This window comes from Azonexus sp. GW821-FHT04F04 (assembly GCF_059420025.1).
Map to the genome: position 1 here is coordinate 167,824 of NZ_JBWKSX010000008.1, position 56,867 is coordinate 224,690.

Annotated in this window: 55 protein-coding genes, 3 tRNA genes and 1 riboswitch (2 of these 59 only partly in view); of the genes, 34 read left to right on the forward strand and 24 right to left on the reverse strand. The window is 58.0% G+C overall.

Annotation, left to right across the window (positions count from 1 at the left end; all coding sequences use genetic code 11):
- The 3 genes in view from AC07TV_RS16085 to AC07TV_RS16095 are tightly spaced (at most 11 nt apart) and all read right to left on the reverse strand, a layout consistent with a single transcriptional unit that may run on beyond the window.
- A protein-coding gene (locus tag AC07TV_RS16085; protein ID WP_494649381.1) for a long-chain-fatty-acid--CoA ligase crosses the window boundary here: on the reverse strand, window positions 1-1,525 show its 5' portion. The gene continues 140 nt to the left of window position 1, outside the view; only the first 1,525 of its 1,665 coding nucleotides appear in the window; its start codon is at window positions 1,523-1,525; the stop codon falls past the left edge of the window.
- Window positions 1,526-1,536: 11 nt separating this feature from the next.
- Window positions 1,537-2,586 (reverse strand): CaiB/BaiF CoA transferase family protein, encoded by a 1,050-nt coding sequence (locus AC07TV_RS16090; RefSeq protein ID WP_494649382.1) that lies wholly within the window; start codon window positions 2,584-2,586, stop codon window positions 1,537-1,539.
- 2 nt (window positions 2,587-2,588) lie between these two features.
- Window positions 2,589-3,704, reverse strand: coding sequence for an acyl-CoA dehydrogenase family protein (locus AC07TV_RS16095; RefSeq protein ID WP_494649383.1), 1,116 nt, complete (start codon window positions 3,702-3,704; stop codon window positions 2,589-2,591).
- 320 nt (window positions 3,705-4,024) lie between these two features.
- On the opposite strand from AC07TV_RS16095, the gene AC07TV_RS16100 reads away from it, so the two are divergent.
- On the forward strand, window positions 4,025-5,050 hold the full coding sequence (locus tag AC07TV_RS16100) for an AraC family transcriptional regulator (protein WP_494649384.1): 1,026 nt from the start codon (window positions 4,025-4,027) through the stop codon (window positions 5,048-5,050).
- Window positions 5,051-5,795: 745 nt separating this feature from the next.
- Here AC07TV_RS16100 and AC07TV_RS16105 read toward each other — a convergent pair.
- The 5 genes from AC07TV_RS16105 to AC07TV_RS16125 form a co-directional block, all read right to left on the reverse strand.
- Window positions 5,796-7,124, reverse strand: a complete 1,329-nt coding sequence (locus AC07TV_RS16105) for an MFS transporter (protein ID WP_494649385.1) — start codon at window positions 7,122-7,124, stop codon at window positions 5,796-5,798.
- 316 nt (window positions 7,125-7,440) lie between these two features.
- The gene (locus tag AC07TV_RS16110) at window positions 7,441-7,701 is read right to left on the reverse strand and encodes a transposase (RefSeq protein ID WP_494649386.1); all 261 of its coding nucleotides are present in this window, start codon (window positions 7,699-7,701) and stop codon (window positions 7,441-7,443) included.
- 523 nt (window positions 7,702-8,224) lie between these two features.
- On the reverse strand, window positions 8,225-9,025 hold the full coding sequence (locus tag AC07TV_RS16115) for an ATPase (protein WP_494649438.1): 801 nt from the start codon (window positions 9,023-9,025) through the stop codon (window positions 8,225-8,227).
- Window positions 9,022-9,816, reverse strand: a complete 795-nt coding sequence (locus AC07TV_RS16120; protein ID WP_494649387.1) for a hypothetical protein — start codon at window positions 9,814-9,816, stop codon at window positions 9,022-9,024. Before AC07TV_RS16120 ends, AC07TV_RS16115 begins: the two co-directional genes overlap by 4 nt.
- Window position 9,817: 1 nt before the next feature.
- The gene (locus AC07TV_RS16125) at window positions 9,818-10,636 is read right to left on the reverse strand and encodes a TIGR04255 family protein (protein ID WP_494649388.1); all 819 of its coding nucleotides are present in this window, start codon (window positions 10,634-10,636) and stop codon (window positions 9,818-9,820) included.
- Between the two features lie 176 nt (window positions 10,637-10,812).
- Between AC07TV_RS16125 and AC07TV_RS16130 the strand changes: the two genes are divergently transcribed.
- From AC07TV_RS16130 to AC07TV_RS16140, 3 genes are read left to right on the forward strand one after another with little or no spacing between them, the layout of a single operon-like run.
- Window positions 10,813-11,082: a multiubiquitin domain-containing protein gene (locus AC07TV_RS16130; protein ID WP_494649389.1), complete on the forward strand. Its 270-nt coding sequence runs from the start codon at window positions 10,813-10,815 to the stop codon at window positions 11,080-11,082.
- Window positions 11,057-12,268: a ThiF family adenylyltransferase gene (locus AC07TV_RS16135; RefSeq protein ID WP_494649390.1), complete on the forward strand. Its 1,212-nt coding sequence runs from the start codon at window positions 11,057-11,059 to the stop codon at window positions 12,266-12,268. Before AC07TV_RS16130 ends, AC07TV_RS16135 begins: the two co-directional genes overlap by 26 nt.
- Window positions 12,253-12,690 carry a ubiquitination-like system serine protease family protein gene (locus tag AC07TV_RS16140; protein ID WP_494649391.1) on the forward strand — a complete coding sequence of 146 codons (438 nt, stop codon included), beginning with the start codon at window positions 12,253-12,255 and terminating at the stop codon, window positions 12,688-12,690. The genes AC07TV_RS16135 and AC07TV_RS16140 overlap by 16 nt, the downstream gene beginning before the upstream one ends.
- Window positions 12,691-12,864: 174 nt before the next feature.
- Here the strand turns inward: AC07TV_RS16140 and AC07TV_RS16145 are convergent, their stop codons facing one another.
- From AC07TV_RS16145 to AC07TV_RS16155, 3 genes are all read right to left on the reverse strand, one after another.
- On the reverse strand, window positions 12,865-13,548 hold the full coding sequence (locus AC07TV_RS16145) for a YagK/YfjJ domain-containing protein (protein WP_494649392.1): 684 nt from the start codon (window positions 13,546-13,548) through the stop codon (window positions 12,865-12,867).
- A 460-nt stretch (window positions 13,549-14,008) separates the two neighbouring features.
- Window positions 14,009-15,475 carry a DUF3987 domain-containing protein gene (locus AC07TV_RS16150; RefSeq protein ID WP_494649393.1) on the reverse strand — a complete coding sequence of 489 codons (1,467 nt, stop codon included), beginning with the start codon at window positions 15,473-15,475 and terminating at the stop codon, window positions 14,009-14,011.
- Window positions 15,476-15,765: 290 nt separating this feature from the next.
- A complete protein-coding gene (locus tag AC07TV_RS16155; protein WP_494649394.1) occupies window positions 15,766-16,050 on the reverse strand; it encodes a helix-turn-helix transcriptional regulator in 285 nt (94 codons plus the stop codon).
- A gap of 347 nt (window positions 16,051-16,397) precedes the next feature.
- Between AC07TV_RS16155 and AC07TV_RS16160 the strand changes: the two genes are divergently transcribed.
- Together AC07TV_RS16160 and AC07TV_RS16165 are read left to right on the forward strand one after the other, a co-directional pair.
- A complete protein-coding gene (locus tag AC07TV_RS16160; protein WP_494649395.1) occupies window positions 16,398-17,273 on the forward strand; it encodes a dienelactone hydrolase family protein in 876 nt (291 codons plus the stop codon).
- Window positions 17,274-17,343: 70 nt separating this feature from the next.
- Window positions 17,344-17,763, forward strand: a complete 420-nt coding sequence (locus AC07TV_RS16165) for a ProQ/FINO family protein (protein ID WP_494649396.1) — start codon at window positions 17,344-17,346, stop codon at window positions 17,761-17,763.
- A 59-nt stretch (window positions 17,764-17,822) separates the two neighbouring features.
- Here AC07TV_RS16165 and AC07TV_RS16170 read toward each other — a convergent pair.
- The 3 genes from AC07TV_RS16170 to AC07TV_RS16180 all read right to left on the reverse strand — a co-directional run bounded on the left by AC07TV_RS16170 (window position 17,823) and on the right by AC07TV_RS16180 (window position 18,159).
- Window positions 17,823-17,898: transfer RNA gene (locus AC07TV_RS16170), tRNA-Met, on the reverse strand.
- A 92-nt stretch (window positions 17,899-17,990) separates the two neighbouring features.
- Window positions 17,991-18,066 (reverse strand) — tRNA-Lys (locus tag AC07TV_RS16175).
- Between the two features lie 17 nt (window positions 18,067-18,083).
- Window positions 18,084-18,159, reverse strand: a tRNA-Lys gene (locus tag AC07TV_RS16180).
- A gap of 181 nt (window positions 18,160-18,340) precedes the next feature.
- Here AC07TV_RS16180 and AC07TV_RS16185 point away from each other — a divergent pair.
- Window positions 18,341-19,165: a mechanosensitive ion channel family protein gene (locus AC07TV_RS16185; RefSeq protein WP_494649397.1), complete on the forward strand. Its 825-nt coding sequence runs from the start codon at window positions 18,341-18,343 to the stop codon at window positions 19,163-19,165.
- 76 nt (window positions 19,166-19,241) lie between these two features.
- Here the strand turns inward: AC07TV_RS16185 and metF are convergent, their stop codons facing one another.
- The 6 genes from metF to metK form a co-directional block, all read right to left on the reverse strand.
- Complete coding sequence (metF, locus tag AC07TV_RS16190) at window positions 19,242-20,066, reverse strand: methylenetetrahydrofolate reductase [NAD(P)H] (RefSeq protein WP_494649398.1); 825 nt, start codon at window positions 20,064-20,066, stop codon at window positions 19,242-19,244.
- Window positions 20,063-20,806: a TlyA family RNA methyltransferase gene (locus AC07TV_RS16195; protein WP_494649399.1), complete on the reverse strand. Its 744-nt coding sequence runs from the start codon at window positions 20,804-20,806 to the stop codon at window positions 20,063-20,065. Before AC07TV_RS16195 ends, metF begins: the two co-directional genes overlap by 4 nt.
- A complete protein-coding gene (locus tag AC07TV_RS16200; protein WP_494649400.1) occupies window positions 20,807-21,157 on the reverse strand; it encodes a phage holin family protein in 351 nt (116 codons plus the stop codon).
- Window positions 21,158-21,163: 6 nt separating this feature from the next.
- Window positions 21,164-22,588 carry an adenosylhomocysteinase gene (gene ahcY, locus AC07TV_RS16205; RefSeq protein WP_494649401.1) on the reverse strand — a complete coding sequence of 475 codons (1,425 nt, stop codon included), beginning with the start codon at window positions 22,586-22,588 and terminating at the stop codon, window positions 21,164-21,166.
- Window positions 22,589-22,658: 70 nt separating this feature from the next.
- Window positions 22,659-22,720, reverse strand: a riboswitch (S-adenosyl-L-homocysteine riboswitch).
- A 21-nt stretch (window positions 22,721-22,741) separates the two neighbouring features.
- Window positions 22,742-23,938: a cyclic di-GMP phosphodiesterase gene (locus tag AC07TV_RS16210; protein ID WP_494649402.1), complete on the reverse strand. Its 1,197-nt coding sequence runs from the start codon at window positions 23,936-23,938 to the stop codon at window positions 22,742-22,744.
- 70 nt (window positions 23,939-24,008) lie between these two features.
- The gene (metK, locus tag AC07TV_RS16215; RefSeq protein WP_226496873.1) at window positions 24,009-25,172 is read right to left on the reverse strand and encodes a methionine adenosyltransferase; all 1,164 of its coding nucleotides are present in this window, start codon (window positions 25,170-25,172) and stop codon (window positions 24,009-24,011) included.
- Between the two features lie 158 nt (window positions 25,173-25,330).
- On the opposite strand from metK, the gene AC07TV_RS16220 reads away from it, so the two are divergent.
- The 17 genes from AC07TV_RS16220 to AC07TV_RS16300 all read left to right on the forward strand — a co-directional run bounded on the left by AC07TV_RS16220 (window position 25,331) and on the right by AC07TV_RS16300 (window position 39,771).
- A complete protein-coding gene (locus AC07TV_RS16220; protein ID WP_494649403.1) occupies window positions 25,331-26,173 on the forward strand; it encodes a lysophospholipid acyltransferase family protein in 843 nt (280 codons plus the stop codon).
- Window positions 26,174-26,178: 5 nt separating this feature from the next.
- Window positions 26,179-27,054 (forward strand): lysophospholipid acyltransferase family protein, encoded by an 876-nt coding sequence (locus AC07TV_RS16225; protein WP_494649404.1) that lies wholly within the window; start codon window positions 26,179-26,181, stop codon window positions 27,052-27,054.
- Window positions 27,051-27,554 carry a GNAT family N-acetyltransferase gene (locus AC07TV_RS16230; protein ID WP_226496876.1) on the forward strand — a complete coding sequence of 168 codons (504 nt, stop codon included), beginning with the start codon at window positions 27,051-27,053 and terminating at the stop codon, window positions 27,552-27,554. Before AC07TV_RS16225 ends, AC07TV_RS16230 begins: the two co-directional genes overlap by 4 nt.
- A 60-nt stretch (window positions 27,555-27,614) precedes the next feature.
- A complete protein-coding gene (gene dapF, locus AC07TV_RS16235; protein ID WP_494649405.1) occupies window positions 27,615-28,445 on the forward strand; it encodes a diaminopimelate epimerase in 831 nt (276 codons plus the stop codon).
- Complete coding sequence (locus AC07TV_RS16240) at window positions 28,442-29,113, forward strand: DUF484 family protein (protein WP_494649406.1); 672 nt, start codon at window positions 28,442-28,444, stop codon at window positions 29,111-29,113. Before dapF ends, AC07TV_RS16240 begins: the two co-directional genes overlap by 4 nt.
- Window positions 29,110-30,006, forward strand: coding sequence for a tyrosine recombinase XerC (gene xerC / locus AC07TV_RS16245; protein ID WP_494649407.1), 897 nt, complete (start codon window positions 29,110-29,112; stop codon window positions 30,004-30,006). Before AC07TV_RS16240 ends, xerC begins: the two co-directional genes overlap by 4 nt.
- Window positions 30,007-30,124: 118 nt before the next feature.
- Window positions 30,125-30,283 carry a hypothetical protein gene (locus tag AC07TV_RS16250; protein ID WP_226403399.1) on the forward strand — a complete coding sequence of 53 codons (159 nt, stop codon included), beginning with the start codon at window positions 30,125-30,127 and terminating at the stop codon, window positions 30,281-30,283.
- Between the two features lie 74 nt (window positions 30,284-30,357).
- Window positions 30,358-31,548, forward strand: a complete 1,191-nt coding sequence (locus AC07TV_RS16255) for a class I SAM-dependent rRNA methyltransferase (RefSeq protein WP_494649408.1) — start codon at window positions 30,358-30,360, stop codon at window positions 31,546-31,548.
- 57 nt (window positions 31,549-31,605) lie between these two features.
- Window positions 31,606-31,878 (forward strand): hypothetical protein, encoded by a 273-nt coding sequence (locus AC07TV_RS16260; protein WP_494649409.1) that lies wholly within the window; start codon window positions 31,606-31,608, stop codon window positions 31,876-31,878.
- Between the two features lie 74 nt (window positions 31,879-31,952).
- Window positions 31,953-33,323 (forward strand): TonB-dependent receptor, encoded by a 1,371-nt coding sequence (locus AC07TV_RS16265; protein WP_494649410.1) that lies wholly within the window; start codon window positions 31,953-31,955, stop codon window positions 33,321-33,323.
- A gap of 9 nt (window positions 33,324-33,332) precedes the next feature.
- Complete coding sequence (locus AC07TV_RS16270) at window positions 33,333-34,229, forward strand: metal ABC transporter substrate-binding protein (protein WP_494649411.1); 897 nt, start codon at window positions 33,333-33,335, stop codon at window positions 34,227-34,229.
- Window positions 34,226-34,804, forward strand: a complete 579-nt coding sequence (locus AC07TV_RS16275; RefSeq protein ID WP_494649412.1) for an ATP-binding cassette domain-containing protein — start codon at window positions 34,226-34,228, stop codon at window positions 34,802-34,804. The genes AC07TV_RS16270 and AC07TV_RS16275 overlap by 4 nt, the downstream gene beginning before the upstream one ends.
- Window positions 34,794-35,558, forward strand: coding sequence for a metal ABC transporter permease (locus AC07TV_RS16280; protein WP_494649413.1), 765 nt, complete (start codon window positions 34,794-34,796; stop codon window positions 35,556-35,558). The genes AC07TV_RS16275 and AC07TV_RS16280 overlap by 11 nt, the downstream gene beginning before the upstream one ends.
- A gap of 45 nt (window positions 35,559-35,603) precedes the next feature.
- Entirely contained in the window at window positions 35,604-36,914 is a 1,311-nt protein-coding gene (locus AC07TV_RS16285; RefSeq protein ID WP_494649414.1) for an STAS domain-containing protein, read from the forward strand.
- A gap of 10 nt (window positions 36,915-36,924) precedes the next feature.
- Complete coding sequence (gene hslV, locus AC07TV_RS16290; protein ID WP_494649415.1) at window positions 36,925-37,461, forward strand: ATP-dependent protease subunit HslV; 537 nt, start codon at window positions 36,925-36,927, stop codon at window positions 37,459-37,461.
- Window positions 37,458-38,798: an ATP-dependent protease ATPase subunit HslU gene (gene hslU, locus AC07TV_RS16295; protein ID WP_494649416.1), complete on the forward strand. Its 1,341-nt coding sequence runs from the start codon at window positions 37,458-37,460 to the stop codon at window positions 38,796-38,798. Before hslV ends, hslU begins: the two co-directional genes overlap by 4 nt.
- A gap of 85 nt (window positions 38,799-38,883) precedes the next feature.
- Complete coding sequence (locus tag AC07TV_RS16300) at window positions 38,884-39,771, forward strand: AEC family transporter (protein WP_494649417.1); 888 nt, start codon at window positions 38,884-38,886, stop codon at window positions 39,769-39,771.
- A gap of 39 nt (window positions 39,772-39,810) precedes the next feature.
- On the opposite strand, the gene AC07TV_RS16305 is transcribed toward AC07TV_RS16300, so the two are convergent.
- From AC07TV_RS16305 to lptM, 3 genes are read right to left on the reverse strand one after another with little or no spacing between them, the layout of a single operon-like run.
- Complete coding sequence (locus AC07TV_RS16305) at window positions 39,811-40,176, reverse strand: RNA-binding S4 domain-containing protein (protein WP_494649439.1); 366 nt, start codon at window positions 40,174-40,176, stop codon at window positions 39,811-39,813.
- Window positions 40,177-40,181: 5 nt separating this feature from the next.
- A complete protein-coding gene (gene lysA / locus AC07TV_RS16310) occupies window positions 40,182-41,444 on the reverse strand; it encodes a diaminopimelate decarboxylase (protein ID WP_494649418.1) in 1,263 nt (420 codons plus the stop codon).
- Window positions 41,441-41,602 carry an LPS translocon maturation chaperone LptM gene (gene lptM, locus AC07TV_RS16315; RefSeq protein ID WP_494649419.1) on the reverse strand — a complete coding sequence of 54 codons (162 nt, stop codon included), beginning with the start codon at window positions 41,600-41,602 and terminating at the stop codon, window positions 41,441-41,443. Before lptM ends, lysA begins: the two co-directional genes overlap by 4 nt.
- Window positions 41,603-41,643: 41 nt before the next feature.
- Here lptM and cyaY point away from each other — a divergent pair, with 41 nt between their 5' ends.
- Window positions 41,644-41,961, forward strand: coding sequence for an iron donor protein CyaY (cyaY, locus tag AC07TV_RS16320; protein WP_494649420.1), 318 nt, complete (start codon window positions 41,644-41,646; stop codon window positions 41,959-41,961).
- Here cyaY and AC07TV_RS16325 read toward each other — a convergent pair whose 3' ends face one another.
- Window positions 41,962-44,196 carry a penicillin-binding protein 1A gene (locus AC07TV_RS16325; protein ID WP_494649421.1) on the reverse strand — a complete coding sequence of 745 codons (2,235 nt, stop codon included), beginning with the start codon at window positions 44,194-44,196 and terminating at the stop codon, window positions 41,962-41,964. It abuts the gene before it with no gap.
- 241 nt (window positions 44,197-44,437) lie between these two features.
- On the opposite strand from AC07TV_RS16325, the gene AC07TV_RS16330 reads away from it, so the two are divergent.
- The 9 genes from AC07TV_RS16330 to AC07TV_RS16370 form a co-directional block, all read left to right on the forward strand.
- Window positions 44,438-45,523, forward strand: coding sequence for a pilus assembly protein PilM (locus tag AC07TV_RS16330; RefSeq protein ID WP_494649422.1), 1,086 nt, complete (start codon window positions 44,438-44,440; stop codon window positions 45,521-45,523).
- Window positions 45,520-46,092 (forward strand): PilN domain-containing protein, encoded by a 573-nt coding sequence (locus AC07TV_RS16335; RefSeq protein ID WP_494649423.1) that lies wholly within the window; start codon window positions 45,520-45,522, stop codon window positions 46,090-46,092. The genes AC07TV_RS16330 and AC07TV_RS16335 overlap by 4 nt, the downstream gene beginning before the upstream one ends.
- A complete protein-coding gene (locus AC07TV_RS16340; RefSeq protein ID WP_494649424.1) occupies window positions 46,089-46,772 on the forward strand; it encodes a type IV pilus inner membrane component PilO in 684 nt (227 codons plus the stop codon). The genes AC07TV_RS16335 and AC07TV_RS16340 overlap by 4 nt, the downstream gene beginning before the upstream one ends.
- Window positions 46,769-47,314 (forward strand): pilus assembly protein PilP, encoded by a 546-nt coding sequence (locus AC07TV_RS16345; RefSeq protein ID WP_494649425.1) that lies wholly within the window; start codon window positions 46,769-46,771, stop codon window positions 47,312-47,314. The genes AC07TV_RS16340 and AC07TV_RS16345 overlap by 4 nt, the downstream gene beginning before the upstream one ends.
- Complete coding sequence (locus AC07TV_RS16350; protein ID WP_494649426.1) at window positions 47,311-49,494, forward strand: type IV pilus secretin PilQ; 2,184 nt, start codon at window positions 47,311-47,313, stop codon at window positions 49,492-49,494. The genes AC07TV_RS16345 and AC07TV_RS16350 overlap by 4 nt, the downstream gene beginning before the upstream one ends.
- A gap of 83 nt (window positions 49,495-49,577) precedes the next feature.
- Window positions 49,578-50,105: a shikimate kinase gene (locus AC07TV_RS16355; RefSeq protein ID WP_494649427.1), complete on the forward strand. Its 528-nt coding sequence runs from the start codon at window positions 49,578-49,580 to the stop codon at window positions 50,103-50,105.
- Complete coding sequence (aroB, locus tag AC07TV_RS16360; protein ID WP_494649440.1) at window positions 50,105-51,187, forward strand: 3-dehydroquinate synthase; 1,083 nt, start codon at window positions 50,105-50,107, stop codon at window positions 51,185-51,187. Before AC07TV_RS16355 ends, aroB begins: the two co-directional genes overlap by 1 nt.
- A 187-nt stretch (window positions 51,188-51,374) precedes the next feature.
- On the forward strand, window positions 51,375-56,012 hold the full coding sequence (gene gltB, locus AC07TV_RS16365; RefSeq protein ID WP_494649428.1) for a glutamate synthase large subunit: 4,638 nt from the start codon (window positions 51,375-51,377) through the stop codon (window positions 56,010-56,012).
- Window positions 56,012-56,867, forward strand: partial view of a glutamate synthase subunit beta gene (locus AC07TV_RS16370; protein ID WP_494649429.1) — the 5' portion only. 611 nt of this gene lie beyond the right edge of the window; 856 of the gene's 1,467 nt are visible here — the first part of the coding sequence; the start codon lies at window positions 56,012-56,014; its stop codon lies beyond the right edge, outside the window. Before gltB ends, AC07TV_RS16370 begins: the two co-directional genes overlap by 1 nt.

The following is a 56,867-nucleotide window of genomic DNA, read 5'->3' on the forward strand; positions in this document are numbered from 1 at the left end:
AGAGTTGTTCCTGAGTGACCTCTTGGCCGGGTTTCAATACAACCAAGGCCAGCGGCCGTTCCTGCCACTTTGCGTGCGGAATCCCAACTACCGCAGCTTCGCGCACAGCTGGATGACCCATGAGTAGGTTCTCCATGTCGATGGACGAGATCCATTCACCACCGCTCTTAATCACGTCCTTCAAACGGTCGGTGACCTTGAGGTAACCGTTCTCGTCCAGTGTGCCGATGTCGCCGGACCGCCACCAACCATCCAGGAACCGGTCCGCCGAATCAGGCATGTCGTGGTAGGCGGCGGTAATCCAGGGACCGCGCAGCAAAATTTCTCCCGCTGAGCTGCCGTCGTGCGGCAACTCCTTTCCATCCAAGTCAACGATGCGGATATCCACTCCGGTCACGATCAAACCCTGCTTGCGCTTCAGATCCCACTGTTGATCTTTGGAAAGACTCTTCTTCAGCGTAGGCTTAAGGCGGTTGACCGCTACCAGCGGCGTAGTCTCGGTAGCACCGTAGGCGTGCACCACCTCGGCACCAGTGAGCTCATGGAAACCGATCATCATCGAAAGCGGCGGTTCGGTAGCGCCGGAGAGCATACGCAAGCGGCTGAAGTCCGGCTTGTCGGGTAGTGTTTCGATGTACTGCAGCATAGGCAGGAAGATGGCCGGCGCGCCATTGGTGATAGTTACGCCCTCGGCGATCATTACGTCGGTCAGCGGCCGGGTGTCCTCGGCGACATAGCGGCCTGGAAGAACGATTTTGTTGGCCAACATGGTGGCAGCCTGCGGCAGACCCCAGCTCTGGCCGTGGAACATTGGCGTGATGAGCATAGTGCAATCGTCCAACGTCATGCCCAGGTTGGTTGCCATGACCGTAGAGTGCAGGTAGATGGCACGATGTGAGTAGTACACACCCTTGGGTCTGCCGGTGGTGCCGGTGGTATAGCAGGCGCTGTAGGCCGAGTGTTCTTCAATCTCCGGCCAGTCTATCTTCGCGTCGGCTGCTGCCAGCAGGTCTTCGTAGTGCAGCAGAGGGGTGAGCGTCGTCTTGATTTGATTCAGCGGCTTGTCGGTCATAACGATCCAGCCCTTAATCTGCGGCGCATTCGCGGCAATAGACTCGGCAACGGAAAGCAATGATTCGTCCACGCAAACGTAGGAGACATTGCTATGACCGACCACGTAGCCGAGATCCTCATGGCCCAGTCGCAGGTTCATCTGCAGCATCACCGCACCCAGGCCCGGGATGGCCCAGTACAGCTCGAAGTGACGCCGACTGTTCCAATCCAGGATACCGACGCGGTCGCCCGGCGCCACACCCAGCGCACGCAGCGCATTGGCGCTTCGACAGACGCGTGTGTAGCAGTCGGCATACGTGTAACGGCCCCAGCCGCCATCTTGTGTGCGGTAGACGATTTCCTGGTCCGAGTGGGTGCGCGCGGCGTGCCGGATCAGCGTCGTAGTATTGAGTTGGCGCGCGTCACCCATGGTAGAGGGGCAACCGCGTACAGGTTGGGCGATATCTGTCATTTGTTTGTCTCCTAGATTGTTGTATTGAGTGCTTGGAACCGCGGGGCTGGGGCTACGTCGATAGCTCCCGTGGAGGTGGACTGGTAGATTCGTCGCGCAGCGTTGTGCGGGTGTTGCAGAGCTTCGGCTAAGCTAAGCACTGGCGCGAAGCAGGCGTCGGTGCCCTCGATCAGATCGCACCAGTGCGCTCGAGATTGGCTGCCGATCAGGGTCGCGATGCGCTCCTTCAGCGCAGGCCATTGAGCTTGGTTATATTGCTCGGTTGAGTTCACGTCCTCTAAACCCAATTTCGACAGCAGCTGTGCGTAGAATTCAGGTTCCACGGCGGCGAGGCTGATGAAGCCGCCATCGGCGCAGGCATACACGTCATAAAACGGTGAATCGTGAAATGGACTCGGCCGCGCACTGTCGATCTGACCGTTGGCGCGAATCCATTGCACCAGAGTGCCCAGCATGGCCACGATATCGACGATTGCCGCGTCGACGACCCGGCCATGGCCACTGGCGCGAGCATCGACTAGCGCGCAGGCCACGCCGAACGCCATGCCCAGCGCTCCGGCTGCATCCCCGATCACGGTGGGGGGCACGATCGGTGCATCTCCCTTGCGGGCCGACAGCGATAGCAGACCCGTTAGCGCGACGTAGTTCAGGTCGTGGCCGGCGGCCTGGGCGAGCGGGCCGTCCTGCCCCCAGCCCGTCATCCGGCCGTAGACCAGCCTAGGATTGTGCGTTGCGCAATCGGCGGGGCCAAGCCCCAGGCGCTCCATCACGCCCGGGCGATAGCCTTCGATTAGAGCATCGGCCTGAATGATTAGGTCCAGCGCACGCGCTTTTCCTTCAGGCGACTTCAAGTTGACGACCTCAATTTGCTTGCCGCGGCGTAGTGGATTTTCTACCGCCCCACCGAGCCGCTGGGCTGCAGGCGCCGGTTCGACACGCGTCAACGTGATCACTTCGGCGCCCATATCGGCCAGCATCCTTGCGGCCAGCGGACCCGGTCCAATGCCCTCGAACTCCACCACACGGATGCCGTGCAGTGGCATTTGCAGCGTGTTCGGCATGTTCACAGCTTCCTCGACACTAGGTCTTTCAAGACCTCGTTGGCGCCGCCATAGATTTTTTGCACACGAGAAGCGGCATACATACGCGCAATTGGGTACTCGGCCATGTAGCCGTAGCCGCCGAACAGTTGCAGGCACTCGTCTACTACCCGGCACTGCTGCTCGGTGCACCACCACTTGGCCATGTAGGCCGCCTCGTTGTCGAGCGTGCCGTCCAGAAGGCGCTGAGTGCAGTCATTCACAAAAGTGCGCACCACATGAGCGATGGTGGCCACCTCGGCTAGCTTCTGGCGCGTAAGCTGCATGTCGAACAGCGGGGCGCCGAATGCTTTACGCTGCTTTGTGTATTCCACCGTAACGGCCAGTGCCTGCTCGATGGTAGCCGCTGCCGGCACCGCAATGAGCATTCGCTCGTAAGGTAATGCTCCCATCAGTTGCCCGAAGCCTTTGCCTTCGACGCCTCCCAACAGTTGGTCGGCCGGCACGCGCACGCTGTCGAAGAACAACTCGGCGGTGTCCGAGGCCTGCATACCGATTTTCTCCAGCAGGCGCCCCACATGAAATCCAGGCAGGTTCTCGGTTTCGAGTACGAACAGCGACACCCCTTTGCTGCCCTCGCCACTGGTGCGCGCCGCTACGATCAGAAGGTTCCCGGTGAAACCGTTGGTTATGAAGGTCTTGGCACCGTCGATCACGTAGTAGTCGCCATCACGGCGAGCCCGAGTCGAAATGGCCTTCAAGTCCGAGCCGCAACCGGGCTCGGTCATTGCAATAGCAGCCAGCATTTCTCCGTTCGTCACTTTGGGTAGCCAGCGCTGTTTCTGTGTTTCTGTGCCGAAATCCAAGATGTAGTGTGAAGCGATGGTATGAACCGCGATGTTGACCGGCATTTCTGCCTTTGCCAGTTCGTCCTGCACCACCAGTTGGTAGGCCAGACTGGCACCAGCGCCGCCATAGGTCTCGGGCATTTCGGGCAACAGGAAGCCCAATTCGCCAAACGGGCGCCAGACCTCACGCGGGATATAGCCCTGGCGACGCCATTCGTCCAACTTAGGTGCGAATTCTGCAGCGATGTAGCGCCGCACTTGTTCGCGAAAGGCCTCGATCTCTTCGTCCATCCAAGCATGGCAATGTAATTGTGGAAGCATGACTTACCCCATCAGACAATGACTAAGCTACAGCCCTGCACGTTCATGGGCATATGGGAGTGAGGCTCAATAGCTCTCTGCTTTTTGACTTGAATCATGTGGTTGTCTCCTCTTTTGGCTGGGGTCGATTCGGCTTCAATGCGTCGTACGGTATGATTCAGTCGCACGCACTCATGGCCTAGATATGATCGTAGTAGTCAGGCCCTCAAGTAGCGCTACCAAACGACCTCTATAAGCTAACAAACGACCTCAATTTATTTGCTCCAGCCATAGCTGTGCCTTTAACCACCGTGAGATCCGTCACCACAGTTCCTATCTTTGCCGTGCATGGGTTGCTCGACGGTGCGCGCGGCAAGGGGCTGGCCACTGAATCCTGGCTTATCAGCGTTCTAGAGCAGGCCTGTATAGCCGAGCCGTTGCTGCATCTGGAGCAGTCACGGGTAACTGTCGAGCAATACATTGCGCTCTTTAGTGCCGTGAAGGACAGCCTTGATGATGAATGCTTGGGCTACCTGCGCGGCAGGCCGTTTCGCTGCGGCAGCTTCGCACTGATGGCTCGCTCCACGCTCGGGGCGCGAACGCTGGCAGCAGCTTTGCAACGCGTCTGCGAATCCTTTGCCCTACTCCAGGATGATGCCCTGCTTGTACCTGTCTCCGATGGCTCGCTGTTTGGCGCCAGTCTGGAGATGCGAGGGGGGCCGGGTGCGCACGCAGACTTTCTGCATGGTCTCCTGCTACGCGTCTTTTGGCGCCTACTAGTGTGGCTGCATGGAGGCCGTTTGGTACCTAAGGGTTTCGACTTCGCGTTCGAACAGCCTGTGCATGCTGATAACTATCCACGAATCTTCTCTGGTACCTTGCGTTTCGGGAAATCGTGTTCAGCTGTCTGGTTCAACGCCTCCGAAATAGCGAAGCCAATGCACCGAGACGTGATTGCGCTGCAATCTTTCCTGCGCGCAACTCCGGGAAATCTGGTGGGCCCCAACCTGAACGAGCGCACGTATAGTGCACGGGTACGTACTCTCTTGCAGCAAACGTGTCCAGAATGGCCGGATTTGGCTAGCTCTGCTCAGCGCCTGCATATGTCGGTCAGTGCCCTGCAGCGGCACTTGGCAATTGAAGGAAAGTCGTTCCAGATGTTAAAGGACGAGCTACGGCGCGATATGGCCATCTCTCGATTAGCAAGCACCAGAATCTCCCTGAGCGACATTGCCGAGGAGCTAGGATTCACGGGTAGCACTGCATTTCAGCGGGCTTTCAAGTCATGGACAGGTAGCGCACCCGGTGCCTATCGATCACATTCCCTCAGCGCATAGTTGTATTCGTTTGACTAAGCATATTGGGCGAGAGTCCTGAGTTGGAAATTCTCAGACAAACCCTTTGATGCTGGCGCGACCATCATTTGCCTATTAACCAGACGAGCGGTTTGGAATTAGCGTTGTAGTTATCGAGTTAAGCGTGGATGGCTTGTTCAAGCAATCTGGTCGAGCGACGGGTACCACGCTGGATTTGCTTTTCAGCAAGCATGGCTCCCGTCGCTCAATTTGGTTCCCCACGAAGCCGACATCGAAGTCAAATGCGCTGAAAGCAAGGGAGCAAACCATTTCCTGGCTGGGCTTCCCTATTTGTCGACACGCCTTAATACAAATTTTCTTCCTCGTGCTAGCACGGTATGTTGAGAATTGGCGTGTTCGAGATTCTGGACAAGACGATAGAACTCCTTCTGGTAATCGGCACGACTGATCTCACCAAAAAGAAAACGGATCGCTAGACACTTCAAATCATGTGCCATTTCAATTGCCGGTTGTTTAGCCAATCTACTCACGAAAAGTTCCTGCCAAATTCTTCTCAAACCTGCCCACGGGCGAAAAAAACCGGGAGGCGATTAACCTCCCGGCAAGGACAAGCAGATCATTCCGATGCTGCCTGCAGAGGAGACTATGATTTGCCTCATCGACTTCCGATGCTGGATGATTTCCCCGGACGCGCCAGCGAAAAGTACGATGTCTAGCTCGATGACGCGGCGTGGTTTGACATGTCGAATTCCCGTGGTGGTGACAATCAGGCGTTTTGTGGAATCGGCTGCGACGCCAAGCCGCCGTGGCTGATGAGGGCTAGGGCGACAGCACCGATAACTCCGAAAGCCCCGATCACCAGGAAGTTCTGCTCCAGAGGCAGCTCCAGCGCGACGATCTGACCGATCAGCAGCGGCGCCGCGATCGCGCCCAGGCGCCCCACGCCTGAGGCCATACCGATCCCAGTCGAGCGAATCGACATCGGGTAGAACTGCCCGCAGTAGGCATAGGCAAGTAGTTGCGCGCCAGTAGTGCAAGCGCCGACAGCGCCGATGACCAGATAGCGCACCTCGGTCGAGGCCTGGAGCGTCATCATGTAAAGCAGCACACCACCCAGCGCATACATTGCGACCAGCACCCACTTAATGCGGAATTTGTCGGCGAGCCACCCCCCCCCTACTGCACCAATGATGGCACCAACGTTCAGCGCGATCACAAAGCTGAGCGCAGACCCCAGGCTGTAGCCTGACAACGCCATCAGCTTGGTCAGCCAGCTGCTGAGCGCATAGACCATGAACAGGCCCGAGAAGAAGGCGATCCAGAACAGCACTGTACTCAGCCCTCGACCATCCTGGAACAGCCGGGTGACCGGCGCACCCGCCACGTGATCGGTGGTGGACACGACGAACTGAGCGTCCGAGGGTTGCTTGACCTCCGGCTGGAGATGACGAGCCACTTCGGCCAGTTCGCCGCTCCGCCGGTGCGAGATCAGGTAGGTCATCGATTCCGGCATCAGCTTCAGGATGAACGGAATCAGCAGGACCGGCACTCCCGCAGCGATGAACACGACCTGCCATCCATATTCGCCGATCAGTTGCTTGCCCAGCACTGCAGCCAGGATGCCGCCCAGCGCGTAGCCCGAGGCCATTAGCGCCGTCATCAAGCTACGAATCTTCTTGGGCGAATACTCGACCATCTGCGCGACGATGACCGGCAGCACGCCACCGATCCCCAGGCCAGCGATGAAGCGCACCACGCTGAAGCTGACGGGATCCTTAGTGAAGCCGGCAGCCGCGGTGAACACGCTGAACAACATGACCCCGATGGAGAGGGCCCAGCGTCGGCCGATCCGGTCGGATAGTGTGCCTAGGGCCATGGCGCCGAACATCATCCCGAACAGGGCTGAGCTGGCCATGATGCCTGCGGTGGAGGCATTCGCGTCCATCTGCTTCATGATGGCTGGCAGCGCGATGCCGACGACGGCGATGTCATAGCCGTCGATGACCAGAATTAGTAGGCACCACAGAAGCACCTTGGCGTGAAAGCGGTTGAAGCTGGCCTCATCGGCGAGCTTCTGCATGTTGATTTGGTACATGTTTGTCTCCATTTTGGTTGGCTCTGGATCGCAGATGCCATTGTCATTTTGGCGCTGTTTCATGCCGCCTGCAGCACCTAAGAAATTGTATGGACCGGCGCCGCGAACCACGATGACAAAGCGCCCTAATCGAATGACAAAAGACCCATTTCTGAGGATGTAAACACCTCTCACCAGACCCTCGCCTTGACTTCCGTACGGATGCTAGGGTCGCAGTAGAAAAGGGGATTGGTCCCTGCACCATGAACACTCATCTCTGACTAGATAACAAAAAAGCCAACCTGTCTCGGTTGGCTTTTTTGTCAGCTCTGTGCAGCTAATCAAGTAAGTAATCACGCATAACGAATATAGAACTTGGTGCCGAATCTCGCCAGAAGCGTCCGAACCTCCTGAGCCAAAGAGTCCCTGGTCCAGGACGTGAAGTGCGCCAATGGTATTTGGCATGCTTCCAGAGGATTTCGATGAGATTGAGCTCGGGACTGTAGGGCGGCAGATACAACGGCAAAAAGCGATGCTGAGTCAGCCAGCGGTCGGTGATGGCCGGATCGATGTGGTGATGCATCGAAGCATTGTCCATGACCAGGAAGGCCCACTTGTCGGCGGGGACGACTGCGCCAAGTGATAGAGAAAGCGGATGACGTCCTCGCGGCGAACGGTGTGGTCGCAGACATCGAAGTGCAGTTGGCCCCGGACATAATCCAGGGCGCCCATGACGTTGGCCCGCTTTTGCCGGCTCCGATAGTAGCGCTCTAACTTACTCCCGATAACCTCGATTATCGGGAGTAACTATAGAGCATAGTGGCCGTAGTTCAGTAATCCGCCGTCGGCACGCCTGAGATACGAAGGTCGGCTCAGGGTCGGGGGCCGTCCATCGCCTGTAACGAAAGCGACTATTGATTACCGCCAGTAGCTGAGTGGCAGGTAACAGGCGCATTGCCGCCTGATTTCGGTCAGAGGCCCAAGGTCGGCTTTGGCCGACATCCAGCCTGATGCCAGCGTCAAAAGGCAGTAGCCGAGGTCGGCGAGTTTGAGAAGCGAGGCTACTTGAGCGCTGCCCCATTCCCGATGTGCCGTGCACTCAAATTAGAACGTGTAGAGTCCTAGTGAAAATCGTTGGGTTTTCGCGGAGCGGGCAGCGCCAGCAGAGATACTGCTGTACGGTCGTCATCCAGTAGCCGACTTACCCAAGCATTTAGCGTCAGTGAAAAAGGTTCTGTCAGGTGAGCGCTCTTCGAATAGCGCACCCACCATTCTGGAACCTGCTTCGAAGTTTGGACACATAGTCCGCTTACGAACACGGCAAATGGATCGTACGCGGTGCCGTCATTGCCCAGAATATCCTGACTGTTGTCGACAACCACGGCTGCCGAGGCGGTCTGTGCGCCAGCGACAATATTGCAGATGACCCGGGGGTAGCGGTCTCGAATTCGGTCAAGAGGGACGTTATGCCCCCCCTTGGACACTCTGGCAGCAACCCGTTGTGCGGACTTTTCAGGGGAGTCGAGGCCGACAGCAATCAGGGCAACGATGAATCCTTGGGACTTTGCCTTGCGAATGAACTCCAGTTTGTCACCGTAGGGGTCTGAGAATACGGTCTCAAAGCTAAAACTAACCCGATTGGACAGATGGATGTTTCGTTGCGTTGTCGCTTCATCCCTTGCCATCTCCGAAAACTCGTCATCAGACAATTTTTCGCCTTCGAGATCCTCCCGGATTTGCCGCTCAATCTCGTCCGGGTCGATATGGTTGTCGATATGCCTTTTAAGGGATTCCCGAAGGTATTTCCGGTAACAGGTCGACTTCCCAGCGCCATTGGGGCCTACGATCATGACGAGCAGGGGGCCTCCACGTTCCTCAAGGAGCGCCTCTACTTCAGTGATGAAGGCCTCAAAAAGATTCAGCTTTCTTCTCCCTGTTTCTGGTTCGGCCGATCGCGCTCCATGGCTGCGAAACTATCCCGCATGCCATCAATCGCACTCCGGGCGCGGATATGCTCCTGGCTCTGGAGCAGACTGCTCTGTTGCGTGAGCAAGGTATGGAAGCGGGAGAATTCCTGGCTATCCAAGTTCTCGCCCTTCAGAATGTCCAATAAGGTTTGCCCAGAAGGCAGGACCAGTTGATACCAGCGCCCGCTCAGCTTGGGCCGGGATGTCCAAGCCATGGCAATGCTATACAGCCGTTTGAGGCGATCACGGTCAGCACTGGAACGGATCAGGTCGATAGATTCGAGCTTTAGCCACTGATAAATCGTCGGCCTAGATACTTGAAAGACATCGGCAGCGTCCCGGATGGTCAAAGCAAAGGTATTCCTCACCAGATCGACAATAGTCGACGGCGATACCTGCGCGACTGATGGTTGTGCCGTGGCGGCGGTTGAATTCGTCAAATAGTAACGAACTTGGGCGCGGACGCCAGCCGTGTAGTCTATTAGATTGGGAGTACCCCTCACCGGGGACGCGCAATCAGATGGACGAATAAAAATGCGGTAGACCGGGTAATTAACCCCGCTGTTGTCAGATGGGACAACATCCTGCAGGACGCGCTGATACAGCAAGTACGTGATTGCGTCCTTTGCAGCGATATCCCAGCCGGTTCCATAAGCGTTATCGGAGGTTGGGACAGGGGCGCCAGCCCCCATCCTGGCCAGCCACTCTTGCCGTCCTTTTTTCGAATTGATTTGATACTGCTGCATGCTAGCCCTCCTTGGTTTCGTCACGCCATTCGACTAATGCCAAAGGCGAAATGATATGCTGGAAGGATTCCGAAAGATCGGTGTGAAGTTTGCTGAATTCGATTGCCAACTCGCTCGCAGTCATGCCCTTGTTCAGCATGGCGTAGCGGTCCATGTCCAGAATGGCCGATTCCGCACCCTGGTACCGAGCCATCAGGCCAGGATACGGCGCCGCGGTCCCCTGCAGGTCCGGTGGGGTCATGGGGGGGCCAAAGCCTCGGCTGTATTGAACGCGTAGGCGTCCATCCGACTCGCGCTCGTATTCGTATAACGAGACGCTAATGGGCGCTTGCCCCAGGGAGGCCGGAGATTTCCCAATGCCATCAATCACATACTCTTCCGGCTTTCTCCCAGCGCTTGGAAGAATAAAGTCCAGATAGCGCAGGCCGATACGGGTTGCCGTAATGGGGCCCGTCGCATTTAGCACCGTCAGCATGGCTTCCCATTCGGCAATAAATTCTTCCCAACCCCGGTAATCGGATGTATTGAAGGTTATCGCCCCGTTATTGATGCGCAAGCAGGTCCGTGCGTCCTCGCTGATGAGGTCGACACCAACGCAGGTTGGCTCATTGGTGATGCTAGGGGCTCCATCTGCGCCAAGGACGAACGCCAACTGCTCGACGTTGTTGTCCATGGAAAATCGATTGCCCAGTGCCTCTTTAATTAGATTGGCGACGATCCGAAAATCTGTTTCCGGTGTCGGCGTATAACAGACCTGCGCTACAACCAGGGCGAGTGGGGCATTAGCCCATGTCCCTAGCGAAGTCAGCGAATTGGTCACGTTGTTCTCCCCATTTCATAGGTGGTTGCGCTTGCCAATGTTGGCCTAGCTGTCACGCCCACAATCACTATTTTACACACTAGTTGACACATTGCCAGCCTCTATCTACTATTTGACGCGCTATTTGACACATCCGTGTCGGTAGCGTTCCAGAATCACATTAAAAGAGGCTATAAATGGAAAACAGCAAATCTGAAGCAGCACCCGGTCAAAACAAGACCTACACCATCATCGTCAACGGTCGCCCCAGGGAGTTCTCCGGGCATCAGATCACCTATGAGGACGTTGTAGGGATCGCCTTCCCCGGTATTACCCCCAGCGATTTGGTCGACTTCACCGTGACCTACTCATCCCCCCACGGGAAGGACGGAACCCTGGTCAGTGGCCAACACACTCCGCTCAAGGAAGGGATGGTGTTCAATGTCACCAAGACCAATCGTTCTTGATCCGGACCTCCGGCGCCTGCAGGACCTCCAGTTGGAAATTGAGGTCCGTAACGGCCATCTCCTTGTGCATTCGGTGCCCTACTTGGATTCGCAACGCCAAGTTCGGCTCGGGATTCTGGTGACCAACCTTAATGGCAATCCGGGCTCCCTTGGGAGGCCAACAGACCACCAGGTCTGGTTTGTCGGTGACTTCCCCCACAAGCATGATGGTCGTCCCCTTGAGGTGCTCCGCCATTCCGAGAACTGTCCTCTCTGGGAAGGGTTTGTCGCCAATTACCGCTTCTCAAACAAGCCGGAGGAGTATATGAATTCCGGCTTCCCGGATTACTCCAGCAAGATGCTGCACTACATCACGGTTATCTGGAACCAGGCCCGCGCCATCGATAACCAGGCGACTCCCTTTACCGGCAAAGTAGTCGTTCCGGTAGAAGAGCATTCGATCTTCCACTATTGGGACTTCGCATCGAGCCGTGCGGGCATCCTGGCGGTGTCTTCGAAGCTTTCGATGGAGCGGGTAGCCATCGTAGGTTTGGGCGGGACCGGGGCCTATGTACTGGATCAAGTCGCCAAAACGCCGGTCCGGGAAATCCATCTTTTCGACGGAGACACCTTCGACCAGCACAATGCCTTCCGCGCCCCAGGGGCGGCAACCCTCGAGGAACTGGCTACGCGGCCCCTCAAGGTGGATTACTTTGCGGCGATGTACGGCGCAATGCACAAGGGGATTGTCAGCCATCCTTGTCGGGTGACTGAGGAGAATCTGTCCGACTTGGCTGGATTCAACTTTGTGTTCCTGTGTATCGACAATGCAGCAGCGCGAAAAGAGATCTCGGACTCCCTGATCGCGGCGGGCATCCCTTTTGTTGATACTGGCATGGACCTGCACCACCTTCCGGATCTATCTACGCTGTTGGGTACGTGCCGGGCCACACTCTGTACGCCCGAGAAATCGGACCATTTCGCAAGCCGCGCTCCGCTCCAAGCAGATGGCGACAATGATCTGTACCGTAGCAATATCCAGGTTGCTGATATGAACGCCCTCAATGCCCTTTTCGCCGTCCTGAAGTGGAAGCAGTTTTGTGGCTTTTACCAGGATGTTCGTAACGCCCATCACTTGACCTTCTCAATCAACGACCAAGCGTTGACCCGGGATGAGATGGTGCCGGCATCATGGACTGCGGCATGAGGGCAGTAACGGTTCATCCAATCGATGTAGAGGTAATCCCTGAGCAGTTGGAGGACGGGGTCCTCTACATCTGCGAGCGCTATCAGATTGCGCTACATCGATGCTGTTGCGGATGCGGCGAGGAGGTTGTCACTCCCTTGAACCCGGCTGAATGGTCGCTGGCCCGGCATGGCAAGTCAGTCTCACTATCGCCGTCGATCGGCAACTGGAGTTTCAAGTGCCGTTCGCATTACTGGATCCGGCAGAATAAGGTTGTCTGGAGCGGTGGCATGTCGGACAAACAGATCCAGCGTGTCAAAGAATCCGACCGGGAGGCAAAAATCGCCTATGTTGAAGCAACCAACCGTCTCAAGGCCGCCCAAGGGATCCCTGGGTTCCTTGGCCGCTGTTGGGCTGTGCTTCGCCATTTCCTAGGGCTATGACTTAGATCCCATTTAATGAGCTCGTCCGGAATTCAGCAAAGCTGCCATCATCGGATACTCCATCAGATTGCGGCTCTGGCAGATATCCAGACCGCCCACCAGGTCCTCCAGTAGTTCCCACTGAACAACAAGCGACTTGACCTGTACAGCGAGGTCAAGTGCTTTCTCACGGTTCTAATCAGTGCTTTGATCGTCGGGATACTCTTGGCTTTCTGGGGCAATGCTCTCGTCCTCCAATGTGCTGTTCAATTGACCTGACGAATCGTACAGACGGGGTCTACCCGCATTGCTTTTCCTCCGAGGAGATATCCCCCGGGTAAAGGAGCGTTCATTTCCTGATTCCTTGATCGGGCCAACGCTTTGCTCTTCCTTGCACAGATAGGCGATGGCCTTCTCTTTCAGCACTGTCTGTTTGGCATCATCCGTATGGTCAATCATCCCTAGAGCACATTCGGGGTACTTGTCTTTCTCTCGGTTGCAGTTGTGGTAAATACCCTTGCCGTCGGTAATCACATTCTTCCAGTACTCGCCAATTTGATCACCCTTGTGGGCATCCTTACGGATCTTCTGTCCGTCGTAGATGAAGATGCTGTGGATGTGCGGTCCTTTGTCTTCCGTATATTCCCGCTTGGCAATGTAACCGACCATGTTCTCGAATATGGAAGGCTTGGTCCGGCGATTGTTGAGCAGGTGCTTCAGATCCTGGTTGATCTCTTCCAGCGATGCCTCTCTGGCGTGTTTCTTCGTATAGCTCAGATCCAGTCGGATGACTTGAATCTTTGAATGGTTTTCTAAGAGTTGGTCGATATATGTCGAGGTGCTCTTAACCATGTGTTTGTTGTTTTTTGATTCGTTCATTTCCATGCTCCTGGTAATTGACTGGGTGAATTCCCAAAGCATGTATACCGATCTATTAAAAAATTAATTTTCCATGAAATACGATGGCTGGAACGTAAATGGCTGACGATCGTTCTCGGTCTTGGGTGAGTATAGTTTGAGATAGGCAGCGATAGGGTTAATAATACATATGAATATATATTATTAATTTAACCTTAACTCACGCCTTTGTTTTTTCCTTGGATTGGTTTGTATACCGAAATTCACCCCCCGAATTTCCAGGTGCTTTGAATTTCTTCGACATATACCGAGTTGTGGCAAACGATGCAGAGTGATGGGGGAGCGTTTCCCTGCCAAGAGTTGAGTTCGCCACTCTCGAACAGCCAGATGTGGCATTCCCTAGCCCATCATTGAGCACAGTCCTGCCCCAACGCATGGCTACAGCGGCTACTGTCGCCGCTGTAGCCACCTGTTTCACCTCTTAACTTGGAAAAGCGAGGTTCTGGTTGAGGAGTTGTGCGATTTGGTACGGCTGAAAGGCACCCGGGTTCAATAGAATGTAAACGGCCTTTGATCCCTCCTGGACTCGCTCTTCAAGGAGGCCTTGCTGCCACAACAACAGCAGTGCTGCATTGAGGCGAGGAGAGCTACGGGTTGCGCGAGGCCCTTGCTTCAGGAGGTGATTCTTCTGAATGCAGATCTGGTTGTGCGTGCGTACGAAATTTGCAAACCAACGCAGTAACAGATTCGCATCGCACCATTCTTGCGGAGGTTTTGGCGCCGGGGTCAGAACACGGATTTGTTCGTTTGCGAACCAAGTGAAAATTTCAATTGCATTCAACATGGTTTGACCAGAAATGTCACCCATGCTGTTGCTGAAGGCATGGAGAATGGCCGCGATTCGAAGAGTGTTATCGTGGGCTTTGGCGCACAATTCCTGTTGGTCAAAGAGGGGGCCTCCTGGGGATTTCAACGTCTTGATGCGCTGACGCTCTTGGTCCAACAAGGCTTGCGCTTGGGCGTCAAGTTTTAGGACCTTTTTTGCAACAGGTTTTCCTGTTTCGCTCACGCTTGAATGAAGGTGCTCATAACAGAGTTGGTTGAACTGTTCAGTTGCGCCCCATTGTTGATTGGCCAATGGTCCGGGCTGGTACTGGCTGGGTTCAACGTAGGTGAAAAGCATACGTGCCGCTGATCCCTCATCCGTGAGCCTGGGGCCAAGCTTCTTCTTGAATCGCTCGAAGGCTTTCGGTTGCACCTGAAGAAGCCAGGTGATGCGTGGCTCTTTGACAAAAAATTTCCGTTTGCCAGTGTCGACGGCGATTGGTGATCCTGACCAAGTTGAGTTGGCAGCGCTGAGCTGCTCCTCGAATCGAATTTCAAGAAAGTGAGCCGCTTCATCCTGAGGAACCAAGATGTTCGGCCAATTTGATGAAAGGCGATCTTCAATTCCAGCCAATGTGGTGTTTTTGGCAATGATCTTGACCAGCTTTGGCATGGGTGGGGCACTACTATCGAGTTCGCTTAGCTGTTGACGCAGGTAGGCAGTATCTTTGCCCGCTTTCGTTTGTTCCTTAAGCAGACCCAAGATGGCTTTGCGCTCGGCGGTATGGGCGTCCGTGGCGGATTGGTACTGAATCCAATCGCCATCGAATTGCTCACGCATTTCGTCTTCAAATTTTTTGATGCCGGAAGTAAGCCGATCTTGGGCAGGGGTTTTCCCGGTCCCACTTGGAGCAACTATCATCGTCATCAAGGACAGCGGCACACGCATGCTAGGGGCTAGCTCTACGTCAAAGCACCCCTGAACTGAAGCAGCCATGCTTGGCAGGAGTAATGCTGCAGCCATTTCTGTTGGAATGCCAATGTTTTTGATCAGTTCCCAGCCTGATTCTTGAGCCACGGGGGGAAAACAGTAAAAAGGGAATTCAGTTTGGCGAGGGTTCATTTTTTTGCCCCCTTGCCAAGAAACAAGAATTGTTGAATCGGGAGAGCGGTTGAAAAAGATGCAACCGATGATGCTTGTTTATTGCTCATAAAAATTGACCCTTGAAAAAGGATGATGCAGAAACGTCGATCCACAACGTGGATTCGATTTCGGAAATGCTGGCATGTGTGGATCCGGGCCCTAGATTCACTTTATGCCGGTGGGTACGCTAGTTTTACTGTGTTACTCCTTTCTTTGATGTTTCAATTTCAGTATTCTTTTTCGCCGCACAGGTGCTGTCGATTTCTCCTTTATGGTTTCTTGGTGTTCAGCGCGGTACGCAGCTCGCCGACATTCCAGCGGGTGTGGGAACCGAACTTTTTTGGTTGCGGTAATTCGTTTTTACGGAGTCGAGACCAAACTGTTGGCGGCTTGCATCCGAACAGAATGGCGACGACTTGGACGTCCACGTGTGCAGCGTTCGGCAAGTCGTCGAACTCTTTCAGGTCCTTGCTTCTCATCGATTGTTGATCCTCCTTGATCAGTGGCGTTTCACGGTGAAACGGATTCTGAAGAGATTCGGAAATCCAGTCCAAACGCGAAAGCCAACGAATATCGCGTCTTGACAAAACGCGGCTGCTGAGAATTGAGATGTGAGTCGCTGACCACGCCTAGAAAAAGGTGCGAAGGTAAGTGGAGTAAAATGGGATCGTCCGCTCGTGCTCATTCGAAAGGCATCAACCTGAGGTGAGTACTATTCGGTTGAAAGCACTCTAAAATCGAAATACAGTGATGCTTGTGATCAATGGGTAGCTAGATGGGTAGCTAGTGGCTAGAAAGCCAAGTCGACACTTTTGCAGATAATTGAATAAAAAGAAAAAACAATTTGTGTTTAGAGCAGTACGACATTGTTTTGATGTAATCCCCACCGAGGAGACAAACCATGACAACAGATCCGGAGTTCGACAGCCTTGTTCCCGCCCAAAGCTTTGACCGGCGGAGTTTCATCGTGACCACACTCGGCGCCGGCTTTGCCCTGGCTACCCAACCCGTGATGGCGCAGACGGCCATCAAGACCGACGAAACCGGCATCGTCGCCGGCGAGATCAAGGTGCCGGTCAAGGATGGCGAAATGGTCGCTTACCGTGCCGTGCCCGGCGGGCTGGAGAAGCCGCCGGTTGTCCTCGTCGTGTCCGAAATATTCGGCGCCCATGAATACATCCGCGATGTCTGTCGTCGGCTCGCCAAGCTCGGTTATTGCGCCATCGCTCCCGAATTGTTCGCGCGCCAGGGCGATCCGCGCCAGATCAGCGCCATTCCCGAAATTCTCGAAAAAATCACCTACAAGACGCCCGATGCGCAAGTGCTCGGCGACCTTGACGCCTGCGTGGCCTGGGCCGCCAGCAAGGGCGCCGATACCAGCCGGCTGGCGATCACCGGCTTCTGCTGGGGCGGCCGCATTGCCTGGCTGTACAGCGCCCACAACCCGGCGCTCAAGGCCAGCGTCGCCTGGTACGGTCGTCTGGTCGGCATGAGCAGCCCGATTACGCCGAAACATCCGACGGAACTGGTCGGCGAACTCAAGGCGCCGGTGCTTGGTTTGTACGGCGGCCTCGATACGGGCATTCCGCTGGAAACCATCGAGGCGATGGAAAAGGCGCTGCCGCAGGGAAGTCCGGCCGCCAAGGCTTCGGAGATCCACATTTACGACAATGCGCCGCACGCCTTCCATGCCGATTATCGACCCAGCTACCGCAAGGAGGATGCCGAAGACGGCTGGCTGAAAATGCTCGCCTGGTTCCGCAAAAACGGCGTCTGATCGCCGATTCGAGGCTGCAAGGGGGCGCCTTCGTGCTAACCTTCGCGCCTCGACAAGACACTGTCCCATCATGACGACTACCGAAGAAGCCACCACCGCCAAGCCGATCGACACCCGGGCCCTGCTCAAGGATCTGCAGGAACGATTCGATGTATTCCGCAATTTCAGCCCGCTGGCCATCGGCATCGACAAACAGGTCTTTGCCCTGTTGCCCGAGCTGAGCAAGAAATCCCTGCGTCTCGCCATGCGCAGCCATACGATTTCGACGCGCTACCTGAAAGAGATGGAAAAAGGCACGGTTCGTCTGAATCTGGACGGCACGCCGGCCGACGAGGTGACTGACGAGAACCGTCAGCACGCCGCCGAGCAGCTCCGCGAACGTTTCAAGAAACAGGCCGAGGCACGCAAGGCCGCCGAGGCAGAAGCCAAGGCCGAGCAGCGCCGGGTGGAAAAGCTGAACCAGCTGGCCGAGAAATTCGGCCGCAAGTAACGAGGCGCCAGACAAAGAAAAAGGCCAGTCGCGTGACTGGCCTTTTTTCTGGAATCCTTTGGTTGCGGGGGCAGGACTTGAACCTGCGACCTTCGGGTTATGAGCCCGACGAGCTGCCAACTGCTCCACCCCGCGTCCGATAATCGTTTTTGCTGCTACACCGCAATTGGCGGTGCAATCTAAACAATAAGCCGCGATTCGCGTTTTGGCTGAGTGCTTGGAATTTATGGTGGGGCGCGACAGATTCGAACTGTCGACCTACGGATTAAGAGTCCGCTGCTCTACCAACTGAGCTAGCGCCCCACGTTCCCTGTTTTTGCTGGTGGGTCGGCCGAGATTCGAACTCGGGACCAACGGATTAAAAGTCCGCTGCTCTACCGACTGAGCTACCGACCCGACCTACCGGGAGCGCGCATTATATAGACGGTGACCATGACCGTCAACGGAAAACGCCTCTGTGAAGAATTGTGAGGAGAGGTGTGATCCGGCTATGCAGTACCGATCATGCGACTAGAATAAATTGTCATTCAGGGCTGTTGAGTGAAAGGACCCAATCGCAATTTTTAAGGAGAACACCATGACAGAGCAGGATATTTCACGCTATCAGGATATTTTGGTCACAACGGCGACGGAGGTGGGGCTCAAATTGCTGGCTGCCATCGTTTTCTGGGTAGTCGGCCGCTGGCTGATCGGCATGGCGCTACGAATGGTGCGTTCGGCGCTGGAGAAGCAGAAAGTCGATCCGACCTTGTTGCGCTACATTGGCTCGATCGTCAGCGTGACCCTCAACGTGCTGCTGGTGATCGGGATTCTCGGCTACTTCGGGATCCAGACGACGACCTTCGCAGCGCTGATTGCGGCAGGCGGTGTGGCCATCGGCATGGCTTGGTCGGGCTTGTTGGCGCATTTTGCGGCGGGCGCCTTCATGGTCGTGTTGCGCCCGATGAAGGTCGGCGATTTTGTCTCGGTCGCCGGCGTGACGGGCACCGTGGCTGAGTTGGGCTTGTTTACGACGACCATCAACACGCCGGACAACGTCCAGACCATTCTCGGCAACAACAAGGTGTTCAGCGACACGATCCAGAATTTCACGGTCAATCCGTTTCGCCGCGTCGATCTGAAATGCCAGTTGTCGGGGGCGGCTGATCATCAGGCGGCCATGGTTCTCCTCCGCGAGAAGATTGCGGCGATTCCGAATGTCCTGCCCGAGCCGAAGGTGGATGTCGAAATCCTCGACTTCACGCTGGTCGGGCCAGTCCTCGCCGTGCGTCCGTATTGCCACAACGACCATTACTGGCAGGTATATTTCGATACCAACAAGGTGCTGCGCGAAGCGCTGGCTGAGGCCGGTTTCCCGGCGCCGATGCCGGCCCAGAATGTATTTGTTACGCAAGCGGCTTGAGCCGTACAAGAAAATGCCCGCGTCAGCGGGCATTTTGATTTTGGGCCTTTTTTGCGGTTGACCGTAGCAACCGACTTTACCCGAGGCGGCGGCAGATTTCGGTGGTCAGCGCCGACTGGTTCATGGCGTAGAAATGCAGTCCCGGCGCGCCGCCCTTGAGCAGGCGTTCACACAGTTCGGTTACAACATCGAGGCCGAAAGCGCGGATCGAGTCGCTGTCATCGCCATAGCTTTCGAATTTTTTACGCATCCAGCGTGGTAGTTCGGCGCCGCAGGCGTCCGAGAAGCGGGCCAGCTTGGTGAAGCCGACGATGGGCATGATGCCGGGGACGATGGGGACATCGACGCCGAGCGCCCGGGCTTCGTCGACGAAGTGGAAGTAGGCGTCGGCGTTGTAGAAGTACTGGGTGATGGCCGAATCGGCGCCGGCCTTGACCTTGCGCGCGAAGGCGTCGAGGTCGTCCTTCGGGCTGCGCGCCTGCGGGTGCCATTCCGGGTAGGCGGCGACTTCGATGCTGAACCAGTCGCCGGTTTCGGCCCGGATGAATTCAACGAGTTCGTTGGCGTAGCGGAACTCGCCGGTTTCCGCCATGCCCGAGGGCAGGTCGCCGCGCAGGGCAACGGTGCGCCTGATGCCGGCGGCCTTGTATTCGTTGAGGATTTCGCGAATGTTGTCACGCGTCGAGCCGATGCACGACAGGTGCGGTGCGGCGTCGTAGCCTTCGGCGGCGATTTCCTTGACCACGGCAAAGGTGCGCTCGCGGGTCGAACCGCCGGCGCCGAAGGTGACCGAGAAGAAGGCGGGATTCAGTTTGGCCAGTTCGGCACGAACGGCGCGCAGCTTGTCGACGCCTTCCGGCGTTTGCGGCGGGAAAAATTCGATGGAGATTTCTGTAGTCATTTTTTCAACCAGATGAAAAATTCGCGGTTGCCATCACCGCCGGTAATCGGGCTGTTCAGCCAGGTTTTCACGGTCAACCGGAAATTCTGGGCTAAATCGAAAAACTTGCGTTCGACGCCGGCATAAAGCGCCGGATCGCGGACGATGCCGCCCTTGCCGATATTGGCCGGGCCGACTTCGAACTGGGGTTTGATGAGCAGCAGCAGGTCGCCGTCGGCGGCGAGCAGGGCGGGTAGTTGCGGCAGGATTAGCGTCATCGAAATGAAGGAGACGTCGCCGACGATCAATGCGAAACCGCCTTCCGGCAGGGCTTCGCCGAGATCGGCCGGGCTCAGCGCCCGACAGTTGATGCCTTCGAGCGCCGTGACACGCGGGTCAGCGGCCAGTCGGGCGTGCAATTGTCCGTGGCCTACATCGACGCCGACGACATGGGCGGCGCCCGCCTGCAGAAGACAGTCAGTGAAGCCGCCGGTCGATTGGCCGACATCGAGACAATGCTTGCCGTCAGCCGAAATGCCGGTTTCGGTCAGCGCGCCGGCCAGCTTGAGCCCGCCACGCGAGACGAAACGGTCTTCCGGGTCGGCTTCCACGGTCAACGGCGTTTTTGGGGCTAAATCGAAAGCCGGTTTGACGATGGTGCCGCCCGACCAGCTCACCCGGCCGGCCGCAATCAGCCGCTGGGCGGCTGTGCGGGAGGCGGCAAGGCCGGCTTCGACCAGCAGTTGATCGGCCCGCGGCAATTACTTGCCCTTTGCCGACAAAAACAGGGCGCTTAGCGCCCAGGAAATCACGCTGTAGACGACCGAACCGAACAATGCCGGCCAGAAGCCGCCGACGTTGAAGCCATCGACCAGATTGCCGGCCAGCTGAAAGAGCAGGGCATTGATGACGAAAATGAACAGGCCCAGCGTCAGCAGCGTGACCGGCAGGGTCAGCAAGATCAGCAGTGGCCGCAGCACGGCGTTGATCAGCCCGAGAACGAGGGCGACGACCAGCGCCGTGCCGAAACTTGCCACCTGGACCGACGGCACGACGTACGGCAGCGCCAGCAGGGCGAGCGCGTTGATGATCCAGATGGCAAGCAGGCGCATGGCTTCTTAGTAGCGGTAGTGGTCAGCCTTGTACGGGCCTTCCTTCGGCACGCTGATGTAGGCAGCCTGCTCGTCGGTCAGCTCGGACAGCTGGGCATTCAGCGTCTTCAACTGCAGGCGGGCAACTTTTTCATCGAGGTGCTTGGGCAGGGTGTAGACGCCGACCGGGTACTTGTTGGAACCTTTGACCGCTTCGGTCCACAGCTCGATCTGGGCGATCGTCTGGTTGGCGAAGGACGAGGACATGACGTAGGACGGATGGCCCGTGCCGCAGCCGAGGTTCACCAGGCGGCCCTTGGCGAGCAGGATGATGCGCTTGCCGTCCGGGAAGATGACGTGATCGACTTGCGGCTTGATCTCTTCCCACTGGTATTTCTCGATCGACGCGACATCGATTTCGTTGTCGAAGTGGCCGATGTTGCAGACGATGGCGTTGTTCTTCATCGCGGCCATGTGGTCATGGGTGATGACGTGGAAGTTGCCGGTCGTCGTGACGAAAATGTCGGCCTTGTCGGCGGCGTATTCCATGGTGACGACGCGGTAGCCTTCCATGGCGGCCTGCAGGGCGCAGATCGGGTCGATTTCGGTAACCCAGACTTGCGCCGAGAGGGCGCGCATGGCCTGGGCGGAACCCTTGCCCACGTCGCCGTAACCGGCGATGACGGCGATCTTGCCGGCGATCATGACGTCGGTGGCGCGCTTGATGCCGTCGACCAGCGATTCACGGCAGCCGTAGAGGTTGTCGAACTTGGACTTGGTCACCGAGTCATTGACGTTGATGCCCGGGAACTTGAGTTCGCCGCGCTGATGCATCTGGTACAGGCGATGGACGCCGGTCGTGGTTTCCTCGGTAACGCCCTTGACGGCAGCCAGGCGCACCGAATACCAGGTCGGATCGACAGCCAGCTTCGCCTTGATGGCGGCGAAGAGGATGGTTTCTTCTTCGGAGCCCGGCTTGGCCAGCAGGGAAATGTCCTTCTCGGCACGGGCGCCGAGGTGCAACAGCAGCGTCGCGTCGCCGCCGTCGTCAAGGATCATGTTCGAGTAACCACCGTCGGTCCATTCGAAAATGCGGTGGGTGTAATCCCAGTAGTCCACCAGGGTTTCGCCCTTGACGGCGAAAACGGGGATGCCGTCGGCGGCGATGGCAGCGGCGGCGTGATCCTGGGTCGAGAAGATGTTGCAGGAGGCCCAGCGGACTTCGGCGCCGAGCGCGGTCAGTGTTTCGATCAGCACCGCGGTCTGGATGGTCATGTGCAGCGAACCGGTGATACGCGCGCCCTTGAGCGGCTGGGTCTTCGCGAATTCCTCGCGAATGGCCATCAGGCCCGGCATTTCGGTTTCGGCGATGTTGATTTCCTTGCGACCCCAGTCGGCAAGGTTGATGTCAGCGATGACGTAGTCTTGAGTGTTGGTAAATGAGTCAGCCACAGTAAGCTCCTAATAAACTGTGACGGGGAGGAGGCGGTGTCTCACCGAACCCCCTGCGCCCGGCAGGGTTGAACAGTGAGCGCGGTTTCAAACCGAGCCTGGGGGTGATCTCCTGCAGCGCTCCTCGGTAGGGGACGGATTATAAAGCCGTTTTCAGGTTTTGTCGCCGGCCCAGTAGCGATCGATGTCCTTGATGCCCCACTTCGCTGCATCTTCGCGGCCGGCGATTTTCTCCGGGCTGCGGGCGATGTCGATCAGCTCAGGCTTGATGTAGGCCTGCGACTTGATTGAGAAAAAGACCCGGACCTTGGGTTTGAGCAGCGACTGTTCGCCTTGCTCGACGACGACGCCCAATTTCCCCGATTCCAGTCTGACCAGCGAGCCAACCGGGTAGATCCCCAGGCTTTTGACAAAAGCCTGAAAAACGGTCGGGTCAAAATGCCCCTTCCATTCAGCCATCCGCTTGATCGATTCGGCTGGATCCCAACCGGCCTTGTAGGGGCGATTCGAGGTAATTGCATCGTACACGTCGCAAACGGCACCCATCTTGGCAAACAGGCTCATCGTTTCGCCGTTGAGACCCTTCGGGTAGCCGCTGCCGTCGATCTTTTCGTGATGGTGCAGGCAGACATCCTTGACGATATCGGTAATGCCTTTGCCTGCCAGCAACAACTTGTGGCCTTCTTCCGGATGCGTCTTGACGAGGGCGAACTCTTCCTCGGTCAGCTTGCCTGGCTTGTTCAAGATTTCCAGCGGAATCATCGCCTTGCCCAAGTCGTGCAACAGCCCCGCCATGCCGGCATCGCGGGTTTGCTGCTCGTCCAGTCCCAGTTTCCGGGACAGCGCGATCATCAGGGCGCAGACAGCCACCGAATGCATGTAGGTGTAATCGTCGGCAATTTTCAGGCGGGCCAGGCTGATCAGCGCACCCGGATTGCGCATCACGGAATTGGAAATTTCCTCGACCAGCGGCGCGGCGGCTTCGGCCTCGATGGCTTTGCCCATGCGCGCTTCCTGGAACATCGAAACAACCGCTTCCTTGCCCTTGGCGCAGATTTTGGCGGCGCGTTTGACCTCGTCGTTGAACGATGCCTTTTCCTGAACGACGGGCGGAGGCTCGGGAATCTCTTCAACCGCCACGACCTGATCCGTGCCGGCGACGTCGATATCCAGCCCTTTGGAAACGTCGATCCAGACTTCGGTGATCGTGCTTTCACGAATCAGCGTGAGGTCATTCGGGTCGCTGAGGACGAATTTCGTTCGCCAGAACGGGTGTTCCAGCCAGGCGCCGCAGAAGGCCTGCAGATGCATGCCCAGCGTTAGCTGTTCAATGGGAATTTTTTTCAGCATATTTGGCGATTTTAACGAAAAAGGGAGCCGTTTAGGCTCCCTTCTCGCAAAACTTCCCAATGCTCCTGTTTTACAGGCCGGCGTCCGATTTGAGCAAATTGGCGCGGTCGGTCGCTTCCCAAGTGAACTCCGGCTCATCGCGACCGAAGTGGCCATAGGCAGCAGTCTTCTGGTAAATCGGACGGAGCAGGTCGAGCATATTGACGATGCCCTTCGGGCGCAGATCGAAGTGCTTTTTGATCAACGCGGTGAGCGTTTCATTGCTGACCTTGCCGGTGCCGAAAGTGTCGACCATGACCGAAGTCGGCTCGGCAACGCCAATGGCGTAGGAAACCTGGACCAGGCAGCGTGAGGCAAGGCCGGCGGCAACGATGTTCTTGGCGACGTAGCGGCCGGCGTAGGCAGCAGAACGGTCAACCTTGGACGGATCCTTGCCGGAGAAGGCGCCTCCACCGTGCGGAGCAGCACCGCCGTAGGTGTCAACAATGATCTTGCGGCCGGTCAGACCACAGTCACCTTGCGGGCCGCCGACAACGAAACGGCCGGTCGGGTTAACCAGGAACTTGATGTTGCCCTTGATCAGTTCCTTCGGCAGCACTGGCTTGATGATCTGTTCGATGGTCGCTTCGCGCAGATCTTCGAGGCTGATATCCGGTGAATGCTGGGTGGACAGGACGATGGTATCGATCGAATCCGGTTTGCCATCGACGTACTTGATGGTGACCTGCGACTTGGCATCCGGGCGCGCCCAAGGCAGGCGGCCGTCCTTGCGCAGCATGGCCTGACGCTCGACGAGGCGGTGCGACAGGTAGATCGGCAGCGGCATCAGCGAGGGGGTTTCGTCGCAGGCGTAGCCGAACATCAGGCCCTGGTCGCCGGCACCCTGATTGAGGTTGTCGTCGTAGGCCTTGTCCACGCCCTGGGCGATGTCCGGGCTCTGCTTGTCGTAGGCGACGAGCACGGCACAACCCTTGTAGTCGATGCCGTATTCGGTGTTGTCATAGCCGATGCGCTTGATCGTCTCGCGGGCGACCTGAATGTAATCGACGTTGGCGTTGGTGGTGATTTCACCAGCCAAGACGACCAGGCCGGTGTTGCACAGGGTTTCGGCGGCAACGCGGGAATGCTTGTCCTGTGCCAGGATGGCGTCGAGGATGGCGTCGGAAATCTGGTCGGCAACCTTGTCCGGGTGGCCTTCGCCGACGGATTCGGAAGTGAAGAAATATTCGCTCATGAGATGCTCCAGTGGTCCTTTTATCCGGCGCTACCTGCTTCGGACCACGAGCGGTGACGCTTTAGCAGTATTTATTAGTCGCCCCGCAAGTTGTCTGTTTAACTCGGCGAACGGATAATATTAAACTTTTCTGAGGGGGATTCAACCCCCGGGGCTTCATGGTTTTTATCTTTCGCATCCTCTCCCGCCTGCCCCTGAGCGTCCTGCACCTGCTGGGAGGCTGGCTCGGACGCCTGACTTACTGGTTGTCGCCGACCTATCGTCGTCATCTCCGCGAAAACATTGCGCAGGCAGGTCTCCCGCCGTCATTGCGTGGCAAGGTGGCGGCCGAAACGGGCAAGCAGATGCTGGAACTGGCCCGCATCTGGATGCGCCCGCTCGAGGAAGCGATTCCGCTGGTGGCCGAAGTGGTTGGCTGGGAGCATGTCGAGGCGGCGCAACAGGCCGGCAAGGGCATCGTCTTTCTGACCCCGCACCTCGGCTGTTTCGAGATCACCGCGCAGTATCTTTCGTCGTTCGGTGACATTACGGTGCTTTACCGCGCACCAAAATCAGCGGTAGCCCAGGAACTGATCCTGACCGGCCGCAAACGGGCCCATTTGCATCTGGCGCCAGCCGATCTCTCTGGCGTGCGCGCCTTGATCAAGGCGTTGAAGAGGGGCGAAATGGTCGGCATGCTACCCGATCAGGCGCCGAAGACCGGTGAGGGTGCCTGGCTCAAATTTTTTGGTCGATACGCCTACACGATGACGCTGGCAGCTCGGCTCACCGAAACCGGAGCAGCGTCGCTACTGACCTGGGGCGAGCGCCTGCCCGGCGGGCGCGGTTACCGCGTGCATTTTCAGCCAACTACGAATCCGCTGGCGGGTTCCACGGTCGACCGGGCGCAGCAGATCAATTTCGAAATTGAGACGCTGATCCGCCAGTGTCCAAGCCAATATCTGTGGGGCTACAACCGGTACAAACGACCGGCCGGTGCCGACGCGCCACCGGCGGAGTGAATTCCTTGAAGATATTTCTTACTCATGTTCTGGTCGGTTTTCTCTGGTTGCTGCACTGGTTGCCGCTTTCCGTGCTGCGTTGGCTGGGGCGCGGGCTGGGGCGTCTGCTCTACGCGTTGGGTCGTAGCCGGCGCAAAGTCGCACTGACCAACCTGCGCCTGTGCTTTCCCGAGAAAAGCGAAGCTGAGCGGGAAGCGCTGGCGCGCGCCCATTTTGTCGCCTTCGCCCAGGCCGTGCTCGACCGCACGTTAGGATGGTGGGCGTCGCGGGAGCGGCTGGAGCGCATCATTCGCATTCACGGGGTCGAGCATCTGACTGATCCCGAGGGCAGGCCGGTGGTCATGCTTTCGCCGCATTTCGTCGGGCTGGATGCGGGCGGGACGGTGATCTCGATGCACGTGACCGGATGCAGTGTCTTCTCGAACCAGAAGAATCCGGTCCTCAACAAGTTGCTTTATGATGGCCGGATGCGTTTCAACGAGGCGATACTCCTCTCGCGTCAGGATGGCATGCGCAAGATCGTCAGGGCGATGAAGGATGGACACCCGTTTTATTACCTGCCGGACATGGATTTTGGGCCCAAGGAGTCGATTTTCGTGCCTTTCTTCGGTGTTCAGGCGGCGACCATTCCCGCGTTGTCGCGGCTGGTTCGCCTGACCAATGCGCGCGTCGTGCCGGTCATCTGCCGGCAGGTGCCGGATGGCTACGAAATTGAGGTGATGCCGCCGTGGGAGAATTTTCCTGGCGAGAGCGTCGAGGCCGATACCGAATTCATGAACAAATTTATTGAAAGCCAGGTGCTGCGCATGCCGGAGCAGTATTTCTGGTTGCACAAGCGCTTCAAAACCCGGCCACCCGGAGAGCAGAGGTTTTACAAATGAACAGCCTGAACGTTGAAATCCGTCCCGTGACGCCGCCCGATGTGCCGGCGATCTCGGCCCTGGCCCGCGAAATCTGGCAGGCCACCTACCCCGGAATCATCACCCAGGAACAGATCGATTTCATGCTCGAGCAACGCTACGGCCATGAGCGTCTGTACGATGATCTCGAGGACTTGCACAAATGGCTCGACCAGGCTTTTCTCGGTGATCGCCGCGTCGGCTTCGCCTTCAGCGAAATTTACAAGGGTGAGTTCAAGCTCGACAAGCTCTATATCCACCCCGACGTGCAGCGTCAGGGCGTTGGCGGGCAGTTGATCGCCCATGTTGCCGCGCGGGCAAAAAAAGAGGGCTATCCCTGTGTGATTCTGGCGGTCAACAAGCGCAACGACAAGGCGATCAATTCGTACATGAAATACGGTTTCGTCGTGCGTGAGGCGATTGTCGACGACATCGGCCACGGCTATGTCATGGACGATTTTGTGATGGAGAAGAAACTTTAAGGTTTTGAGGCAACTCTCTGTCTCTGCTATGCTTTTTAAAATCATTCGGTGAGGCAGTACGTGAAACTCAAATTCTCAAAAATGCATGGTCTGGGCAACGATTTCGTTGTCCTTGACGGCATTCGTCAGTCGCTGGCGCTGACGCCGGAGCAGCTGTGCTATCTGGCCGACCGCCATTTCGGTGTGGGCTGCGACCAGATTTTGCTGGTTGAAAAGGCGACCCAACCGGGCGTCGATTTCCGCTACCGCATCTTCAATGCCGACGGCGGTGAGGTTGAGCAGTGCGGCAACGGCGCGCGCTGCTTCGTGCGTTTTGTGCACGATCAAGGCCTGACCGACAAGCGCGAGATTCGGGTTGAAACGATGAAAGGCCTGATTACGCCGCGCCTCGAAGGCGATGGCAATGTCACGGTCGACATGGGTGTGCCGCGCTTTTTGCCAGCTGAAATTCCGTTCCTCGCTGACGATGACGTGATTGTGCACATGCTCGACGTGGCCGACGAAACACTCGAAACCAGCGTGGTCTCGATGGGTAATCCGCATGCCGTGCAGGTCGTCGATAGCGTCGATTCAGCGCCGGTCGGCGAGCACGGGCCATTGATCGAAAAACACCCCCGCTTCCCGCAGCGGGTCAACGCGGGATTCATGCAGATTGTCGACCGCCACGCCATCAAACTGCGCGTTTATGAGCGCGGCGCTGGCGAAACGATGGCTTGCGGCACCGGCGCTTGTGCGGCGGTGGTCGCCGGCATTCGCCGCGGCCTGCTCGATTCGCCGGTCCGCGTCACGACGCGCGGCGGCGATCTGAACATTGCCTGGGGCGGCGGCGAGCGGCCGGTCTTGATGACCGGTCCGGCCGTAACGGTATTCACTGGAGAAATTGAATTATGAGCGCCATGTTCCCCGACGAAATCGCGGACTACCTGAAAAACAATCCGGGCTTTTTCGAGCAGTACGCCGACCTGATGGCCCAGATTTTCGTCCCGCATCCGCATGGCGGCCGCACCGTCTCGCTGGCCGAGCGCCAGATGCTGACCCTGCGCGACAAGAACCGGGCGACCGAGAGCAAGCTCGCCGAGTTGATTGCGTTCGGCGAGGAGAATGACCAGATCAGCGAGAAGGTGCATCGCCTGTCCGTGGCGCTGATTGCCGCCGAGACCTTCCAGGCTGTGATCCATCTGCTCAACTTCCATCTTCGCGATGACTTCGCTGTGCCGCATGTAGCCCTGCGCCTGTGGGACAAGCCGGAAGGGATCGAGGATTTGCCGGAATTTGCCGCCGTCAGCGAGGAGTTGCAGGTTTTTGCCGAAACGCTGGCTCGGCCGTATTGCGGGTCGACCGCCGGTTTCGGCACGACCTCGTGGTTTGGCGAGGCGGCTTCCCACATTCGTTCGCAGGCGTTGATCGCCCTGCGCAACGGTGGTGGCACCATCGGCATGATCGCGCTGGGCAGCGAGGAAGCGCAACGCTTCTACGCCGATATGGGAACGCTCTACCTCGAACGCCTCGGCGAAATGGTTTCCGCTGCGCTGGCCAGAGTGACCAAGAGCGTGCTGTGACACCGGCTGCTGCGGTCGACGCCTGGCTGGCCGAACTTTCGGATCAGCGCCGGTTGTCGCCGCACACCATTTCAAACTATCGACGCGATCTGAGAAAGCTGCTGGCGGCGACGGAAGAAACCCCGCTGGCCAGCCTGCTTGTTCATCACATCCGCCGCTTTGTCGCCCAGCTCCATGGCCAGGGGCTGGGTGGCCGTTCGCTGGCGCGGACGTTGTCGGCCTGGCGTGGATTTTTTGGCTGGCTCGGTGAGCGTGGCCTGATTAAAGCCAATCCCTGCGACGGCATTCGGCCGCCGAAATCGCCGCGAATGTTGCCGAAGGCGCTGTCCGTCGACGAAACCGCCCGCCTGCTGGCGCCGTTCGAGGACGACGATCCGGTGCAGGGTGCCCGTGATCTGGCCATGTTCGAGCTCTTCTACTCCTCCGGCCTGCGTTTGGCCGAGCTGGTTTCGCTCGATTGCGAGGTGCTCGACAGCGTGGCCCACGAAGGTGAGATCCGCGTCCTCGGCAAGCGCAGCAAGTTGCGTCTGGTGCCGGTCGGTAGCAAGGCGCGCGAGGCGCTGGCCGCGTGGGCCGTGTTGCGCGAGCAATTGGCCAAGCCGGGAGAAAAGGCGCTGTTCGTCGGCCAGCGCGGCGGGCGTATCAGTCCGCGTCTGGTCGAGTCGCGGCTGGCTAGACGGGCCGTGCTGCTGGGCTTGCCGGCCCACGTCCATCCGCACATGCTGCGCCACTCCTTCGCCTCGCACGTCCTGCAGTCGTCGGGCGACCTGCGCGCCGTGCAGGAAATGCTCGGCCACGCCAGCATCGCTTCGACGCAGGTCTATACCCATCTTGACTTCCAACATCTGGCCAAGGTCTATGATTCGGCCCACCCGCGGGCCAAAGCGAAATAGTGATTGTTTCCCACGGTCAACCGGAAAAATCGGCGAAAAATCAAGGCTTCGTTGACGATTCATCCACAGGGCGCTATCCTCTGCGGTTTCGCAAATTCGCTGGATTCAAGGAGTTTTCATGGCCGCTACCATCAATCGTGTTCGTCGCTCCTCGCTGGAGCGCCGCTGTATTTCGAAGTCCACCAAGCGCCTGTTCAAAGGCATGAGCAAGACCATGTTCAAGGTCATGTACGGCGCCGAGTGCCATCAGCGCAACCGTAAGGCTCTGGGCGCTTAAGTTTTCACCAGAATTCCGAGCCCCGGTTGCCGCAAGGTGACCGGGGCTTCTTCATTTTTGTCTTCGGGAAAAACATGGCTCAGCTGATTCTGCTTCCGGGCAAGGAACGTTCGGCGTTCAAGCATCACCCCTGGTTGTTCGCCGGTTCGGTCGGTCGCCTTGAGGGCCGGGCGCGGCCTGGCGATACGGTTGAAGTGTTGGCCGACAATCTGCGCCCGCTTGGCCGTGCGGCCTACAGCCCGAAGTCGCAGATTCGCGCGCGCTTCTGGACCTTCGATGCCGAAGAGTCCATCGACGACGCTTTCTTCAAGCGGCGCATCGCGGCAGCCGTGGCGCTCCGCCAATCGCTGCCGGAACTGCGCGGCCAGCAGGGCCTGCGCCTGATCCATGCCGAATCCGACGGTCTGCCCGGTGTCATCGCCGACCAGTATGGCGACACGGTTGTTGTCCAGCTGACTTCGGCCGGTGCCGACAAATGGCGCAACGCCATCGTCGCCGGGCTGGTCAAGGCGACCGGTTGTGCCCGCGTTTATGAACGTTCTGATTCCGATGTCCGCGGTCTCGAAGGTCTCGGCCCGACGACCGGTTGGCTGCATGGCGAGGCGCCGACGACGCCGTTGTCCATTGACGAAAACGGGGTTCGTCTGGCGATTGATATCGCTGGTGGCCACAAGACCGGTTTCTATCTCGATCAGCGCGAGAATCGCGCCTTGCTCGGCCAGTTGTCGGCTGGCAAGGACGTGCTGAATTGCTTCTGCTACACCGGCGGCTTTTCGCTGCAGGCGTTGGCGGGTGGCGCCAAGAGCGTGCTGTCCATCGATTCCTCCGGCCCGGCGCTGGCCCAGGCTCAGGCCAATCTGGCGCTCAACCCGAAGTTGCCGGCCGACCGCGCGCAGTGGCAGGAGGCCGACGTTTTTCAGGCGCTCCGCGATTTCCGCAAGGCCGGCCAGTTGTTCGACCTGATCGTCCTCGATCCGCCCAAGTTCGCGCCGTCCGCCGCTCATGCCGAGCGGGCGGCCAAGGCCTACAAGGACATCAACATTCTTGGCTGCCGGCTGCTCAAGCCGGGCGGTCTGTTGATGACTTATTCGTGTTCCGGTGGCGTCGGGCTGGAAATGTTCCAGAAAATCATCGCCGACTCGGCGCTCGATGCCGGACGCAGTGCCCGCATCGTTCGTCGCCTGGCCGGTGCGGCTGATCATCCGGTGGCGTTGAACTTTCCCGAAGGCGAGTATCTCAAAGGCCTGCTGGTGCAGGTAGACTGAGCGCCGCTCCGCCATTTGAACGTAACGCTGCCCTGATAGACTGAATAGATGCTTCCGTTGCGCCGTCTCCTTCTCGTTGTCGTGCTCTTCTTCGCCCAACTGGCGACGGGGGCGCACGCCGTCGAGCATGCGGCGAGCAACGATGACGGCTTGCCGACGCATGTCTGCCAGCTTTGTCTGGCCGCACATGACCTCGGTGCGGCCTTGCCATCGCTGGCGGCCTTGCCGCCGGTGCTGGCCGTTCAGCTTGTTCCGGAATCGTTCTCGGCCCATGGCCGCAACGCTTTCCCGGCGCCCATCGCGACCCAGCAAGGGCCGCCGCTTTTCTGAAATTGCCCGTTATTTCCGGTTGACCGTGGGATTCCCGCAGTCGGCCGCTTGTTACGCAATTTCAGGAAAATCCCATGCAAAAATCCTTTGCCATGGCGGCCTTGCTGGCCGCCTCGTGCGGCGCGCAAGCCGCATCCGATGCTGATCTGGCAGCCATTCGCGCCCAGATCGACGACATGAAAAAAACCTACGAGCAACGCATTGCGGCGCTCGAACAGAAGCTGGTTCAGGCTGAATCCCAGGCCAGCTCGCAGGTCAAATCCGAGAAATCGACGCCGGCGCCTGCTCCGGTGGAAAATCGCCAGACAACAGCTTCAGCCAACGCCTTCAATCCCGAGGTTTCGCTGATCCTCCAGGGCCAGTACCGCAACGCCAAGAACGTTCCGGGGCGGGGCATTACCGGTTTTGTCCCGGGCGGCGAAGGTCTCAACACGCGCGGCTTCTCGGTCGATGAAACGGAGTTGGTGCTGGCCGCCAATATCGATCCCTACTGGCGCGGCCAGGCCATCGTGGCGATGGCCGACGGCCAGGCCAATATCGAGGAGGCCTGGTTCCAGTCGCTGGCCATCGGTCACGGGGTTGGTCTGAAAATCGGGCGTTACCGCTCAAGCATCGGTTACCTCAACGAGCAACATCCGCACATGTGGGATTTTGCCGATGCGCCGCTGATGTATCAGGCGATGTTCGGCGAGGATGCCAGCTATGTGCAGGATGGCGTACAACTGAAATGGCTGGCGCCGACTTCGCTATTTGTCGAACTGGGTTCTGAAATTGGTCGCGGCGCCAATTTCCCGGGTACTGATCGCAACAACAATGGAACCGGCGGCGGCGCGCTGTACGTGCACATCGGCGACGATGTCGGTGTCTCCAATAGCTGGCGGGCCGGGGCTTCGTGGTTGAAGACGCGGGCCAGCGAGCGGACTGCCGATTTTGTCGAGCAACTGAGCGGGAACATGGCGCAAGGCGCTTTCAACGGTGATTCGACGACCTGGCTGGCCGATTTCATCTGGAAATGGGCGCCGAACGGCAACTCGGCGCATCAGAACTTCAAGTTCCAGAGCGAGTATTTCGTGCGCGAGGAGAAGGGCCGTTTGACCTGTTCGTCAGCCTTTGATTGCGCGACGCCCGTCGACAGCAGCTACAAGACCAACCAATCCGGCTGGTATGCCCAGGGCGTCTACCAGTTCACCCCGCAATGGCGGGCCGGCCTGCGTTACGAGCAACTCGACAGCGGTACCCGCGATTTCGGTGCCAACGCGGCCAATCTGGTCGTCGACAGCTACCGCCCGAAGAAGGCGTCGGCGATGGTCGATTACAGCTGGAGCGAGTTCTCGCGGGTCCGTCTGCAAATTGCGCAGGACAAGTCGATGTTCGGCGTCACCGACAACCAGCTGACCCTGCAGTACGTCATGAGCCTGGGCGCCCACGGCGCCCACAAGTTCTAGGAGCCGACCATGAAACATTTCATTTTTGCCTGTTTTTTCGGGTTGACCGTGGGAACCGCCCAGGCCGACCTCAAAGTCTTCGCCACCGTCCCGGAGTGGGGCGCGTTGGCGCAAGAAATCGGTGGCAGCAAGGTCAAGGTCTATACCGCCACCACCGCCTTCCAGGACCCGCACCGCATCGAGGCCAAGCCGTCGCTGCTGGCGCAGGCTCGGCAGGCCAATCTGGTCGTCGCCGCCGGGGCCGATCTGGAAATCGGCTGGCTGCCGCTGGTCCTCCGTGATTCCGGAAATTCAGGCATCCAGACCGGTCAGCCAGGCTATTTCGAGGCGGCCAACTTCGTCAATCGTCTTGAAGTCCCGGTGACGCTCGATCGCGCCCACGGCGACGTCCATGCCGCCGGCAATCCGCACACCCACCTCGATCCGCGCAATGTGCTGAAAGTCGGCGAGGCGCTGACGGCGCGCATGGCCGAACTCGATGCGCCGAATGCCGCCGCCTATCGGTCGGGCTACCAGGCCTTTGCCGGCAAATGGCAGACGGCGATGGCACGTTGGCAGAACGAGGCCGCTCCGCTCAAGGGCGTCCCGGTCCTTGTTCATCACGCCTCCTTCGTCTATTTGCTTAACTGGTTGGGCATGAAGGAAGTCGGCGTGCTTGAACCGAAGCCCGGCATCGAGCCGACCAGCGGTCATCTGACCAGCCTGCTGGCCCGCCAGCAGAGCACGCCGGCCAAAATGGTCCTGCGCGCCGCTTACCAGCAGGAAGGGCCAAGTCAGTGGATGGCAGGAAAGACCGGCATGCCGGCCGTTCTGCTGCCCTACACGGTGGGTGGAACGCCGGAGGCCAAGGACTTGTTCGGGCTGTTCGACGATACCGTGCAACGGCTGTTGAAAGGAGCGCGGTGAGCAGTCTTCTCCGCACTGAGCAGTTGGTCGTCGGCTGGCAGCAGCCGGCGACACAGCCGCTCGATTTGACTATCGCGGCTGGCGAAATCGTTGGCCTGACCGGCCCTAACGGCGTCGGCAAGAGCACGCTGCTGGCTGCCATGTCCGGCCGGGCCAGGGTGTTTTCCGGGCGCATCGAGCAGCGCCCCGGTCTTCGTCTGGCCTTGCTGCGGCAGGATGTGCCACCGGTTGTCGGCATGCCCCTGTCCGGCCGCGAACTTCTCGCCCTGACCGGTGCTTCGCCCGAAGGCCTGCCCGCCTGGCTGGCCGATCGTCTCGACATCCGGCTCGACAAACTGTCCGGTGGCCAGCGTCATTACCTGACGCTGTGGGCCATTCTGCAAGCGCCGGCCGATCTGGTGCTGCTCGACGAGCCGACCAACAACCTCGATGTCGCCGGCGTCGCCCACCTGACCGAACACCTGCGCGACCGGGCCGCGGCCGGGGCCGGCATTCTCGTCGTCAGCCACGACACCGCCTTCGTCGACGCCGTTTGCGATCGGGTGATTGGCCTGAGGGGCAACGATGTCGGCTGAACTTTTCCTGATTCCTTTCCTGACCGGCTTGGCCTGCGCCATCGTGTTGCCGGTGCTCGGTTGCTATCTGCGCGTGCGCGACGAATGGCTGGCTGCGCTGGCCTATTCGCATGTTGCTGCGGCCGGGGCCTTGCTGGCCCTGCTTGCCGGCGCGCCGCCGGTCCTCGGTGGATTGTCCATGGCGGCCTTGGCTGGTGCTGGCCGGCGCCTGTTTGCCCTGCGACTGTCCGGCGGGGCAAGTGATGCCCTGTTGCTGGTCGGCGGCTGGGCCATCGCCGTGTTGCTGGCCGCCAACGCGCCGATGGCCGAACGCCTCGGCCATGCGCTGTTCGACGGACAACTCTATTTTGCCGGCAGCCAGGAACTTTGGCCGGTCGCCATCGGCGGCGTTGTCGCCTTGCTCGCCCTGCGCGCCTTGTCGTCCCGTCTTCTGCTGGCCCGTGTTTATCCCGATCTCTTTCGCTTGCGCGGCCTGCCGGCCTGGCCGATCCAGGTTGGCTTCGATCTGATGGCGGCGCTCAGCCTGGCTCTGGCGACCATGAGCCTAGGCGTCATGGGCGCTTTCGCCTTGGTCTTCATCCCGCCCTGGCTGGCCTTCCGGCGTGCTGCTGATTGGCGCGCCGGCCTGGGCTGGGCCCTGGCCATCGGCGTTCTGGCCTATGTCGTTGCCTTCGCCCTGGCCCTCGGGCTGGATCAGCCCTTCGGCCCGGTCCTGGCGCTTCTGCTCGTACTCGCCGGCTTGCTCGTTGCATGAAGTGCGAGGGCATGCTAAAACTACTTCCCCGCGTGCGGAGTAGTTATGGTTTTTTCCTTTTTCAAGAAGCAGGACAAGAAGATGCCCGAACGGCCGGCCGCCCGTCCGCGCGCACCGGAGCCGCTGCCGGAGGCCATGACGCCAGTAGCGCCGGCCGAGGATCAAGCCAAGTCGCTGCCCGAGCCGCTGCCGGATCTGGAGTTCACTCCCGGCAAGCCAACCAAGCCCCAACCCGCACCCGCTGCCCGCAAGCCTGAAGGCAAACCCGCCGCGGCACCCCTGCAACCACTGGCCGCCGATTCCGATTTCAGCATTGACGATTTCGACAGCGACGATTTCACCGAATCGAGCGTCATGGGGATCGACGTCAATCATGACGACGACCCGCTGCAAGCCTGCGTCGAGCAGGTTGTCGTGCTCTATGCCAACGGCCAGGATGGCGCCGCGCGCTCGCTGCTCGAGACTTTTGTCCGCTCCTACCACGGCCGGGAAGGCCGGCGGTTCTGGCTTCTGCTGTTCGATCTATTGCAGGCGACCGGCGAGCGGGCTGCTTTTGAAAAGCTCGGCGCCGATTATGCCGAGGCCTGCGAAATGTCGCCGCCCACCTGGTCGCAGCAATCGCCGGCAGCCAACCAGGCAAATGGTGCGGTCGGCCCGCACAAGATTTTCCTGCAAGGCGTATTGACTGCCGAAGGCGCCTTGCCGGTGACCCAGTTGGCCAAACTGGTCGAGCAAAAGGCGCAGGTCACGGTTGATTGCACCAAGCTGATCGGTTGTGATGACGAGGTAGCCGGGCAATTGGCCGATCTGCTGAGCCGGGCTAGAAAGACCCGGCTGGCGGTAACGCTGATTGGTACTGACGTCTTTATCGACCGCTTGAATAGCCGGATGGTTGCAGGCGATATCGCGCACGAGCCGTCCTGGCGCCTGTTGCTGGAGTTGCTGCAACGGCACGGTACGCAGGATGCATTCGAAGAGCGAGCCGTCGACTATGCGGTGACCTTCGAGCTGTCGCCCCCGTCGTGGGAGCCGCGCGCGGCTGTCGCAGCCCCCGCTGCTGTGTCGGCTGCCACCGCTCGCCCGGCCGATGACGCGTATTATTTGTCCGGTGAGCTCAAGGGCTGCCGCTTCGACGAATTGGTGGCCGTCATCGAGGGGGCCGAACAGCCGATTCTCGATTTTTCCGGCGTGCGCCGGCTTGATTTCGTTTCGGCCGGGCAACTGGTCAACCGTCTCGCGCCGTACAAGGCCGCGGGACGCGATATCGTCATCCGCAGCCCGAATCATCTGGTCGCCGAGCTGATGGCCGTGGTCGGCCTCAACAAGCAGGCGCGCATTCTCGTTCCCAAGTCTTAAGGGTCAAATCATGGAGCAATATCACGGCACGACGATCCTGTCGGTGCGCCGGGGCAATTCCGTCGCCATGGCCGGTGACGGTCAGGTGACGCTCGGCAACATCGTCATCAAGGCCACCGCAAAAAAGGTCCGCCGGCTGTACAACGGCCGCATCCTGGCCGGCTTTGCCGGCGGCACGGCCGACGCCTTCACGCTGTTCGAGCGCTTCGAGGCCAAGCTGGAAAAGCATCAGGGCAATCTGCTGCGTTCGGCCGTCGAACTTGCCAAGGACTGGCGTTCCGACCGCGCCTTGCGCCGACTGGAAGCCATGCTTTCCGTCGCCGACCGTGAGGTCTCGCTGATCATCACCGGCAACGGTGACGTGCTCGAGCCGGAGCAGGGCATCGTTGCCATTGGTTCCGGCGGCTCGTATGCGCAGAGCGCGGCGCGGGCGCTGCTGGAAAATACCGAGTTGGCGCCGCGGGAAATTGTCACCAAGTCGCTGGAGATCGCCGGCGACATTTGCATCTACACCAACCGAAATTTCACGATCGAGGTACTGGAATGACGGCCATGACCCCGCAGGAAATCGTTTCCGAGCTCGACAAGCACATTGTCGGTCAGAAAAACGCCAAGAAGGCTGTGGCCATCGCCCTACGTAACCGCTGGCGCCGGTCGCAGGTGGCCGAGCCGCTGCGTCAGGAGATTACGCCAAAGAACATCCTGATGATCGGGCCGACCGGTGTCGGCAAGACCGAAATCGCGCGGCGTCTGGCCCGTCTGGCCAACGCACCCTTCATCAAGATCGAAGCGACCAAGTTCACCGAGGTCGGCTACGTCGGTCGCGATGTCGAAACGATCATCCGTGATCTGGTCGAAATGGCCATCAAGTCGCACCGCGAGCGGGCCATGAAGGCCAACCGCGCGCGGGCCGAAGATGCGGCCGAGGAACGCATTCTCGACGTGCTGTTGCCGACGGCGCGTGGCCCCAACTTTTTTGCCGAAAATTCCGAGTCGACCGCAAGCGATAACACGACGCGTCAGAAATTTCGCAAGAAGCTGCGCGAAGGCGAGCTCGACGACAAGGAAATCGATATCGAGGTTGCCGCACCGGGCATGCAAGCTGAAATTTTCGCGCCGCCCGGCATGGAGGAACTGACCCAGCAGATTCAGGGCATGTTCCAGAGCGTCGGCGGGGGCAAGAAGAAGTCGCGGAAACTAAAGATTCCCGAGGCGCTCAAGCTGCTGACCGACGAGGAAGCCGCCAAGCTGGTCAATGATGAGGACGTCAAGCTGGAGGCCGTGAAGGCCGTCGAGCAGAACGGCATCGTCTTCCTCGACGAGCTGGACAAGATCGCCAGCCGTTCTGAAATGCAGGGCGCCGATGTCTCGCGTCAGGGCGTCCAGCGCGACCTGCTGCCGCTGGTCGAGGGCACGACGGTGTCGACCAAGTACGGCATGATCAAGACCGATCACATCCTGTTCATTGCCTCGGGGGCTTTCCACCTGTCCAAGCCGTCCGACCTGATTCCCGAGTTGCAGGGCCGCTTCCCGATTCGCGTCGAACTCGACTCACTGTCGGTGGCCGATTTCGAGTGCATCCTGACCCAGACCGACGCCTGCCTGACCAAGCAGTACCAGGCCTTGCTCGAAACCGAAGGCGTGCAGATCGAGTTCGCCGATGATGGCATCCGGCGTATGGCCGAAATCGCCTTTCAGGTGAATGAGCGGACCGAGAACATCGGCGCCCGCCGCCTGCATACCGTCATGGAAAAGCTGCTCGAAGAAGTCTCGTTCGACGCCGGCAAGGTCGGTCTCGACAAGGTTCTGGTCAATGCCGACTACGTTAACGAGAAGCTCGGCGAGGTTGCTGCCGACGAAGACTTGTCGCGTTACGTGCTCTGACGTTTAGGGGTAATCCCTGCTGTGCGGACGCCGGTGGTGTCCGCACAATCCCATTTGTTGCGTATCTCTGTTTGAGGCCTTTCGTTTGGACGAGCAAAGCCTGAGTTTCCGTCTGCTGTTGATTCTGTTCCCCATCTTCGGGATCGTGGCGGCCGGCTATTTTTATGGCCGCAAGCACAAGCCCGAAATGGCCGTGGCCAACCGGCTGAACATGGATATTTTCATCCCGGCCCTGGTTTTCGCGGCGATGGCCGGCAAGTCCTTTGATCTGGCGGCCTACGCGCCGCTGGCCCTCGGCGGTTTTCTCGTTCTGGCGACCTGTGGCCTGCTCGCCTGGCCGCTTGCCCGGTTGTTCGGCATCCAGCCGAAAACGCTGGTGCCGCCGATGTTGTTCAACAACTCCGGCAATATTGGCCTGCCACTCGCCGTGCTGGCCTGGGGCGAAGCGGCGCTGCCGGCGGCGGTGATTTTGTTCATGGTCGAAAACACGCTGCATTTTTCGTTTGGTGCCCGTTTGCTTGATCCGACGACGCGCATCCTGACGCTGTGGCGAATTCCTGTCGTTTTTGCCGCAATTGCCGGGTTGACCGTGGCACTCGTCAAAATCCCGATGTGGGCGCCGCTGATCATCGCCATCAAGATGCTCGGCGACGTTTCAGTGCCGCTACTGCTGTTCTCGCTCGGCGTACGCATGACCGACGTGTCTTTCAGCGAATGGAAGGTGGCGGTCGGTAGCGCCGTGCTCAGGCCGGTGGCCGGCATGTTGATCGCGGCCGGGGTCATTCAGCTGCTCGGTCTGCAGGGCCGGGATGCGGCGATGCTCTTCGTTTTCGGTGCATTGCCGCCGGCCGTGCTCAACTTCCTGTTTGCCGAGCGCTACAAGCAGGAGCCACAGCGTGTCGCCTCGATCGTGCTGATCGGCAATCTGGCCGCGCTGCTCTTCCTGCCGCTGGCGCTCGCTTACGTACTTTGATTTTGGCCGTTTTTTCCGGTTGACCGTAGCAATCGGGTTTTATCGACCGTAACGGTCCATCTGGCGCCGGTCGCGCTTGGTCGGGCGGCCATGGATGTCGGCTGCTGGGTCCTGGACGAACTGCCGGCTGTCGCGCGCCGCTTCGCGGGCGCTGATGCTTTCCGGCGTTTCTTCATAGAGCAGCCAGGCTTCCGGCGCCGGGCCGCGTTTGTCCGACAGGGCTTTGACCGTCACTTCCCAGCGCGTTTCGCTGTTGGCGATGTCGAGCCGGTCGTCAATCTTGATTTCGCGCGCCGGCTTGATGGTGGCCCCATTGACCTTCACCTTGCCGCCACTGACGGCGTCGCTGGCCAGGGAGCGCGTCTTGAAAAAACGCGCTGCCCAAAGCCATTTATCGACGCGCAGGCCGCTCACTTCGGCAGCGTGGACTCGCCGGCGTAAAGCTGTTCGACCGTTTCGCGCTGGCGAATGACGTGGATCTGGTCACCGTCGACCATCACTTCAACGGCGCGCGGCCGGGTGTTGTAGTTCGAGGCCATGGCCATGCCGTAGGCGCCCGCCGACATGACGGCCAGCAGATCGCCGGCTTCGACGGCGAGCGGACGGGCCTGGCCGAGGAAGTCGCCGGTTTCGCAAACCGGGCCGACGACGTCGTACTCGGTGGCGGAACCGGTCCGCGGCACGACTGGCAGGATGTCATGCCAGGCTTCGTAGAGCGCCGGCCGCATCAGGTCGTTCATGGCGGCGTCGATGATGGCGAAATTCTTGGCTTCGCCCTGCTTGAGGTATTCGATGCGGGTGAGCAGCAGGCCGGCATTGCCGACCAGCCGGCGACCCGGTTCGAGGACGACCTGCAGGCCGCGCCCGGCCAGCTTGTCGAGCAGCGGCGTCAGGTAGGCGGCGACGGTCGGCTGGACCTGTTCGGCGTTGTACTTGATGCCAAGACCACCACCGAGGTCGAGGTGGTGAATGTGGATGCCTTCTGCGGTCAACTGGTCTACGAGCACTAAAATGCGATCGAGCGCTTCGATAAACGGAGACGGATCGAGCAATTGCGAGCCAATATGACAGTCGATGCCGGCAACTTCGATGTTGGGCAGGGCAGCGGCGCGGCGGTACAGATCCAGGGCGTTGTCGTAAGCAACGCCGAACTTGGCGCCCTTGAGACCGGTCGAAATGTAAGGGTGCGTCTTCGGATCGACGTTCGGATTGACACGCAGGCTGATCGGCGCCTTCTTGCCGCACTGGCCGGCGACTTGGTTAAGGCGCTCTAGTTCGGGAGCGGATTCGACGTTGAAGCAGAAAATGCCAACGTCCAGCGCCAACTTCATTTCATCGGCCGTCTTGCCGACGCCTGAGAAAACGACTTTCTTCGGGTCGGCGCCAGCCGCCAGCACGCGCTGCAGTTCGCCGCCGGAAACGATGTCGAAGCCGGCGCCGAGGCGAGCAAAGACGTTGAGGATGGCGAGGTTGGAGTTGGCCTTGACGGCGTAGCAGACCAGCGCGCCCTGGCCGGTCGGGTGGCCGCCAAGAACGTCATGGAATTCGCGCAACGAGGCTTCCAGCGCAGCGCGGGAGTAGACGTAGGCCGGCGTACCGAATTGATCGGCAATAGCAGGCAGGGCAACGGATTCGGCGTGCAGTACGCCGTTTTTCAGGGCAAATTGGGTCATGGGGCTTTGGGGCTGGTGGTCGTGCTAACATCCTTGGCGGCTGGCTTGGCGTTGCCAAGCAGCGGATCAGACGCCGGGCCGGGCGGCATTTCAAGCCGGCCTTTCATGCCGCAGGCGGCAAGGCTCAGGATAATCAGCAAGGCGGCGATTCTGGACATGTTCGGGGCGCTGTCGGCGAAGAGCGGGATGGTAGCACACGATGGATGACAAGGAATTCAACACCCTGGCCGAGGCAACGCTGGCCAGGATCGATGCGGCGCTGGAAGCCAGCGGAGCCGATGTCGACTGCCAGCTGGCGGCTGGTGGCGTGCTCGAAATCGAGTTTGACGATGGCAGCAAGATCATCGTCAACCGCCATGGAGTCGCCCGGGAAATCTGGGTTGCAGCCCGCTCGGGCGGCTTCCATTTTCGCTGGGATGGCGCTGTCTGGCGTGATACCCGTGATGCTGCCGAACTAATGGAAAAATTGTCGATGCTCGCCAGCCAGCAGGCCGGCGAGACCGTCAAGCTAGGCTGATCAGTCGCTGGGCGGTGCGCTGAGATCCGGGGTAGGCAGGGGAGCGGTTTCCTGTGCCGCCTCCTCTGGCGCTTTCTCATTGGCCGCATTCTCGGCGTAGATGTAGCTACGCTCCCGGCCCTCGCCAGTGGCTATCAGTCCTTCCGGCGCTTGCGGGAGCAGCGTCGGCACATCCTTGAGCGCCCGGCTCATGTAGCCAATCCAGATCGGCAGTGCCGCGGCGCCACCCGTTTCCTTGTCGCCTAGTTTTCGCGGCTGGTCAAAGCCTATCCACGCACAGCCGCTGACAGTCATCTGGTAGCCACAGAACCAGGCGTCCAGATACTCATTGGTCGTGCCGGTCTTGCCGGCCAGGTCATGGCGTTTAAGTATGGCAGATGCCTTGGCGGCCGTGCCGTAGATGGTGACATCGCGCAACATGGCATCCATCATGAAGGCGTTGCGTGGGTCAATGACACGGGTTTCTTCATTGCCGGCCTCGGTCGCCGCCGACAGGGCTAGGACCTGATTCCCGCCATCACGAATTTCGCGGACGACAAAGGGGTTGATCCGGAACCCGCCGTTGGCAAAGACTGAATATGCAGTCACCATCTGCCATGGCGTGACCGATCCGGCGCCGAGGGCCATGGTCAGGTAAGGCGGGTGCTTGGCGGCATCGAAACCAAAACGCGCTGAGTAATCTTGCGCGTAGTGTGTGCCGATCGACTGCAGGATACGGATCGAAACCATGTTCTTTGACTTGGCCAGCGCCGTGCGCATACGCATCGGGCCTTCGTATTTGCCATCATAGTTATGCGGCTCCCAGGCCGCTGCGCCAGTCTGGCTGGCCGGGATGACGATGGGTTCGTCGGCAATTACGCTATTGGGGCCATAACCTTTTTCCAGTGAAGCGGAATAGATGAAGGGCTTGAAACTGGATCCCGGTTGCCGCCAGGCCTGGGTGACGTGGTTGAACTTGTTGCGGTTGAAATCAAAGCCGCCAACCAGTGCACGAATGGCCCCATCTTTCGGGTCGACCGCAACAAATGCCGATTCAACCTCCGGTAGCTGGCTGATCTGCCACCCACCCCTGTCGTCCTTTTGCAGGCGAACGATGGCACTGCGCTTGAGGCGCTTGTTGGGTGGAGCCTTGTCATCGAGCATTCGGGCCGCAAATTTCATCGCGTCGCCGGTCAGTGTCACGATTTCTCCGCCCTTGCGATAGACCTTGATGTATTTGGCGTCGGCAGCCAGAACCAAGCCCGGAATCAGGTCGCCGGCATCGGCAATGTCCTGAAGCGCCTCATCAATCGCCTCGTCCTGGTCGGACTTGATGTCTTTCAGGTCGAGATAGGACTCGGCGCCACGGTAGCCATGTCGCCGGTCATAGTCCATAACCCCCTTGCGCAGGCTGTTATAGGCAGCCTCCTGCTCGGCCTTGATGAGCGTGGTGTAAACCTTCATGCCGCGCGAGTAGACCTCCTCCGGGAAACGTTCGGCGGTGATCTGTCGGGCCATTTCCGCGACGTATTCGGCATGGACAGCATATTCGGCCAATTCGCGTTTGACGATCAGTGGTTCCTTAATGGCCGCTTCGTACTGCGTCTCGGTGATATGTCCCAATTCGCGCATGCGGCGCAGGACGTAATGCTGACGCAGTCTGGCACGATTGGGATTGACGATCGGGTTGTAAGCCGACGGCGCTTTTGGCAAGCCGGCCAGCATCGCCGCTTCGGCAATCGAAATGTCCTTGAGCGGCTTGCCGAAGTAAATCTGGGACGCTGCCGCAAAACCATAGGCGCGCTGACCAAGGAAGATCTGATTGATGTACAGCTCGAAAATCTGGTCCTTCGACAGATTGCTTTCTATCTTGAAGGAGAGAAGGGCTTCGTAAAGCTTGCGTGTATAGGTTTTTTCGCCGGTCAGAAAGAAATTGCGAGCTACCTGCTGGGTAATGGTCGAAGCACCCTGCCGCTTGCCTCCGCCAATCAAATTGGCGCCGATTGCGCGGACCACGCCGGTGTAGTCAATGCCGCCGTGCTGATAGAAGCGATCATCCTCGGCGGCCAGAATCGCGTGCTTCATGACCGCCGGGACATCGGCAATGGCCACCACGGCGCGACGCTCTTCGCCGTATTCCCCGATCAGGAATCCATCCGCTGTGTATACGCGCAATGGAATCTTCGGCCGATAATCGGTGAGCACCTCTAGCGACGGCAGGTTCGGGTAGGTAAGTACAAGAACGATCAGCGCCATTGCCACGCCGATGGCAATAAGCCCAAGCAAAAATATGACAGAGTATATAACTAGGCGCAGCGCCGAAGACAATGAAGGCACGGTGGTCTGATCGGTGAAATAGGAGTTGCGCGGATTATACGCCGGGGTAAATCCGCGCCGTAAAATTGCTTTACATGCCTAGATGTTATTGTTAGCATCTGAAGTGAATTATTGGTTATTTTGCTAACTTCGCATTCCGTAAGGACTTTTTGGGGGTCTGGTGGGCTTAGATATCTCAGCGTTGTTAAATCCCAAGGCGCGTTCCTTGTTCGGTTTGGACATCAGTTCGTCCGCCGTCAAGATGGTGGAACTGACTGCTAACGGGAAGGACGGCTATCGCGTTGAGCGCTACACCATTGAGGTGTTGCCCAAGGACGCGGTGTCTGATGGCAATATTGCCAATCTGGATGGCGTTGTCGACTGCGTCAGGCGTGCCTGGAAGCGAATGGGTACATCTACCCGCAATGTCGCGATGGCTCTGCCGGGGTCGGCGGTCATCACCAAGAAAATCATTGTGCCTGCGGGATTGCGCGATGAAGAGCTTGAGGCCCAGGTTGAGACCGAAGCCAATCAGTACATTCCATTTGCCATTGATGAAGTGAATCTCGATTATCAGGTCATCGGTCCGGCGCCGGCGGTTCCTGATGAGCTTGAGGTTCTGATTGCAGCCTCCAAGAAAGAACGGGTTGAAGATCGCGTCGCGGTGGCAGATGCCGCCGGTCTGAAGGCGAGTGTCGTTGATGTCGAGTCATTTGCAGCACTGGCGGCATTCGAGTTGATTGAGCGCCAGTTGCCCGAGTCAGGAAAGAATCAGGTCGTTGCGCTGATCGATGCGGGCGCCAATGTGATGAATCTGACGGTTTTGCGGAATGGCCAGCAGGTATATGCCCGTGAGCAGGCTTTTGGCGGCGGTATGCTGACCCAAGATATCTCCCGTCACTATGGAATGAGCTATGAGGATGCCGAGGCAGCCAAGCGAGCGGGAAATTTGCCGGAAGGCTATGAAATCGAGTTGCTCAACCCGTTCATGGAAAATCTCGCGCTAGAGGTTTCTCGGGCGCTCCAATTCTTCTTCACCTCGACCCAATACAACCAAGTTGATCATATCGTTCTGGCCGGAGGTTGTGCGGTCATTCCCGGCATCGATGAAGTCGTTGCTACAAGAACCCAAGTCAATACGCTGATTGCCAACCCCTTTGCCAACATGGTGCTTTCCGACCGTGTTCGGGCAAAAAGTTTGCTCGCTGATGCCTCCTCGTTGATGGTGGCCTGCGGCTTGGCTCTGCGGAGGTTTGATCCATCATGATTCGCATCAACCTCCTTCCTCATCGCGAAGAGGCGAAAAAGGCTCGGCGCGAGCAGTTTTATGTACTGTCCGGGCTTGTATCTGTGCTCGGTGTGTTGATCGTGTTTGCGGTTTACACCCTTATTGGTGGTGCGATCAGTAATCAGGACAGTTCGAACGATTTCCTCAAGGGGGAAATAGCAGTCCTTGATAAGCAACTTGATCAAATCAAACGCCTGAAAGAACAAACCCAAGCCTTGCTTTCGCGGAAACAGGTTATTGAAAACCTGCAACGTGATCGTGGTGAAACTGTTTATTTGTTGAGTGAGTTGGTCAAACAGGTACCTGAAGGTATTTACCTAAAGTCACTGAAACAGGATGGACTGAAAGTCAGTATCTCTGGCCATGCCCAATCAAATGCCCGCATTTCGGCGTTGATGCGTAATCTGGAGGCTTCGCCGTGGCTAGAAACCCCGCAACTGATAGAGAGTAAAGCAGTTGTGATCAACGGGCGTCGAATCAACGAATTTGGCATGACCTTCATCCTCACCCGTGTTAAGCCTGAAGAAGATGGGAAGGTGAAAAAGTGAACGCCAAGACTATTTCCTTGCCCAATGTTGATTTCCAGTCGATAGCCGATGACTTTAGGCTCATGAACCCGAATGATCCGGGTGCATGGCCGCTGATCCCGAAAATTACCGTCTTGGTCGGCCTGTTCGCCGCTATTCTCGTTGCTGGTTGGTGGTTTGTCTGGAGCGACCAGTTGACCGAACTGGAGACGAAGCAGCGGGAAGAGGAAACGCTCAAGCAGCAATATCTTGACAAAAAGCGGCAAGCGGTAAATCTGGACTTGTACATCCAGCAACTCGCCGAAATTGATCGGTCCTTCGGCGCATTGCTCAAACAATTGCCCGATAAATCAGAAATTGAGGCGCTACTTATTGAAGTAAACCAAGCTGGTCTTGGTCGCGGCTTGCAGTTCGAGCTGTTCAAGCCGGGGCAGGAGCAGGTTAAGGACTTCTACGCGGAGTTGCCGATTACCGTCAAAATTAATGGGGGGTATCATGACTTCGGGGCTTTTGCAGCCGACATTGCCAAGCTCCCGCGCATCGTTACCCTGAATAATATTTCCATTGCTCCCGTCAAGGATGGTGGACAGCTCTCGCTGGATGCCACCACAAAAACATTCCGCTATCTGGATGAGGAAGAGATAGCCAAGCAAAAGAAGGCCGAGCAAGAGAAGAAGGCAGCGCAAGGAGCGAAGAAGTGAAACGAATATTGCTTGTTGCCCTGTGCGGTTTCCTCGGTGCTTGCGCAGGTGGAGACCACGAAGAGTTGAAACAGTGGATGGCCGAAAACACCAAAGACATGCGTGGGAATGTCCCCAAATTGCCGGAGGTTAAGCCCTATGAGCCGGTTCCCTACGATATGGAAGCCACGATTGACCCGTTCAAGCCGAACAAGATAGAACCGGAGTCCAAATACAAGCAGGTCGCTGGCAAGGGTGGTGCATTTCAACCAGATTTTGAGGCACGGGAAGTTCGTAACAGCCTTCTGGAAAAGTACCCGATTGAGTCACTCAAGATGATCGGTTACATGAATGTAAACAAACGCCCGATGGCGGTTGTTCAGGTTGAAGATAAAGTCAAGCAAGTCAAGGTCGGCGACTATGTGGGCCTCGATTTCGGTATGGTGACGCAGATTTCGGATACGGAAGTTCAACTGCGGGAATTGATTCAAGATTCTGCTGGTGACTGGACTGAGCGCAAGAGCTCGCTCTACCTGCAGAGCAAGGAGGGAAGCAAGAAATGAAATTGATCACCTATGCGATGGCTGTAGCCTCGGCCTGCCTTGCTCTGTTGTCTTCTGCGCAAGCAGAGGCTCCGCCGGCGAACTCTATTGAGGCGGTGAACGTTGCCCAACAAGGGAACGAGGTCGCGCTTCGGATCGACCTTAAGGAGCCGTTGGCTTCTCCGCCACCAGGTTTTAGCGTCGCCAACCCCGCAAAAATAGCGCTGGATTTCCAGTCCACCGCAAACGGCTTGGGTAAAACCAGCCAAGTATTCAATCAGGGCGATTTGCGCGGCATGAATGTTGTGCAGGTTGGTGATCGCACGCGAGTGGTACTAAATCTTGTCCGGAACATGAACTACAAGACCCGGCTTGATGGCAAGTCGCTGTATGTGACGCTTTCGCCGATTGAGCGACTGGCAGATTCAGCAGCGCAACGAACGACCCGCTTTGCAGAGGAAAGCCTAGTTGGTTCTAAGCATGCGGTAAGCGATGTGCTGTTTCGTCGCGGCAAAGATGGCGAAGGGCGGATCATCGTCGATCTGAGTGATGCCGGTACCGGCATTGATATTCGGCAGCAGGGTGCCAATCTCGTGGTTGATTTCATGAAAACGACGGTGCCGGACCGTTTGCGTCGCAAGCTGGACGTCACCGATTTCGCAACACCCGTTACGATAGTCGAAACCAAGGCAATCGGCGATAACGTCAGGATGATAATTACGCCAAAAGGCTTGTGGGAGCACAATGCTTACCAAAGTGACAACCAGTTTATTGTTGAAGTAAAACAGATCGTCGAAGATCCCAACAAGCTGGTTCAAGGGGCGAAGGTGGGCTATCAAGGGCCGCGGGTTAGTATCAATTATCAAAATGGTGACGTGCGCGCGCTGTTGCGCTTGATGGCTGAAGAGCTGAGTCTCAATGCCGTTATTAGCGAAACCGTTACAGGAACGACAACGCTTGTATTGAAGGATGTTCCAGCCGACCAAGTCATCGATATCATCTTCCAGCAAAAGGGACTTGATATGCGGAAGAAGGGAAATATCATCCTGATAGCCCCGCGCGATGAAATTGCTACCCGCGAAAAACTGGATTTTGAATCTAAGCAGCAAATTAGCGAACTTGAGCCCCTCAAGTTGGAGCAGTTTCAATTGAACTACCAAAAGGCGGCTGATGTGGCGAGGTTGTTGGCAGGTTTGCCACTAACTGGCGCCGGAGTAGCGCCGGCGCCCGCGGCGGGCTCGAATGTTGCTGCGCAGCGTATTCTGAGCAAGCGAGGGAGTGCGGTCGCTGACCCGCAGTCAAATATCGTATTTGTTAACGATATTCCGACAAAGCTGGAGGAAATTCATTCCTTTATTCGCGCAATTGATACTGCTGCTAGGCAGGTTCTTATCGAAGCACGAGTTGTTGAAGCTCAGGACAGCTTCAAACGGGAGCTAGGTGCGAAGTTAGGGTTGATTAATTCGAAGTCAAGCGAAATTCTAGGTACCGGACTAAATGTCGTTGGTGGAAAAATAACTCCCGCTGTTACTACAACCTCCGGGGGCGTAACCACCACCACTCCCGCGACACTTGTTCAGAATCCGATGGCTGGAGTTAATTTGCCGGTCCCGTCAACTGGCGGCGCTCTGGCCTTTTCTCTATTTAACTCTTCGCTAACGCGTATTCTCAACGTTGAACTCGCGGCACTAGAGTCGGATGGAATTGGAAAAATTATTTCTAGCCCAAGGGTAATTACCGCGAATAATGTAAAAGCGAAAATTGAGGATGGCACGGAGGTTCCTTACATTACCGCGCAAGCCTCTACTGGCGCGACTACATACACGGTTAACTTTAAACCGGCAAAATTGTCTCTTGAGGTTACGCCGCAGATTACCCCCGAGGGGACGGTTCGGATGAATCTGACTGTCAAGAAAGAAGAGCCAGACTGGACTAAGGCGGTAAGCGTCAACGGCTTCCTGAATCCTCCAATCAAGAGTTCAATCGTAGAAACTAATGTTGTCGTAGAGAATGGAGGCACCGTGGTAATTGGTGGCGTATTTATTACGGATACTCAGAACACGGTTGATAAGGTACCTCTGCTGGGCGATATCCCCTTCCTCGGATGGTTGTTCAAGTACAAAAATGACACAGGTAAGCGTCGTGAGTTGCTGGTTTTCATTACGCCGCGCGTGATTTCAGACAAAATGCGATTTGACTAATTGCGAATAACCCAGAACTCACGGGGTCGGCGATGCCGGCCCTGTTTTTTTGTGCTTTGAGGGTAGTCGGCTAAAATCCGAACGTGGAAAATCGTCGCAACATCTATCTTGTCGGGCTAATGGGGGCTGGCAAAACAACTGTCGGTCGTCAATTGGCGAAGCGCTTGGCTCGGCCATTTTTTGATTCCGATCACGAGATTGTCGAGCGCACCGGTGTGCCAATTCCTACGATCTTCGAAATTGAAGGTGAGGATGGTTTCCGGCGACGGGAGGCTCAGACAATTCAGGAGCTTACCGAATCGTCCAACATCGTAATGGCTACCGGCGGTGGCGTCGTAATGAATCCGGAAAATCGTCGCAGGCTGCACGAGACCGGGTGGGTGGTATATCTGAATGTTCCACCGGTTTTGCTTTTCGAACGCACTCGGCATGATCGCAATCGCCCGTTGCTGCACGTTGCGGATCCGCTTGCCAAGTTGGAGGAATTACATGCCGTACGAGACCCGCTGTACCGAGATGCTGCTCACATAGTGGTGGATGGCGGCCGTTTGGTTGCATCCGGAATCGTGTTGCATCTCCTGAGAGAATTTAACCGTCAATGCTCAACATGATAGAAACACTCAACGTCGCCTTGGGTGATCGTTCGTACCCGATCCATATCGGAACCGGGGTTATTACGCAGGTCGAATTGATTCTGCCTTACATCAAGCAAAAAAAAGTTGTAGTGGTAACGAACACTACAGTTGCTCCCCTGTATCTCGAGGTGCTTCGGTCTACCTTGGAAAGCGGAGGGATTTCAGTTCTGCCAGTGGTGTTGCCGGATGGTGAGCAGTTCAAGACATGGGAAACCCTGAACTTGATCTTTGATGCCCTGTTGAGTGCGCGCTGTGAGCGCGGAACAACTTTAATTGCTCTGGGCGGCGGGGTTATTGGCGACATGGGGGGCTTTGCAGCTGCGTGTTACCAACGAGGAATGCCTTTTATTCAGGTGCCGACTACTCTTTTGTCCCAGGTTGACTCTTCGGTTGGTGGCAAGACGGCGATCAATCACCCGCTAGGCAAGAACATGATTGGCGCGTTCTATCAGCCAAAGCTAGTTCTTGCCGATATTACGACGCTCAACACACTGCCTGAGCGGGAGTTAAAGGCAGGTTTGGCCGAGGTAATCAAATACGGACTGATCCGAGATGTTGAGTTTTACGTCTGGCTAGAAGCGAATCTCGAGAACCTGTTGGCGCGGGATCCATCGGCGCTAACCTATGCAATTCACCGGTCTTGTGCCAACAAGGCCGAGGTTGTCGTGGCGGACGAAAAAGAAACCGGAGAGCGGGCACTGCTCAATCTGGGGCATACCTTTGGGCATGCGATTGAAACGGGCATGGGGTACGGTGATTGGTTGCATGGCGAGGCTATTGCCGCCGGCACATTAATTGCTGCGGAGTTGTCGCGTCAGTTGGGATGGCTGGATGAAAAGACGGTCAAGCGCATTGAGCACATTTTTGTTCGTGCCGGCTTGCCAGTATTTGGACCCAGGCTGGGCGCAGCCAGATATCTCGAGTTGATGAGCCATGACAAGAAGGTGCAGGATGGGAAACTCCGTTTGGTTCTTCTGCAGGAAATCGGCAGGGCTATCGTTTCTGATCAAGCTAGCGATGCGCAGATCAGCGCTGCCATTGAGGCCAGATGCACCTGAACAGGGAGTCGTCTTTCCTAGGTGTGCTTAGTTGGTGCGTTGCAGCATCTTGAATTGACAGGGGTTTGCCAGTATATTTGATGGTTGCCTCTAATTTTCCTACAGGCCGATGCAGAAAATATGATGTTCGGCTTTTTTCAACGTTGGCTAATATTCAGCGGCCAAGTTATTTGAAGGAATGCGTGTGATGGAACCGGGAGTACCTGAGCGGCAGGGTTTGTACGACCCAGCCAATGAGCACGATGCTTGTGGCGTGGGTTTTGTCGCCCATGTCAAAGGTCAGAAAAACCATAGCATCGTCGAGCAGGGTTTGTTGATCCTGAAGAATATCGATCACCGCGGTGCCGTTGGCGCCGATCCTTTGCAGGGGGACGGCGCGGGCATTTTGATCCAGATTCCGGACCAGTTCTATCGCGAAGAAATGGCGCGTCAGGGCGTGGAATTGCCGCCCGCCGGCGAGTACGGTGTGGGCATGGTTTTCTTGCCGCAGGAGGCTGCTTCGCGCCACGCCTGCATCGAAGAGATTGAGCGGTCGATCGTTGCCGAGGGTCAGGTTCTACTTGGCTGGCGTGATGTGCCAGTCAATTGCGATATGCCCATGTCGCCGACCGTGCGCGCCAAGGAACCGGTGATTCGCCAGGTATTCGTTGGTCGCGGTCCGGATGTTTTTGTAACGGATGCCCTCGAGCGCAAGCTTTACATCATTCGTCGCCGTGCAGCCAACGCGATCAAGTCACTGAAGCTCAAGTTCGGTCAGGAATTCTACGTCCCGTCCTTTTCTGCCCGCACGGTAAACTACAAGGGGCTGTTGCTGGCCGACCAGGTTGGCGTGTACTACCTTGACCTGCAGGACAAGCGCACAGTTTCCGCGCTCGCCATGGTGCACCAGCGTTTTTCGACCAACACCTTCCCGACCTGGGATCTGGCCCATCCGTTCCGCTACATCGCCCATAACGGCGAAATCAACACGGTGCGTGGCAACGTTAACTGGTTCAAGGCCCGTGAACAGGCGATCTCCTCGCCGATTCTCGGTGATGACCTGAAAAAGGTCTGGCCGCTGCATTATCCCGGACAGTCCGACTCAGCTTCCTTCGACAATGCGCTCGAACTGCTGGTTATGGGCGGAGGCTACTCGCTGGCCCAGGCGGTCATGCTGATGATTCCGGAAGCTTGGGAAAAGCACTCTCAGATGGACGAGAATCGTCGTGCCTTCTACGAATACCACGCCGCGATGATGGAGCCGTGGGACGGCCCTGCTGCGGTGGCTTTCACCGACGGTCGCCAGATCGGCGCGACACTTGACCGTAACGGCCTGCGTCCGGCCCGTTATCTGGTTACCGATGACGACCTCGTCGTGATGGCTTCAGAATCTGGCGTACTGCCGATTCCGGAAAAGAAAATCGTCAAGAAGTGGCGCCTCCAGCCGGGCAAGATGTTCCTGATCGATATGGAGCAGGGCCGCATCATCGACGACAAGGAACTCAAGGATTCTTTGGCAAACGCCAAGCCCTATCGCGAGTGGATCGAAAAGATTCGTATCAAGCTCGACGAAGTGCCGGCACCGCATGAAAAATGCTCGGCCCCTGCTGCTTCTCTGCTCGATCGCCAGCAGGCATTCGGTTATACGCAGGAAGACGTCAAGATCATTCTTGAGCCGATGGTCCAGAATGGGGAAGAAGCCACTGGTTCGATGGGTACCGACTCTGCCTTGCCGGTGCTGTCGGCCAAGAACAAGACGCTATACACCTACTTCAAGCAGTTGTTTGCTCAGGTGACCAACCCGCCGATCGACCCGATTCGCGAAGAACTGGTCATGTCGCTGGTGTCCTTCATCGGGCCGAAGCCGAACCTGCTCAACACCAACGATATCAACCCGCCGATACGTCTTGAAGTATCGCAACCCGTGTTGTCCTTCGACGACATGGAAAAGCTACGCAACATCGAGAAATATACCTCCAACAAGTTCCACTCCTTTGAGCTGGATATTTGTTACCCGGTCGCCTGGGGCAAGGACGGTATCGAGGCGCGCCTCGCTTCGCTGGCTGCTGATGCTGAAGATGCGGTTCGTTCCGGTGCCAACATCCTGATCGTCTCTGATCGCAAGGTCGATGCCGAGCATGTCGCCATCCCGGCGCTACTCGCCACGTCGGCTATTCACCAGCACCTGGTCAAGAAGGGCCTGCGCACCAGCGCCGGCCTCGTGGTCGAGACTGGTTCGGCCCGAGAAACCCATCACTTCGCCTTGCTGGGTGGTTACGGTGCCGAGGCTGTCCACCCTTATGTGGCGCTCGAAACCATCGCCGGCTTCGCCAAGGGCGATGCAGAGAAGGCCGAGAAGTACGCCAAGAACTATGTCAAGGCAATCGGCAAGGGCCTCATGAAGGTCATGTCGAAGATGGGTATCTCCACCTACATGTCCTACACGGGCGCCCAGATCTTCGAAGCCATCGGCCTGCAGAAGGATTTTATCGAGAAATACTTTACCGGGACACCGTCCAATGTCGAAGGTATTGGCGTCTTTGAAGTGGCAGAAGAAGCCATTCGTTTGCATAGCGAAGCCTTCTCGGCCGATCCAGTGCTGGCCAACATGCTCGATGCCGGTGGTGAATACGCTTATCGCATCCGCGGTGAAGAACACATGTGGACGCCGGATTCGATTGCCAAGCTGCAGCACTCGACCCGCTCCGGCAAGTACGAGACCTACAAGGAATACGCCAAGCTGATCAATGATCAGACCAAGCGTCACCTGACTTTGCGTGGCCTGTTCGAATTCAAGCCGACTGGCACCGCCATTCCGCTCGAAGAAGTCGAATCCGCCAAGGAAATCGTCAAACGCTTCGCCACTGGTGCCATGTCGCTTGGCTCGATTTCGACAGAAGCGCACACCACGCTGGCCATCGCCATGAACCGCATCGGCGGCAAGTCGAATACCGGCGAAGGTGGTGAGGACGCCAAGCGTTTTGTGCCGCTGAAGGCTGGTCAAACGCTGTCCGAAGTGGTTGGTGCTTCGCGTATCGAACGCGATTACACCTTCAAGGAAGGTGATTCACTGCGCTCCGCCATCAAGCAGGTTGCCTCCGGTCGCTTTGGTGTGACCACCGAGTATCTGGTCAATGCCGACCAGATCCAGATCAAGATGGCGCAAGGTGCCAAGCCGGGTGAGGGCGGCCAGTTGCCGGGCCACAAGGTTTCCGAGTACATCGGCTTCCTGCGTCACTCGGTGCCAGGCGTCGGCCTCATTTCGCCACCGCCGCACCATGACATCTACTCCATCGAAGACCTGGCGCAGCTCATTCATGACCTGAAGAATGCCAATTCGAAGGCCTCCATCTCGGTCAAGCTGGTCTCCGAAGTCGGTGTCGGCACGGTTGCTGCCGGTGTTGCCAAGGCAAAGGCCGATCACGTCGTGATCGCCGGTTTTGACGGGGGTACCGGTGCTTCTCCGCAGTCCTCGATCAAGCATGCCGGTACGCCGTGGGAACTCGGCTTGTCCGAAACCCAGCAGACGCTGGTGCTCAATCGTCTGCGTTCGCGTATCCGCGTTCAGGTTGATGGCCAGATGAAGACTGGCCGTGACGTCGTGATCGGTGCCCTGCTCGGCGCCGACGAGTTCGGCTTTGCCACCGCGCCGCTGGTGGTCGAAGGTTGCATCATGATGCGCAAGTGCCACCTGAATACCTGCCCGGTCGGTGTGGCCACTCAGGATCCGGTGCTGCGCAAGCGCTTCTCCGGTCAACCCGAGCATGTCGTCAATTTCTTCTTCTTCGTTGCCGAAGAAGTTCGCGAGATCATGGCTCAGCTTGGCATTCGCAAGTTCGACGATCTGGTCGGCCGTGCCGACTTGCTCGACATGCGCGCCGGCATTGATCACTGGAAGGCCAAGGGGCTGGATTTCTCCAAGATATTCTTCCAACCGAATGTGCCAGCCGATGTGCCGCGCCTGCATACGGAAGGCCAGGATCACGGCCTCGAGAAAGCGCTCGACCACAAATTGATCGCCCAGGCCAAGCCGGCTCTCGAAAAGGGCCAAAAGGTCCAGATCGAAACGACCATTATCAACGTCAACCGCACCTGCGGCACCATGCTGTCGGGTGAAGTGGCCCGTCGCTATGGCCATGCCGGCCTGCCGGACGATACCATCCACGTCAAGCTGACCGGCACTGCCGGTCAGGCCTTCGGTGCCTTCCTTGCCAAGGGGGTAACGCTGGAGTTGACTGGTGAAGGCAATGACTACGTCGGCAAGGGTTTGTCGGGTGGCCGCATCATCATCAAGCCGAGCGCGGATTTCCGTGGCGATACGCAGCAGAACATCATTTGCGGCAACACCGTCATGTACGGTGCGACCGAAGGCGAAGCCTTCTTCGCCGGTGTCGGCGGCGAACGTTTCTGCGTCCGCAACTCGGGTGGGACGGCGGTTGTCGAAGGTGTTGGCGATCATGGTTGCGAATACATGACCGGTGGCACTGTCGCTGTGCTGGGCATGACCGGGCGTAATTTTGCAGCTGGCATGTCGGGTGGTATCGCCTACGTGCTGGATGAGGATGGCAGTTTCAAGCATCGCTGTAATCTCGCCCAGGTGGCGCTCGAGAAGGTCTTGCCGGCATCCCGTATTGCCGCTGGCGAACCGCAGCATCTCGGCGTCGCTGACGAAATCCAGCTCAAGGAACTGATCACCCGTCACGCCGAATACACCGGTAGCGCGACCGCCAAGGCCATTCTGGCCAACTGGGATGCTTACCGCGAGAAGTTCGTCAAAGTCTATCCGCACGAATACAAGCGCGCCCTCACCGAGATGGCCGCTGCTGCACAGAAGGAGGCTGCATAATGGGCAAGCCGACTGGCTTCATGGAATTCGAGCGCCTGTCCGAGGGTTACGACCCGGTTGAGCAGCGCCTGAAGCATTACAAGGAATTCGTCCACACCTTGTCGGACGACGAGGCCAAGATCCAGGGCGCGCGTTGCATGGATTGCGGCATCCCGTTCTGCAACAACGGCTGCCCGGTGAACAACATCATTCCCGACTGGAATGACCTGGTTTACCGCGGCAACTGGAAGCAGGCGCTGGAAGTGCTGCACTCTACCAACAACTTCCCGGATTTCACCGGCCGCATCTGTCCGGCGCCCTGCGAAGCCGCCTGTACGCTTGGCATCAACGCCGCGCCGGTCGGCATCAAGTCGATTGAACATTTCATCATCGACAAGGGTTGGGACATGGGTTGGGTCGTACCGCAGCCGCCGAAATCGAAGACCGGCAAGAAGGTCGCCATCGTTGGTTCTGGCCCGGCTGGTCTGGCTGCCGCTCAGCAGCTGGCGCGTGTCGGTCATGACGTGACCGTTTTCGAGAAGAGCGATCGTCTCGGCGGCCTGCTCGCCTACGGTATTCCCGACTTCAAGATGGAAAAGACCCTGGTCGACCGCCGCGTCGCCCAGATGGAAGCCGAAGGCGTCACCTTCAAGACCAAGGTCGTGATCGGTGACAAGAACGTGCCGGCCGGCATCAACAACGATGCCACCGAGTTCGTCTCGGCCGACCAGTTGAAGAAGGATTTCGACGCGGTGATTCTGGCTGCCGGTTCCGAAGTTCCGCGCGATCTGCCTGTGCCGGGCCGCGAACTCAAGGGCATCTACGCCGCGCTTGAGTTCCTGATTCCGCAGAACAAGGAAGTCCAGCAGGGCAAGG

What these genes read in the sequence shown, in the direction of transcription:
- AC07TV_RS16090 (WP_494649382.1), bottom strand. Translation starts at nt 2,586, where the DNA reads ATGCCGAACACGCTGCAAATGCCACTGCACGGCATCCGTGTGGTGGAG.
- AC07TV_RS16095 (WP_494649383.1), bottom strand. Translation starts at nt 3,704, where the DNA reads ATGGACGAAGAGATCGAGGCCTTTCGCGAACAAGTGCGGCGCTACATC.
- AC07TV_RS16105 (WP_494649385.1), bottom strand. Translation starts at nt 7,124, where the DNA reads ATGTACCAAATCAACATGCAGAAGCTCGCCGATGAGGCCAGCTTCAAC.
- AC07TV_RS16110 (WP_494649386.1), bottom strand. Translation starts at nt 7,701, where the DNA reads ATGGACAATGCTTCGATGCATCACCACATCGATCCGGCCATCACCGAC.
- AC07TV_RS16120 (WP_494649387.1), bottom strand. Translation starts at nt 9,816, where the DNA reads ATGCAGCAGTATCAAATCAATTCGAAAAAAGGACGGCAAGAGTGGCTG.
- AC07TV_RS16130 (WP_494649389.1), top strand. Translation starts at nt 10,813, where the DNA reads ATGGAAAACAGCAAATCTGAAGCAGCACCCGGTCAAAACAAGACCTAC.
- AC07TV_RS16135 (WP_494649390.1), top strand. Translation starts at nt 11,057, where the DNA reads ATGTCACCAAGACCAATCGTTCTTGATCCGGACCTCCGGCGCCTGCAG.
- AC07TV_RS16140 (WP_494649391.1), top strand. Translation starts at nt 12,253, where the DNA reads ATGGACTGCGGCATGAGGGCAGTAACGGTTCATCCAATCGATGTAGAG.
- AC07TV_RS16145 (WP_494649392.1), bottom strand. Translation starts at nt 13,548, where the DNA reads ATGAACGAATCAAAAAACAACAAACACATGGTTAAGAGCACCTCGACA.
- AC07TV_RS16150 (WP_494649393.1), bottom strand. Translation starts at nt 15,475, where the DNA reads ATGAACCCTCGCCAAACTGAATTCCCTTTTTACTGTTTTCCCCCCGTG.
- AC07TV_RS16160 (WP_494649395.1), top strand. Translation starts at nt 16,398, where the DNA reads ATGACAACAGATCCGGAGTTCGACAGCCTTGTTCCCGCCCAAAGCTTT.
- AC07TV_RS16165 (WP_494649396.1), top strand. Translation starts at nt 17,344, where the DNA reads ATGACGACTACCGAAGAAGCCACCACCGCCAAGCCGATCGACACCCGG.
- AC07TV_RS16185 (WP_494649397.1), top strand. Translation starts at nt 18,341, where the DNA reads ATGACAGAGCAGGATATTTCACGCTATCAGGATATTTTGGTCACAACG.
- metF (WP_494649398.1), bottom strand. Translation starts at nt 20,066, where the DNA reads ATGACTACAGAAATCTCCATCGAATTTTTCCCGCCGCAAACGCCGGAA.
- AC07TV_RS16200 (WP_494649400.1), bottom strand. Translation starts at nt 21,157, where the DNA reads ATGCGCCTGCTTGCCATCTGGATCATCAACGCGCTCGCCCTGCTGGCG.
- AC07TV_RS16210 (WP_494649402.1), bottom strand. Translation starts at nt 23,938, where the DNA reads ATGCTGAAAAAAATTCCCATTGAACAGCTAACGCTGGGCATGCATCTG.
- metK (WP_226496873.1), bottom strand. Translation starts at nt 25,172, where the DNA reads ATGAGCGAATATTTCTTCACTTCCGAATCCGTCGGCGAAGGCCACCCG.
- AC07TV_RS16220 (WP_494649403.1), top strand. Translation starts at nt 25,331, where the DNA reads ATGGTTTTTATCTTTCGCATCCTCTCCCGCCTGCCCCTGAGCGTCCTG.
- AC07TV_RS16230 (WP_226496876.1), top strand. Translation starts at nt 27,051, where the DNA reads ATGAACAGCCTGAACGTTGAAATCCGTCCCGTGACGCCGCCCGATGTG.
- AC07TV_RS16240 (WP_494649406.1), top strand. Translation starts at nt 28,442, where the DNA reads ATGAGCGCCATGTTCCCCGACGAAATCGCGGACTACCTGAAAAACAAT.
- AC07TV_RS16250 (WP_226403399.1), top strand. Translation starts at nt 30,125, where the DNA reads ATGGCCGCTACCATCAATCGTGTTCGTCGCTCCTCGCTGGAGCGCCGC.
- AC07TV_RS16255 (WP_494649408.1), top strand. Translation starts at nt 30,358, where the DNA reads ATGGCTCAGCTGATTCTGCTTCCGGGCAAGGAACGTTCGGCGTTCAAG.
- AC07TV_RS16265 (WP_494649410.1), top strand. Translation starts at nt 31,953, where the DNA reads ATGCAAAAATCCTTTGCCATGGCGGCCTTGCTGGCCGCCTCGTGCGGC.
- AC07TV_RS16270 (WP_494649411.1), top strand. Translation starts at nt 33,333, where the DNA reads ATGAAACATTTCATTTTTGCCTGTTTTTTCGGGTTGACCGTGGGAACC.
- AC07TV_RS16280 (WP_494649413.1), top strand. Translation starts at nt 34,794, where the DNA reads ATGTCGGCTGAACTTTTCCTGATTCCTTTCCTGACCGGCTTGGCCTGC.
- AC07TV_RS16285 (WP_494649414.1), top strand. Translation starts at nt 35,604, where the DNA reads ATGGTTTTTTCCTTTTTCAAGAAGCAGGACAAGAAGATGCCCGAACGG.
- hslV (WP_494649415.1), top strand. Translation starts at nt 36,925, where the DNA reads ATGGAGCAATATCACGGCACGACGATCCTGTCGGTGCGCCGGGGCAAT.
- hslU (WP_494649416.1), top strand. Translation starts at nt 37,458, where the DNA reads ATGACGGCCATGACCCCGCAGGAAATCGTTTCCGAGCTCGACAAGCAC.
- lysA (WP_494649418.1), bottom strand. Translation starts at nt 41,444, where the DNA reads ATGACCCAATTTGCCCTGAAAAACGGCGTACTGCACGCCGAATCCGTT.
- lptM (WP_494649419.1), bottom strand. Translation starts at nt 41,602, where the DNA reads ATGTCCAGAATCGCCGCCTTGCTGATTATCCTGAGCCTTGCCGCCTGC.
- cyaY (WP_494649420.1), top strand. Translation starts at nt 41,644, where the DNA reads ATGGATGACAAGGAATTCAACACCCTGGCCGAGGCAACGCTGGCCAGG.
- AC07TV_RS16325 (WP_494649421.1), bottom strand. Translation starts at nt 44,196, where the DNA reads ATGGCGCTGATCGTTCTTGTACTTACCTACCCGAACCTGCCGTCGCTA.
- AC07TV_RS16335 (WP_494649423.1), top strand. Translation starts at nt 45,520, where the DNA reads ATGATTCGCATCAACCTCCTTCCTCATCGCGAAGAGGCGAAAAAGGCT.
- AC07TV_RS16350 (WP_494649426.1), top strand. Translation starts at nt 47,311, where the DNA reads ATGAAATTGATCACCTATGCGATGGCTGTAGCCTCGGCCTGCCTTGCT.
- gltB (WP_494649428.1), top strand. Translation starts at nt 51,375, where the DNA reads ATGGAACCGGGAGTACCTGAGCGGCAGGGTTTGTACGACCCAGCCAAT.